52 protein-coding genes and 2 tRNA genes (1 of these 54 running past the window's edge) are annotated in these 57,671 nt (G+C 70.6%); 28 read left to right on the plus strand and 26 right to left on the minus strand.

Annotated features, from left to right (window positions below):
• From KHA85_RS06025 to pknB, 4 genes are all read left to right on the plus strand, one after another.
• On the plus strand, positions 1-1,061 hold a 1,061-nt coding region (locus KHA85_RS06025), incomplete at its 5' end, for an FtsW/RodA/SpoVE family cell cycle protein (RefSeq protein WP_213185144.1).
• 7 nt (positions 1,062-1,068) lie between these two features.
• Positions 1,069-2,541, plus strand: a complete 1,473-nt coding sequence (locus KHA85_RS06030; protein ID WP_213185145.1) for a penicillin-binding transpeptidase domain-containing protein — start codon at positions 1,069-1,071, stop codon at positions 2,539-2,541.
• Positions 2,538-4,220, plus strand: coding sequence for a serine/threonine-protein kinase (locus tag KHA85_RS06035; RefSeq protein ID WP_213185146.1), 1,683 nt, complete (start codon positions 2,538-2,540; stop codon positions 4,218-4,220). The genes KHA85_RS06030 and KHA85_RS06035 overlap by 4 nt, the downstream gene beginning before the upstream one ends.
• Positions 4,217-6,268, plus strand: coding sequence for a Stk1 family PASTA domain-containing Ser/Thr kinase (gene pknB, locus KHA85_RS06040; RefSeq protein ID WP_213185147.1), 2,052 nt, complete (start codon positions 4,217-4,219; stop codon positions 6,266-6,268). The genes KHA85_RS06035 and pknB overlap by 4 nt, the downstream gene beginning before the upstream one ends.
• Before the next feature lie 121 nt (positions 6,269-6,389).
• Here the strand turns inward: pknB and KHA85_RS06045 are convergent, their stop codons facing one another.
• Positions 6,390-7,070: an aminodeoxychorismate/anthranilate synthase component II gene (locus KHA85_RS06045; protein WP_213185148.1), complete on the minus strand. Its 681-nt coding sequence runs from the start codon at positions 7,068-7,070 to the stop codon at positions 6,390-6,392.
• A gap of 86 nt (positions 7,071-7,156) precedes the next feature.
• Between KHA85_RS06045 and crgA the strand changes: the two genes are divergently transcribed.
• Positions 7,157-7,423, plus strand: coding sequence for a cell division protein CrgA (gene crgA, locus KHA85_RS06050; protein WP_213185149.1), 267 nt, complete (start codon positions 7,157-7,159; stop codon positions 7,421-7,423).
• Positions 7,424-7,768: 345 nt separating this feature from the next.
• Positions 7,769-8,236 carry a PH domain-containing protein gene (locus KHA85_RS06055; RefSeq protein ID WP_213185150.1) on the plus strand — a complete coding sequence of 156 codons (468 nt, stop codon included), beginning with the start codon at positions 7,769-7,771 and terminating at the stop codon, positions 8,234-8,236.
• A gap of 34 nt (positions 8,237-8,270) precedes the next feature.
• Here the strand turns inward: KHA85_RS06055 and KHA85_RS06060 are convergent, their stop codons facing one another.
• Together KHA85_RS06060 and KHA85_RS06065 are read right to left on the minus strand one after the other, a co-directional pair.
• Complete coding sequence (locus KHA85_RS06060) at positions 8,271-9,005, minus strand: rhomboid family intramembrane serine protease (RefSeq protein WP_070721948.1); 735 nt, start codon at positions 9,003-9,005, stop codon at positions 8,271-8,273.
• An 88-nt stretch (positions 9,006-9,093) separates the two neighbouring features.
• Positions 9,094-9,624, minus strand: coding sequence for a peptidylprolyl isomerase (locus tag KHA85_RS06065; protein WP_167349543.1), 531 nt, complete (start codon positions 9,622-9,624; stop codon positions 9,094-9,096).
• A gap of 71 nt (positions 9,625-9,695) precedes the next feature.
• Here KHA85_RS06065 and KHA85_RS06070 point away from each other — a divergent pair, with 71 nt between their 5' ends.
• The 4 genes from KHA85_RS06070 (at position 9,696) to KHA85_RS06085 (ending at position 13,287) form a co-directional block, all read left to right on the plus strand.
• Entirely contained in the window at positions 9,696-10,445 is a 750-nt protein-coding gene (locus KHA85_RS06070; RefSeq protein WP_213185151.1) for a hypothetical protein, read from the plus strand.
• Positions 10,442-10,924 (plus strand): GNAT family N-acetyltransferase, encoded by a 483-nt coding sequence (locus KHA85_RS06075; protein ID WP_213185152.1) that lies wholly within the window; start codon positions 10,442-10,444, stop codon positions 10,922-10,924. Before KHA85_RS06070 ends, KHA85_RS06075 begins: the two co-directional genes overlap by 4 nt.
• A 37-nt stretch (positions 10,925-10,961) precedes the next feature.
• On the plus strand, positions 10,962-12,284 hold the full coding sequence (locus tag KHA85_RS06080) for a TrpB-like pyridoxal phosphate-dependent enzyme (RefSeq protein ID WP_213185153.1): 1,323 nt from the start codon (positions 10,962-10,964) through the stop codon (positions 12,282-12,284).
• A 73-nt stretch (positions 12,285-12,357) separates the two neighbouring features.
• On the plus strand, positions 12,358-13,287 hold the full coding sequence (locus tag KHA85_RS06085) for an SDR family NAD(P)-dependent oxidoreductase (RefSeq protein ID WP_007626906.1): 930 nt from the start codon (positions 12,358-12,360) through the stop codon (positions 13,285-13,287).
• A 50-nt stretch (positions 13,288-13,337) separates the two neighbouring features.
• Here the strand turns inward: KHA85_RS06085 and KHA85_RS06090 are convergent, their stop codons facing one another.
• A complete protein-coding gene (locus tag KHA85_RS06090; protein ID WP_438802044.1) occupies positions 13,338-15,209 on the minus strand; it encodes an ABC transporter ATP-binding protein in 1,872 nt (623 codons plus the stop codon).
• 236 nt (positions 15,210-15,445) lie between these two features.
• Here KHA85_RS06090 and KHA85_RS06095 point away from each other — a divergent pair, with 236 nt between their 5' ends.
• Both KHA85_RS06095 and KHA85_RS06100 read left to right on the plus strand, forming a co-directional pair.
• Positions 15,446-16,972 (plus strand): fatty acid desaturase, encoded by a 1,527-nt coding sequence (locus KHA85_RS06095; protein WP_213185154.1) that lies wholly within the window; start codon positions 15,446-15,448, stop codon positions 16,970-16,972.
• A 68-nt stretch (positions 16,973-17,040) separates the two neighbouring features.
• Positions 17,041-17,676, plus strand: a complete 636-nt coding sequence (locus KHA85_RS06100) for a TetR/AcrR family transcriptional regulator (RefSeq protein ID WP_236885264.1) — start codon at positions 17,041-17,043, stop codon at positions 17,674-17,676.
• A 12-nt stretch (positions 17,677-17,688) separates the two neighbouring features.
• Here KHA85_RS06100 and KHA85_RS06105 read toward each other — a convergent pair whose 3' ends face one another.
• The gene (locus KHA85_RS06105; RefSeq protein WP_213185156.1) at positions 17,689-18,447 is read right to left on the minus strand and encodes a PaaI family thioesterase; all 759 of its coding nucleotides are present in this window, start codon (positions 18,445-18,447) and stop codon (positions 17,689-17,691) included.
• An 11-nt stretch (positions 18,448-18,458) separates the two neighbouring features.
• On the opposite strand from KHA85_RS06105, the gene KHA85_RS06110 reads away from it, so the two are divergent.
• Positions 18,459-19,277 (plus strand): SDR family NAD(P)-dependent oxidoreductase, encoded by an 819-nt coding sequence (locus KHA85_RS06110; RefSeq protein ID WP_236885265.1) that lies wholly within the window; start codon positions 18,459-18,461, stop codon positions 19,275-19,277.
• A 110-nt stretch (positions 19,278-19,387) separates the two neighbouring features.
• Here the strand turns inward: KHA85_RS06110 and KHA85_RS18375 are convergent, their stop codons facing one another.
• The 3 genes from KHA85_RS18375 to KHA85_RS06125 form a co-directional block, all read right to left on the minus strand.
• Positions 19,388-20,050: a PaaI family thioesterase gene (locus tag KHA85_RS18375; RefSeq protein WP_063972702.1), complete on the minus strand. Its 663-nt coding sequence runs from the start codon at positions 20,048-20,050 to the stop codon at positions 19,388-19,390.
• Between the two features lie 93 nt (positions 20,051-20,143).
• On the minus strand, positions 20,144-20,863 hold the full coding sequence (locus KHA85_RS06120; protein WP_213185157.1) for a PaaI family thioesterase: 720 nt from the start codon (positions 20,861-20,863) through the stop codon (positions 20,144-20,146).
• Positions 20,860-22,368 carry an FAD-dependent oxidoreductase gene (locus KHA85_RS06125; protein ID WP_213185158.1) on the minus strand — a complete coding sequence of 503 codons (1,509 nt, stop codon included), beginning with the start codon at positions 22,366-22,368 and terminating at the stop codon, positions 20,860-20,862. Before KHA85_RS06125 ends, KHA85_RS06120 begins: the two co-directional genes overlap by 4 nt.
• Before the next feature lie 52 nt (positions 22,369-22,420).
• Here KHA85_RS06125 and KHA85_RS06130 point away from each other — a divergent pair, with 52 nt between their 5' ends.
• On the plus strand, positions 22,421-22,975 hold the full coding sequence (locus tag KHA85_RS06130; protein WP_070721389.1) for a nuclear transport factor 2 family protein: 555 nt from the start codon (positions 22,421-22,423) through the stop codon (positions 22,973-22,975).
• 10 nt (positions 22,976-22,985) lie between these two features.
• Positions 22,986-23,459: a hypothetical protein gene (locus tag KHA85_RS06135; protein ID WP_063935456.1), complete on the plus strand. Its 474-nt coding sequence runs from the start codon at positions 22,986-22,988 to the stop codon at positions 23,457-23,459.
• 40 nt (positions 23,460-23,499) lie between these two features.
• Here the strand turns inward: KHA85_RS06135 and KHA85_RS06140 are convergent, their stop codons facing one another.
• From KHA85_RS06140 to gyrA, 5 genes are all read right to left on the minus strand, one after another.
• Complete coding sequence (locus tag KHA85_RS06140; RefSeq protein WP_213185159.1) at positions 23,500-24,702, minus strand: MFS transporter; 1,203 nt, start codon at positions 24,700-24,702, stop codon at positions 23,500-23,502.
• Between the two features lie 92 nt (positions 24,703-24,794).
• Positions 24,795-24,867: transfer RNA gene (locus tag KHA85_RS06145), tRNA-Ala, on the minus strand.
• Between the two features lie 60 nt (positions 24,868-24,927).
• Positions 24,928-25,001, minus strand: a tRNA-Ile gene (locus KHA85_RS06150).
• Between the two features lie 112 nt (positions 25,002-25,113).
• Positions 25,114-25,743 carry a DUF3566 domain-containing protein gene (locus KHA85_RS06155; protein WP_213185160.1) on the minus strand — a complete coding sequence of 210 codons (630 nt, stop codon included), beginning with the start codon at positions 25,741-25,743 and terminating at the stop codon, positions 25,114-25,116.
• A gap of 3 nt (positions 25,744-25,746) precedes the next feature.
• Positions 25,747-28,275 carry a DNA gyrase subunit A gene (gene gyrA, locus KHA85_RS06160; protein ID WP_007631466.1) on the minus strand — a complete coding sequence of 843 codons (2,529 nt, stop codon included), beginning with the start codon at positions 28,273-28,275 and terminating at the stop codon, positions 25,747-25,749.
• Between the two features lie 757 nt (positions 28,276-29,032).
• Here gyrA and KHA85_RS06165 point away from each other — a divergent pair.
• From KHA85_RS06165 to KHA85_RS06180, 4 genes are read left to right on the plus strand one after another with little or no spacing between them, the layout of a single operon-like run.
• On the plus strand, positions 29,033-31,261 hold the full coding sequence (locus KHA85_RS06165) for a hypothetical protein (RefSeq protein WP_213185161.1): 2,229 nt from the start codon (positions 29,033-29,035) through the stop codon (positions 31,259-31,261).
• 4 nt (positions 31,262-31,265) lie between these two features.
• Positions 31,266-32,783 carry a GT4 family glycosyltransferase PelF gene (pelF, locus tag KHA85_RS06170; RefSeq protein ID WP_213185162.1) on the plus strand — a complete coding sequence of 506 codons (1,518 nt, stop codon included), beginning with the start codon at positions 31,266-31,268 and terminating at the stop codon, positions 32,781-32,783.
• The gene (locus KHA85_RS06175; RefSeq protein ID WP_213185163.1) at positions 32,780-34,168 is read left to right on the plus strand and encodes a hypothetical protein; all 1,389 of its coding nucleotides are present in this window, start codon (positions 32,780-32,782) and stop codon (positions 34,166-34,168) included. The genes pelF and KHA85_RS06175 overlap by 4 nt, the downstream gene beginning before the upstream one ends.
• Positions 34,165-34,869 carry a spherulation-specific family 4 protein gene (locus KHA85_RS06180; protein WP_213185164.1) on the plus strand — a complete coding sequence of 235 codons (705 nt, stop codon included), beginning with the start codon at positions 34,165-34,167 and terminating at the stop codon, positions 34,867-34,869. The genes KHA85_RS06175 and KHA85_RS06180 overlap by 4 nt, the downstream gene beginning before the upstream one ends.
• Here the strand turns inward: KHA85_RS06180 and KHA85_RS06185 are convergent.
• The 6 genes from KHA85_RS06185 to dnaA form a co-directional block, all read right to left on the minus strand.
• Entirely contained in the window at positions 34,853-35,776 is a 924-nt protein-coding gene (locus KHA85_RS06185) for an endo alpha-1,4 polygalactosaminidase (RefSeq protein ID WP_213185165.1), read from the minus strand. The two genes, KHA85_RS06180 and KHA85_RS06185, sit on opposite strands and share 17 nt — an antisense overlap.
• 55 nt (positions 35,777-35,831) lie before the next feature.
• Positions 35,832-37,949, minus strand: coding sequence for a DNA topoisomerase (ATP-hydrolyzing) subunit B (gene gyrB / locus KHA85_RS06190; protein ID WP_213185166.1), 2,118 nt, complete (start codon positions 37,947-37,949; stop codon positions 35,832-35,834).
• An 86-nt stretch (positions 37,950-38,035) separates the two neighbouring features.
• On the minus strand, positions 38,036-38,590 hold the full coding sequence (locus tag KHA85_RS06195) for a DciA family protein (protein WP_213185167.1): 555 nt from the start codon (positions 38,588-38,590) through the stop codon (positions 38,036-38,038).
• A complete protein-coding gene (gene recF / locus KHA85_RS06200) occupies positions 38,587-39,819 on the minus strand; it encodes a DNA replication/repair protein RecF (RefSeq protein WP_213185168.1) in 1,233 nt (410 codons plus the stop codon). Before recF ends, KHA85_RS06195 begins: the two co-directional genes overlap by 4 nt.
• A gap of 25 nt (positions 39,820-39,844) precedes the next feature.
• Positions 39,845-41,020 (minus strand): DNA polymerase III subunit beta, encoded by a 1,176-nt coding sequence (dnaN, locus tag KHA85_RS06205; RefSeq protein WP_213185169.1) that lies wholly within the window; start codon positions 41,018-41,020, stop codon positions 39,845-39,847.
• Positions 41,021-41,617: 597 nt separating this feature from the next.
• Positions 41,618-43,123, minus strand: coding sequence for a chromosomal replication initiator protein DnaA (dnaA, locus tag KHA85_RS06210; protein WP_007629602.1), 1,506 nt, complete (start codon positions 43,121-43,123; stop codon positions 41,618-41,620).
• 545 nt (positions 43,124-43,668) lie between these two features.
• Between dnaA and rpmH the strand changes: the two genes are divergently transcribed.
• The 9 genes from rpmH (at position 43,669) to KHA85_RS06255 (ending at position 50,118) form a co-directional block, all read left to right on the plus strand.
• Positions 43,669-43,812 carry a 50S ribosomal protein L34 gene (gene rpmH, locus KHA85_RS06215; RefSeq protein ID WP_007629603.1) on the plus strand — a complete coding sequence of 48 codons (144 nt, stop codon included), beginning with the start codon at positions 43,669-43,671 and terminating at the stop codon, positions 43,810-43,812.
• Between the two features lie 18 nt (positions 43,813-43,830).
• Positions 43,831-44,193, plus strand: coding sequence for a ribonuclease P protein component (gene rnpA / locus KHA85_RS06220; protein WP_213185170.1), 363 nt, complete (start codon positions 43,831-43,833; stop codon positions 44,191-44,193).
• A gap of 20 nt (positions 44,194-44,213) precedes the next feature.
• On the plus strand, positions 44,214-44,483 hold the full coding sequence (yidD, locus tag KHA85_RS06225) for a membrane protein insertion efficiency factor YidD (RefSeq protein WP_213185171.1): 270 nt from the start codon (positions 44,214-44,216) through the stop codon (positions 44,481-44,483).
• Positions 44,484-44,500: 17 nt separating this feature from the next.
• Positions 44,501-45,703, plus strand: a complete 1,203-nt coding sequence (gene yidC, locus KHA85_RS06230) for a membrane protein insertase YidC (protein ID WP_007629606.1) — start codon at positions 44,501-44,503, stop codon at positions 45,701-45,703.
• A 128-nt stretch (positions 45,704-45,831) separates the two neighbouring features.
• Complete coding sequence (locus tag KHA85_RS06235) at positions 45,832-46,320, plus strand: Jag family protein (protein ID WP_043567373.1); 489 nt, start codon at positions 45,832-45,834, stop codon at positions 46,318-46,320.
• Positions 46,321-46,455: 135 nt separating this feature from the next.
• Positions 46,456-47,175, plus strand: coding sequence for a 16S rRNA (guanine(527)-N(7))-methyltransferase RsmG (gene rsmG, locus KHA85_RS06240; protein WP_213185172.1), 720 nt, complete (start codon positions 46,456-46,458; stop codon positions 47,173-47,175).
• Between the two features lie 110 nt (positions 47,176-47,285).
• On the plus strand, positions 47,286-48,290 hold the full coding sequence (locus tag KHA85_RS06245) for a ParA family protein (RefSeq protein WP_213185173.1): 1,005 nt from the start codon (positions 47,286-47,288) through the stop codon (positions 48,288-48,290).
• Entirely contained in the window at positions 48,287-49,459 is a 1,173-nt protein-coding gene (locus tag KHA85_RS06250) for a ParB/RepB/Spo0J family partition protein (RefSeq protein WP_213185174.1), read from the plus strand. The genes KHA85_RS06245 and KHA85_RS06250 overlap by 4 nt, the downstream gene beginning before the upstream one ends.
• A complete protein-coding gene (locus tag KHA85_RS06255; RefSeq protein WP_213185175.1) occupies positions 49,456-50,118 on the plus strand; it encodes a hypothetical protein in 663 nt (220 codons plus the stop codon). Before KHA85_RS06250 ends, KHA85_RS06255 begins: the two co-directional genes overlap by 4 nt.
• Before the next feature lie 92 nt (positions 50,119-50,210).
• Here KHA85_RS06255 and KHA85_RS06260 read toward each other — a convergent pair whose 3' ends face one another.
• From KHA85_RS06260 to KHA85_RS06290, 7 genes are all read right to left on the minus strand, one after another.
• A complete protein-coding gene (locus KHA85_RS06260) occupies positions 50,211-51,401 on the minus strand; it encodes an N-acetylmuramoyl-L-alanine amidase (protein WP_007629614.1) in 1,191 nt (396 codons plus the stop codon).
• Between the two features lie 127 nt (positions 51,402-51,528).
• Positions 51,529-51,873 carry a thioredoxin gene (trxA, locus tag KHA85_RS06265; RefSeq protein WP_007629616.1) on the minus strand — a complete coding sequence of 115 codons (345 nt, stop codon included), beginning with the start codon at positions 51,871-51,873 and terminating at the stop codon, positions 51,529-51,531.
• 37 nt (positions 51,874-51,910) lie between these two features.
• Positions 51,911-52,843 (minus strand): thioredoxin-disulfide reductase, encoded by a 933-nt coding sequence (gene trxB / locus KHA85_RS06270; RefSeq protein ID WP_007629618.1) that lies wholly within the window; start codon positions 52,841-52,843, stop codon positions 51,911-51,913.
• A gap of 133 nt (positions 52,844-52,976) precedes the next feature.
• Positions 52,977-53,594, minus strand: a complete 618-nt coding sequence (sigM, locus tag KHA85_RS06275; RefSeq protein WP_213185176.1) for an RNA polymerase sigma factor SigM — start codon at positions 53,592-53,594, stop codon at positions 52,977-52,979.
• A gap of 50 nt (positions 53,595-53,644) precedes the next feature.
• On the minus strand, positions 53,645-55,273 hold the full coding sequence (locus KHA85_RS06280; protein ID WP_213185177.1) for a protein kinase family protein: 1,629 nt from the start codon (positions 55,271-55,273) through the stop codon (positions 53,645-53,647).
• A gap of 87 nt (positions 55,274-55,360) precedes the next feature.
• Entirely contained in the window at positions 55,361-57,238 is a 1,878-nt protein-coding gene (gene murJ / locus KHA85_RS06285) for a murein biosynthesis integral membrane protein MurJ (RefSeq protein ID WP_213185178.1), read from the minus strand.
• Positions 57,235-57,671: the final stretch of a hypothetical protein gene (locus tag KHA85_RS06290; RefSeq protein WP_236885266.1), read on the minus strand. 2,161 nt of this gene lie beyond the right edge of the window; the window shows 437 of its 2,598 coding nt (coding positions 2,162-2,598); its start codon lies off the right edge, out of view — the gene reads right to left on this strand; its stop codon occupies positions 57,235-57,237. The genes murJ and KHA85_RS06290 overlap by 4 nt, the downstream gene beginning before the upstream one ends.

Genomic DNA, 57,671 nt, shown 5'->3' on the forward strand with positions numbered 1-57,671 from the left:
TCGGCGTCATGGGCGCCGTCCTGTTCCTCCTGCGCGACCACCGGGTCATGGCCCGCTACGGGTACACGATGGGGTTCGCCGGGCTCGCCCTGCTGGCGATCCCTGCCCTGCTGCCCGCGCGGTTCTCCGAGATCAACGGCGCCAAGAACTGGATCATCCTGCCCGGGTTCACCATCCAGCCCGGCGAGTTCGCCAAGATCCTGCTCATCATCTTCTTCGCCTCGATCCTCGTGGAGAAGCGCGAGCTGTTCACCACCGCCGGTAAGCGCGTGCTGGGGGTGGACCTGCCGCGCGCCCGCGACCTCGGGCCCATCATCGTGGCGTGGTTCCTGTCGCTCGGCGTGCTGGTGTTCAACACCGACCTGGGTATGGCGCTGCTGATCTTCGCCACCGTGTTGACCATGCTGTACGTGGCCACCGAGCGGGTGAGCTGGCTGCTCATCGGCGTGGTGCTGGTGGCGGTCGGCGGTGTGCTCGCCTACGCGCTGTTCGGGCACGTCCGCGTGCGGTTCCAGATCTGGCAGGACCCGTTCGCGTTCTTCGACACCGGCGGCTACCAGAGCTCGCAGGCCCTGTTCGGGCTGGCCTCCGGAGGGATGGGCGGCACCGGGCTCGGCAACGGTCGGCCCGACCAGGTGCCGTTCGCCAACACCGACTTCATCACCTCGACCATCGGCGAGGAGCTGGGCCTCATCGGCCTGGCCGCCGTGCTGATGGTCTACGCGATCCTCGTGCTGCGCGGCATCCGCGTGGGGCTGACGATCCGCGACAGCTTCGGCAAGCTCGTCGCCGTGGGCCTGGCGTTCACCGTGGCCATCCAGATGTTCGTCGTGGTGGGCGGCGTGTCCACGCTCATCCCGCTGACCGGCCTCACCCTGCCGTTCATGGCGTACGGCGGATCCAGCCTGCTCGCCAACTACGCCCTCCTGGCCATCCTGCTGCGCCTGTCCAACGACGCGCGCCGGCCCATGCCCACCCCGCGCCAGGCGCCGGCGCTCGCCGAGGCCGCCACCGGCCTGATGCGCACGCCGCGGCTGCTGCCGGGGTGGAGGAACGGGTGAGCGCCGCGTGAACGCCGCCATCCGCAGGGTCGCCGTGGCCGCCATGGTCATGGTGGTGGCCCTCCTCCTCCAGCTCACCTGGGTGCAGGTCTTCCGCGCCGACGAACTACGCGCCGACCCGCGCAACACCCGCATGCTCCTCGACGAGTACTCCCGCCAGCGCGGACAGATCACCGCCGGCGGGCGCGTGCTGGCCATGTCCCTGCCGTCGGACGGGCGTTTCGAGTTCGAGCGCACCTACCCCACCGACCCCGAGGTGTTCGGCCCCACCGTCGGCTACTACTCGCTGCAGTTCGCCACCGCCGGGATCGAGCAGTCCCAGGACGCCTTCCTCAACGGCTCCGACCCGCGCCTGCTGTCCCAGCGCATCACCGGCCTCATCTCCGGCCGCACGCCCCAGGGCGGCTCCGTCGAGCTGACCCTCGACCCGGTCGGCCAGCGCGTCGCCTATGACGCCCTCCGCCGCGGCGCCGGCCAGGGCCCGTTCGTCGGCTCCGTCGCGGCCGTGCGCCCGTCGACCGGCGAGGTCCTCGCGCTGGCCTCCAGCCCCTCCTTCGACCCGGGCGCCCTGTCGAGCACCGACCCGGACGTGCGCTCCGCGGAGATGGCCCGCATCGAGCAGAGCCCCGACCGGCCCCTGCTCAACCACGCCACCCAGCAGGCCCTGCCGCCCGGCTCCACGATGAAGGTCATCACCACCGCCGCGGCCCTCGAGCAGGGCATGGGTCCGGACACCCCCGTCTCCGGCGCCGACCGCACCCTCCTGCCCGGCACCGCCACCTACCTGCAGAACTACGCGGGCCAGACCTGCGGCGGCGGCACGGTCACCCTCCGCACAGCGCTCGAACTGTCCTGCAACGTCCCGTTCGTGGAGATGAGCCAGGAGATCGGCCCGGAGGCGTTCACCGAGATGGCCGAGAAGTTCGGGGTGGACGGGACCGCCCCGGAGGACTTCGGTGTGCCCGTCGCGCCGTCGGGGCTCGGGGAGATGGAGGACGCCGCCCAGCTCGCCATGAGCGCGATCGGCCAGAGCGACGTCCGCATGACCACGCTGCAGAGCGCCATGGTCGCCGCGACCGTCTCCAACGGCGGCGTCCGCATGGAACCGCAGTTGATCAAGTCCCTGACCGCGCCCAACCTCTCCGTCGTCGAGGGTTTCACCCCCCGCGACGCGGCCCGCGCCCTCACCGACGACCAGGCCGCCACCCTCACCGACATGATGATCGGCGCCGAGGCCAATGCCGGCGGCGGCCTGCCCGGGGTGACCATCGCCTCCAAAACCGGCACCGCCGAGCACGGCGTCGACGCCTCCACGTCGATCCCGTACACCTGGTACATCGCCTTCGCCCCCGGCCGTGACGTGGCGGTGGCCGTGGCGATCGAGTCCGGCCCCGGCATCACCCGCGACACCGTCGGCGCCACCTACGCGGCCCCCATCGGGCGCGAGGTCCTGGGCGCCCTCCTCGGGGGCGCGCCGTGAGCCTGAACTCCGGGGCTCTGCTGTCCCAGCGCTACCGTCTGCTGCGGCTCATCGCCACGGGCGGGATGGGCCAGGTCTGGGAGGCCGACGACTCCGTCCTCGACCGGCACGTCGCGGTCAAGGTCCTCAAGGCCGAGTACTCCTCCGACCCCGAGTTCGTCGAGCGGTTCCGGTCCGAGGCCAAGGTCACCGCGCGGATCTCCCATCCCGGGATCGCCACCGTCTACGACTACGGCCAGATCACCGACCCCGCCTCCGGTAGCCCGCTGTCCTACCTCGTCATGGAACTCGTGGTGGGCGAGCCGCTGTCGGACGTCCTCGCGCGCGAGGGCACGCTGCCCCTGCGCCACACGCTCGACATGCTCGAGCAGACCGGCCGCGCCCTCAACGCCGCCCACGCGATCGGGCTCGTGCACCGCGACGTCAAGCCGGGCAACATCCTCATCACGCCGACGGGGCAGGTCAAGCTCACCGACTTCGGAATCGCCAAGTCCATGGGCGCGTCCGCCGTCACCCAGACGGGGATGGTCGTGGGCACCGCCCAGTACATCGCGCCCGAGCAGGCGATGGGACACGAGACCTCGCCCGCCGGGGACGTCTACTCCCTCGGCGTGGTGGGCTACGAGTGCCTGGCCGGGCGGCGACCGTTCGTCGCCGACTCACCAGTGAGCGTCGCGATGATGCACGTGCGCGACACCCCGGCGCCGTTGCCCGAGTCGGTGCCCGGCCCGGTCCGGCGCGTCATCGCCGAGGCGATATCCAAGGACCCCGAGCGGCGTTACCCCGACGGCGAGGCCTTCGCCGAGGCCGTCGCCGACATACGGGCCGGCCGCGACCCGCGCCCGCCGAGTGCGTTCCTCGCCGCCGCGGGCGGGGCCGCCGCCGGCGCGGCCGCGGGTGCGGCGGCCGCCACGGCGGCGACCACCGTCCTCCCCGACGACGGCTCGGGCGTGTACCGCGCCTCGTCGGCCGGCGCGGAGCCGACGCGCGCCTACACGAGCATGCACCCGGGCACCGCCGGCCGACCCCGCACCCAGGGCGCACCGCGCACGCAGGGCCAGCCCCGGACGCAGGGTCAGCCGGCCGCGCAGGCCGCGGGTCGGTCCCACCGGTCGCCGGCCACCGGCCGACAGCCCGCCCCGCCGGTCACCACGCGGCCTCCCCGGCGGCGCCGCGGGGGCGGCTGCGCCGGGTGGTTCCTCGTGGTGTTCGTCCTGGTCGCCGCCCTGGCGGTCGCCGCGGCGGTCGCGCTGTCCAACCTCGGTGTCTTCGGCCCGGGCGGGTTGTTCGGCGGCGCCACCACCACTCCGCGGACGCCGGCCACCACGCCCGTCACCACCGTGACCACCCAGGCCCCCGCCCCGGCACCCACGCCGCGGCCGAGCCCCACCCCGTCCCCCACGCCGACCCCGGAGCCCTCACCGTCGCCGACCGGGGCGCCGACCACCTCCGACCTGCAGGACATGCTCGACTCGCTCACTTCCGAGTTCAGCTCGCTCCTGCCGCAGCAGGGCGAGGGCCAACAGGGCGCACAGGGCCAGGGTCAGCAGGGCCAGGGTCAGCGCCAGGGCGGCGAGGGCCGGGGTGGCGAGGGTCGCGGCGACGGCCCCCAGGCCAGCGGGCGTACCGGCGGCGACGTCGCGCCCGTGCCGGCGCGCGCCGGGGGTGAGGGCGCGTGACCACACCGTCCGTCCTCGCGGGCCGGTACGAGATCGGCGAGACCCTGGGCTACGGCGGCATGTCGCAGGTCCACCGGGGCCGCGACACCGTCCTCGGCCGCGACGTCGCCGTGAAGATCATGCGGCCCGAGCTGGCCCGGGATGAGACCTTCTACCAGCGCTTCCGCCGGGAGGCGCAGAACTCGGCGTCGCTCAACCACCCCTCGATCGTCGCGATCTACGACCAGGGCGAGGAGCAGACCGACGAGGGCTCCCTGCCGTACATCGTCATGGAGCTCGTCGAGGGCGACACGCTGCGCGACCTCATCCGCATGGACGGGCCGATGCCGCTCGAGCGGGCGCTCGGCGTGATGGCCGACGTGTGCGGGGCGCTCGACTTCTCGCACAAGAAGGGCATCATCCACCGCGACGTCAAGCCGGCCAACGTCATGATCTCCCGCGACGGCGCGGTCAAGGTGATGGACTTCGGCATCGCGCGCGCGGTCAGCGACTCCTCGTCGACGCTCACCACCACGTCGTCGGTCCTCGGCACCGCGCAGTACCTGAGCCCGGAGCAGGCGCGCGGCGAGAAGGTCGACGCCCGGTCGGACCTGTACTCCGCCGGCTGCGTGCTCTACGAGATGGTCGCCGGGGTGCCGCCGTTCACGGGCGAGTCGCCGGTGGCGGTGGCGTACCAGCACGTCCGCGAGTCCCCGCGGCCGCCGTCGGCGGTCAACCCGGAGGTGACGCGGTACGTCGACGCGGTGGTCATGCAGGCCATGGCCAAGAACCCGGAGAACCGTTACACGTCGGCCGGGGAGATGCGCACCGACCTCATCACGGTGCTCACCGGGGGCCGTCCGGCGGCGCCGTTGGTGTTGTCCGACGACGACCTCGACGACGACGAGCGGCCCGACGCGCCACACGGGTTCACCGGCGCGGGGTACGGGACCGGCCGGCCCCAGCAGTCTCCCTCGGACGCGCTCACCGAGGCGCACGATCTGGCGGGCGTGACCGGTGGCACGGCCGGCGGAGCCGCGGGTGCCGCGGCGGGGTCCCGTCCCGCGTCCCACTCCGCGGGCGGTCGCCGGCCGACGACCCGGGACGACGAACGCCGCAGGCCACGGGGGGTGGCGATCGCGTTGGCGGTGCTCCTCGTGCTGGGCGGCGTCACCGCCGTGTCCCTGTGGGCAACCTCGAACGGCGGGGACGGCGGTATCTCGCGGACGCAGGAGGTGACGATCCCGGAGGTGGCGCAGCGTCCGGTGGCCGAGGTGGTCGAGGAGCTCACCGCGCTCGGCCTCGAGCCGGTGCAGGCACCGGCGCCGCACCCTGAGATCCCGGAGGGACACGTCATCTCGTCGGACCCGATCGCCGGCAAGCGCCTCGCGGTGGGCTCGGAGATCAACCTGATCGTGTCCACGGGCAAGCCGATCCTGTCGGTGCCCAACGTCATGGGGATGTCGCCCGCCGACGCCCGGTTGGCACTGGAGGAGGCCGGGTTCCAGGTCGTCCCGGAGAACGAGGCACGGCCGTCTACGCCGGAGGACCAGGACAAGGTCGTCGACACCGATCCCGCGCCGGGCGCGCAGGTCCCCTCCGACCGGCCGGTCCGCCTCACGGTGGGGTCCGGACCCGAGCAGGTGGCGGTGCCCGGGGTCGTCGGCCAGGGCGCCGAGTCCGCGCGCGCGACGCTCGAGGCCGCGGGCTTCCGGGTGGACACCCTGCGCGTCGACGGCACCGCGCCGGAGGGCCAGGTGGTCGGCCAGTCGACGCCCGCCGGTCAGTCCCAGCTCAAGGGCGCGACGATCACGCTGCAGGTCTCGGCGGGGAACCGCTTCGAGATGCCCAACATCGTCGGCGACACCGTCGAGGAGGCGTTGGCCAAGCTCGAGCAGGCGGGCTGGCGTGGCGGCCGCGGCCAGCTCGTCGAGCTCCCGCAGAACGACCCGGACCTGTCCCGGGTCGGCCGGATCTACTCGCAGCAGCCGCCGGTGGGCGAGGCGGGCGTCAACGACCAGGTCGTGGTCCGGGTGATCCGCTTCGGGCTGGTGCCCGGGCCCGGCTGACCGCCCGGTCACCCGCCCCGCGCGCGGCGTGCAGCGGTCAGGCGTCGCTTCTGCACGGTTCGCCGAACCACGTCCTGGGGATTCGCTGACCGAACTGACGGCTCGCGCCATCCGGCCGCGGTCAGGCGAGGGCGGCGCCGCGGGTTCGGTCGAGCTCCGACTCCAGCCGCGTCACCAGGGTCTCGGACGGCCGCTCCCCGCACATCCCCAGCCAGTTGGCGAGCATGCGGTGCCCGCCGTCGCTCATCACCGACTCGGGGTGGAACTGCACGCCGTGGACGGGCATGTCGCGGTGCCGCATCGCCATGACCAGCCCCGACTCCGTCCACGCCGTCGGCACGAGGGCGTCCGGGATCGTCTCGGGCAGCACGGTCAGCGAGTGGTAGCGCGTGGCCGTGAACGGGCTGGGGATGCCGGCGAGGACGCCGGAGTCGTCGTGCGTGACCCGGCTCGTCTTGCCGTGCATGAGCTCGGCGGCGCGGTCGACGGTCGCACCGAACGCCTCACCGATCGCCTGATGTCCCAGGCACACGCCCAGCACCGGCACGCCCGCGCGCCCACAGACCCCGATGAGCGGGATCGTGGCACCCGCCCGGTCAGGCGTTCCGGGCCCCGGGCTGAGCAGGACGCCGTCGTACCCGCCGATGGCGCGTTCCAGACCGGCCGGGTCGTAGCGACCGTCCGGGCCGGCGAGCCTATCGTCGTCGTTCCGCCACACGTCGCACGTCGCACCCAACTGGCCCAGGTACTGGACCAGGTTGTAGACGAAGCTGTCGTAGTTGTCGACGACGAGAATGCGCATAGACGCAGCGTACTGCGCTCGGACCGGGGAGCGTCTCCGGTGGGCTTGGTAGACTCGCCCCGACATCCCCCACCACGAGGACTGAAATGCCCAAGTCAAAGGTCCGGTCCAAGACCGAGTACACCGACGCGGCCGTCAGCCGCACCCCCGTCAAGGTCAAGGGGACCCCGACGGCGCGCTGGTACGTCGTACTCATGCTGGGCTTCATGATTCTCGGCCTGCTGTGGCTGGTCACGTACTACATCGCCGGGGAGAGGATCCCGTTCATGCGCGATCTGGAGACGTGGCAGAACTTCGCGATCGGCTTCGGTGTGGCCGTCGTCGGGCTGCTCATGACGATGCGGTGGCGCTGAGGGTTCTCCACAGGGCCCCTCCGCGAGGCGCGCCGGCACTTTCCACAGGCTTTTCCACAGGTCGCCCCCCGCACGACGCGGGGGGTGACCTGCATTTTCTCTGAAATGTGTCTATTTGTGCAGGTCAACAGCCCGATCGCAAGGCCGCCAACCACAGTGACCCCGCTCTTCCACACCCCTCACACACTGTGGACAACTCCCTCCACACTGGGGATAAAGCCTGTGGGACGACGACGAGGTCGACACCGCAGGTCGGGCCCGCTCCGACTCGAACGACTTTCGAACTCCACGCGTGTTATTCCTCCACAGTGTGGATAACACCTGTGGATAAGGGAGGATGGGCGTGTGAATGGTGAGGCGGTCTCCGGAGTGGGGCCCGGGGCCGTGTCGTGGTCGCCGGGCGCCGTGTGGCCGGGCGTGCAGATCGCCGCGGGCGTCGTGCTGGTGGTGCTCGGACTGCAGCGCGCCGAGCCGCTCGCGCTGCTGCTCACGGGGCTGGCGGCGCTGTTCCTCATCCCGTCCGGGGTGTCGCAGTTGCTGCGGCGGCCGCGGATCGAGGTCGTGGACGGGCAACTGGCGATCAAGAAACTCGGACGGGTGCTGTTCGTGCCCCGGTCCGAGGTGGTGGAGGTGCGCGCGCTCGGGTCGGCCCGGTGGGGCGTGCGGCAGCACATGATGCGGCTGGAGTACACCGACGAGCGCGGCCGCGAGCAGCTCGACGTGTTCACCCGGCTCGATCTGGGCACCGATCCGCGCGACGTCGTGGAGACGCTGACGCGGCTGGGGTTCGGCGACCGGCGCGGCGACACGTAGCCACGGGCGGCGCGCGCGGCGCGGCCGGTGGGGCTCAGCGGAGGAAGACGAACCCCGCGGTCATGGACTCCGCCGCGTACCAGGCGGCGAGCCCGACGAGGACGACGACGACGAGGTACGCGGTCCACGACACGACCTCCCGCCCCCCGCGCCGCACACGGGCGGGCAGGCGCCGCGGCAGCACCACCAGCGCGACGGCGGCGACCGCCCCCACCGCGAGCCCGCCGAGATGCGCGCCCAGCGAGACCCCGGGGACGATGAAGCTGACGCCGATGTTGAGCACGAGCAGCAAGCCGATGCCCTTGACGTCGAGGCGCAGGGACATCGCGACGATGGCGTACGCCCCCATCAGCCCGAAGATGGCCCCGGAGGCTCCGGCGGTGAGCGCGTTCTGGCTGGTGAACATCACCGCCACGGACCCGCCGAGGGCGGAGACGAGGTAGAGACCCAGGAACCGGGCGTGCCCGATGCTGCGCTCGATCCCCAGACCGAGGATCCACAGCATGTACATGTTGAGCAGCAGGTGCATCGGGCCGAAATGCTGGAACGCCGAGGTGAGCAGCCGCCACCACTCGTCGCGGACCGCCACCATCGGCGGGAAGAGGGCCGTGGCCTCGAACAGGGCCGACGCGCTGTTCGCCATGATGCTGCGCGCCTGCGCCGCGGTGGCGACGTAGACGGCGAGGTTGGCGGTGATCAGCCACGCCGTGACCGGCTGGAGGCGGAAGAAGCGCGAGACCGCGCCACCGCGGTGGGTCTGGATGCTCATGGCTCCCGGTTCGTCGTGCAGCGGATAGACGTGCGGCGCGGGCCCGGGAGTCCCGGGACCCGCGCCGCCGACCGGCCGGGGAGGTCGGTCAGGAGATCTCGATCGACTCGATCACGACGTCCTCGGTCGGACGGTCCATCGCACCGGTACGGGTGGTGGCGATGGCGTCGACGACCTTGCGGGAGTCCTCGTCGGCGACCTTGCCGAAGATGGTGTGGCGGTTGTTCAGGTGCGGCGTGGGGCCGACCGTGATGAAGAACTGCGATCCGTTGGTGCCCGGTCCGGCGTTGGCCATGGCCAGCAGGTAGGGCTCGGAGAACTGCAGCTCCGGGTGGAACTCGTCCTTGAACTGGTAACCCGGGCCGCCGCGGCCGGTGCCCGTGGGGTCGCCGCCCTGGATCATGAAGCCGGAGATGACGCGGTGGAAGATGGAGCCGTCGTAGAACGGGCCGGTCTTCTCCCCCTTGGCGTTGGCCTGGGAGTACTCCTTGGAGCCGTCGGCCAGCCCGACGAAGTTCTGCACGGTCTCCGGGGCGTGGTTGCCGTACAGCTCGACGACGATGTCGCCCCGGTTGGTGTGGATGGTTGCCTTCTGCGTTGCGATGCTCACGTGTCCCATCCTGCCACGATGGTGGAACCGATGTCGGCGAGGTGGTGGTCGGTGTCCGAGCGCTGTGCCACCATCGTCACATGAGCACACGAAGCGATCGCGCCGCCCACCGCAAGGCCGTCAAGCAGGCGGACAAGGACCTGAACAAGGCTGGGACCGCCGCGCGCAAGGCGTTCGACCTCAAGGACCCGCGGTTCCTCGGCGAGGCCGCCGTCGCCGCCACCCGGGGCCCCGTCGGGCTCGCCCTCTTCGGAGCAAGCCGCGGCATCCAGGTGCTCCGTGAGCGCCGCGCGGAGCAGGCGGAGATCCTCGGTGACCTCGCGGCCGACGCCCGCCAGCACGCCGACTCCGTGCGCGAGGAGACCTCCGCCCTCGCCACGCCGCAGGAGAAGCGCAGCCCGCTGCGTCGCTTCGCGCCGCTGTGGATCGTGGGGCTCGTCGGCGGTGCCGCCGTCGTCGGCGCCACCGCGTACTTCCTACGCGACTCGGGCTCGCCCGCCCCTTCTTCCCCGCCGGCACCCAAGCCCACCCCGGCTCCGCCGCGGACGCCGACCCCGGCCGAGGCGGCCGCCGACTCTCCGGGTGCCGCGGCCGGATCCGCGAGCCCCGGCGCCGGTGCGTCCGAGGCCTCGGAGACGGGCGAGGACCTGACCATCGAGTCCCCGGATCCCGAGGGCCCCGCCGACCAGTCCGCCGAGTCCTCCCCGGCCGCGGGCAGCGCCGCGCCCGGCCCCGCCGCCGGTTCCGCGCCGCAGCCCTCCGATGACGCCGCGGGGGACGACACCGCGACGGGCGGTCAGACCTCGGACGGCAACACCACCGGCGCATGAGCCGATCCGACGCGTCGGCCCACGACCCGGCGCTCGAGATCTCCGCGTCGGCCCTCGAGGAGCTGGCCCCACTGGACGTCCACGCGCTGTACCGACTGCGCGTGGACGTCTTCGTGGCCGAGCAGGACTGCCCGTACGCCGAGATCGACGACGTCGACGCCAACCCGGGCACCACTCATCTCCTCGCGCGGGCGTCGAGCGGTGAGCTGGTGGCGACGCTGCGCGTCTTCGGGGACGACTCCGCCGACGGCCTCATGCACATCGGGCGCGTGTGTACGGCACCGTCCTGGCGGGGACGGGGGATCGCGGCCGGGCTGATCCGCCGGGCGTTGGAGCTGTGCGGTGACCGGCCGGTGGAGATCGGGGCCCAGGCCCACCTCGAGCAGTGGTACGAGCAGTTCGGATTCGTCCGGTGCGGGCCCGACTACCTCGACGGTCGGATCCCCCATCTGCCCATGCGACGCGACCTCCTAGGATGAGACCAGGCTCACCCTTCGATCCCTTCCGAGGACACACATGACGTCTGACGCCCCCTCCGTCCCGCTGGTCAAGGCTCTCCTCCCCGAGAGCGAGATGCCGACGCACTGGTACAACATCCAGGCCGACCTGCCCGAGGCGATGGCGCCCCACCTGCACCCCGGAACCAGGGAGCCGCTCGGTCCCGAGGACCTGGCGCCCTTGTTCCCGATGGCGCTCATCGAGCAGGAGGTGACCGGTGAGCGGTACGTCGAGATCCCCGAGGCGGTCCGGGAGATCTACCGGCTGTGGCGGCCGTCGCCGCTCATCCGTGCACGGCGCCTCGAGAAGGCGCTGGGCACCTCCGCCCGCATCTACTACAAGTACGAGGGCACCAGCCCCGTCGGTTCGCACAAGCCGAACACCGCGGTCGCGCAGGCGTACTACAACGCCGCGGAGGGCATCACCAAGCTGACCACCGAGACCGGCGCCGGCCAGTGGGGTGCGTCGCTCGCGTTCGCCGGGCAGGCCTTCGGCATCGAGGTCGAGGTGTGGCAGGTCAAGGCCTCGTTCGAGTCCAAGCCGTACCGACGGATGCTCATGGAGACCTTCGGCGCGTCCGTGCACCCGAGCCCCTCCGACCTCACCGAGGCCGGTCGTTCGTTCCTCGCCAAGGACCCCGACACCCCGGGCTCTCTCGGTATGGCCGTGTCCGAGGCCGTCGAGGTGGCTGCCGGAGATCCCGAGGCCCGTTACTCCCTGGGCTCGGTGCTCAACCACGTGTGCCTGCACCAGACCGTGATCGGCGAAGAGGCCATCAAGCAGCTGGCGATGTTCGGCGAGGGCGCTCCGGACTACGTCTACGGCTGCGCCGGCGGTGGCTCCAACCTCGCCGGGCTGGCGTTCCCGTTCATCCGGGAGAACCTCGCCGGCGCCGCGACCCGGATCGTCGCGGTCGAGCCCACGGCCTGCCCGTCGCTGACGGAGGGCGAGTTCCGCTACGACCACGGTGACGTCGCCGGCCTCACCCCGCTGATGAAGATGTACACCCTCGGCCAGGACTTCGTCCCGGATCCCATCCACTCCGGCGGCCTGCGCTACCACGGCATGGCGCCGCTGGTCAGCCACGTCAAGCACCTCGGCCTGCTCGACTCGATGGCGGTGGAGCAGAACGTCGCGTTCGCGGCCGGCGTCGAGTTCGCCAAGGCGGAGGGCATCGTGCCCGCCCCCGAGTCGACCCACGCGCTGGCCGGCGCCATGGCGAAGGCCCGCGAGCACACCCGCGAGGCCGGCACCGGGCCGTCGATCGTGATCGGCCTGTCCGGTCACGGCTTCCTCGACCTGCCCGCGTACGAGTCGTTCGTCCGCGGCGAGCTGGGCTGACGCGCCGGACGGGGCCCGCGCCCCACACCAGACCACCAATCACGTTCCCTACCCTCGATAAAGGAGCCCCCAATTGACCAAGACCATCGAGTTCACCGATCGGGTCGCGATCGTCACCGGTGCGGCCGGCGGCCTGGGCCGCGCGTACGCCCTCGCGCTGGCCGAGCGTGGTGCCAAGGTCGTCGTCAACGACCTCGGCGGCGATGTCCGCGGTGAGGGCGGGTCGCCGTCGCTGGCGCAGCAGGTCGTCGAGGAGATCACCGCGGCCGGCGGCGAGGCGATCGTGGACGGCAGCGACATCACCGACGAGGCCGCCGTCGAGGCCATGGTGTCGACGGTCATGGAGAAGTGGGGCCGGATCGACATCCTCATCAACAACGCCGGCATCCTGCGCGACAAGTCCTTCGCCAAGATGGAGCCGGCGGACTTCCGCAAGGTCGTCGAGGTCCACCTCATGGGCTCGGTGAACTGCACCAAGGCGGTCTGGCCGCACATGGCCGAGGCGGGCTACGGCCGCATCCTCATGACCACGTCCTCCTCGGGCATCTACGGCAACTTCGGCCAGGCCAACTACGCCGCGGCCAAGTCGGGGCTGGTCGGCCTGATGAACGTCCTGGCCATCGAGGGCGAGAAGAAGAACATCAAGGTCAACTCCATCGCGCCCACCGCGGCGACCCGCATGACCGAGGATCTCCTGCCCCAGCGGGTGCTGGACATCATGGGCCCCGAGACCATCGCGCCGGGCGCCCTGTTCATGGTCAGCGAGGACGCCCCCACCAAGACGATCCTCGGTGCCGGCGCCGGCGTGTTCGCGGTGTCGCAGATGGTCGAGAGCCGGGGCGTCTACCTGCCCGAGGGTGCGCGGACCCCCGAGGTGGTGGCCGAGCGCTGGGCCGAGATCGCCGACGTCACCGACGCCAACCCCCTCGAGGGCGCCTTCGAGCAGACCTCCAAGTACGCCGCGCTGGCCGCCCGCGAGCTCGGCCTGCACCTGGAGAGCTGACCGGCCGGGGCGGCCGGGCGGCGCGGATGACGCCGGCGGCCGGCCGCGGGTCACTCCTGGTCGGCGAACTGCGTCTCGTACAGCTCCGCGTACCGCCCGCCGCCCGCGAGCAGCTCGGCGTGGGTACCCGACTCCACCACGCGCCCCGCCTCGAGGACGAGGATACGGTCCGCGGCCCGGACGGTCGACAGTCGGTGCGCGATCACCAGCGACGTCCGGTCGGACATCGCCTCCGTCAGCGCCTCCTGGACCGCGGACTCGTTGGTCGAGTCCAGCGCGCTCGTCGCCTCGTCCAACACCACGACCGACGGCTCCGCGATGAGCAGCCGCGCGATGGTCAGGCGCTGACGCTCTCCGCCCGACAGCCGGTACCCGCGGTCCCCGATGACCGTGTCGAGGCCGTCGGGCAGCGACGCGACCAGGCCTTCGAGCCGGGACCGGCGCAGCGCGTCCCACACGAGATCGTCGGTGACCTCCGGGCGCGCGAAGGTGAGGTTCGCGCGGATCGTGTCGTGGAAGAGGTGGCCGTCCTGGGTGACCATGCCGACCGTCCGACGGAGCGACGACGACGTGACGTCACGCACGTCCAGGCCCGCGACACGCACCGCGCCCGAGTCGACGTCGTACAGGCGGGGCAGGAGCGACGCGATGGTCGACTTCCCGGCTCCCGACGACCCGACGAGCGCCACCATCTCGCCCGGCGCCGCGCGGAACGAGATCCCGTGCAGCACCTCCTGCCCGCCGCGGGTGTCGAGGACCGCGACCTCCTCCAGCGAGGCCAGCGAGATCTTGTCCGCCGAGGGGTAGGAGAAGTGGACGTCGTCGAACTCGATGGTCGCCGGGCCCTCGAGGATGTCGACGGCGTCGGGGGCGTCGGAGATCAGGGGCTCCAGGTCGAGGACCTCGAAGACCCGCTCGAAGCTGACAATGGCCGTGACGATGTCCATCGGGGCGTTGGCCAGCGCCGTCAACGGGCCGTAGAGACGGGTGAGCAGTAGCGCCAGCGCGACCACCGACCCGGCGTCCAGCCCGCCGTTGAGGGCGAACCACCCGCCCAGCCCGTAGACCAGCGCCAGGGCGAGAGTGGACACGAGCGTGAGCGAGTTCATGAACACGCTCATCAACAAGGCGGTGCGCACCCCGATGCCGCGGACCCGCCCGGCGCGTGCCGCGAACTCCGCCGACTCCGCGGAGGGCCGGCCGAAGAGCTTGACCAGGGTCGCGCCACCGGCGTTGAAGCGCTCTGTCATCTGGTCGTTCATCGACGCGTTGAGGTCCGAGGCCTCGCGACGGAGCCGGGCCAGACGCTTACCGACGTACCGGGCGGGGAACAGGAAGATCGGTAGCAGGAGCACCGACAGCACGGTGAGCTGCCAGTTGATGCCGGCCATCACCGCCAGGGTGAGGACCAGCTGCACCAGGTTGGACACCACCCCGGAGAGGGTGTCGGAGAAGGCCCGTTGGGCACCCATGACGTCGTTGTTGAGGCGACTGACCAGGGCGCCGGTGCGGGTCCGCATGAAGAACGCGACCGGCATCGTCTGCACGTGGTCGAACACCGCGCGACGCAGGTCGAGGATCAGGCTCTCGCCGATCCGCGCCGACCACAGCCGGGTGAACACGGCCGCCACCGCCTCGACGACGCCGATCACGGCGATGAGGACCGCGAGCCCGACGACCACCTGGACCGGCGAGGCATCGACGATCGCGGTCACCACCCGGCCCGCGAGCACGGGGGTCAGGACCGCCAGCGACGCCCCGAAGACGGAGAGGATGAGGAAGACGACGATCCGCCGCGTGTGTGGGCGCGCGAACTGCCCGATCCGGCGGAAGTTCTCGCGGGTGAAGACACTCCGGTCAAGCGAGATGCCGTTGTTCTCGGCCCGGTACAGCGTCCGCATGGCGGCCATGTGCATGGACAAGCCGGGCCACTCCTCTCACGCCGGTCGAGGGGTGTACCGACGACACCTCCGTACAACCCGGCCGGTGCCCGACCTATTCCGGCCCGGGTCGGAGATCGCGGGTCCTCGTCGTCGTCATCATCAAGGCCTTCTGGACAAAGACCGACCGTATGTCTAGACACGGCGCGGGTTTTTGTCTAATGTCGAGTGCAACACAGTGGCGTATGCCACACACTGTTGATTCGGAGGTCGTCACGATGTCCAGCACCGAGTACATCCGCCCCACGGACGGGGCCGATGAGCACCAGGCGCCTCACGCGCATCATGACCATCACGGACACGACCATCACGGGCACGACCACGCGGACGTCGAGCCGTACGCGTGGACCGACGCGAAGCGCTACCTGTGGCTGCTCGGAGTGATCCCCGCGATGGGCCTGTTCCTCTCCATGCCGTTCGTCGCCGGCTTCAACGCCCTCGGCTGGGAGATCCCCGCGACCATCGCGTGGTTCCTGCTGCCGTTCCTCGTCTACGTCGCCATCCCGCTCGGCGACCTGGCGATCGGCGCCGACGGGGAGAACCCGCCGGACGAGGTCATGGACAAGCTCGAGGCCGACCCGTTCTACCGGTGGTGCACCTACCTGTACATCCCGTTCCAGTACGCCTCGCTCATCGCCGCCTGCTACCTCTGGACCGCCGACGACCTGTCGTGGCTCGGCTACGACGGCGGCCTGGGCGTCACCGCCTCCATCGGCGTCGCCTGGACCGTGGCCATCACCGGCGGCATCGGCATCAACACCGCTCACGAGCTCGGCCACAAGATCGCCGGCAGCGAGAAGTGGCTGTCCAAGGTCGCGCTCGCCACCACCGGTTACGGCCACTTCTTCATCGAGCACAACCGCGGCCACCACGCGCGCGTCGCCACTCCGGAGGACCCCGCCAGCTCCCGCTTCGGAGAGTCCTTCTGGGCGTTCCTGCCGCGCAGCGTCGTGGGCTCGCTCCGCTCGGCGTGGTCGCTCGAGTCCGAGCGTCTCGGTCGCCTGGGCAAGAGCCCGTGGACCCTCCGCAACGACAACCTCAACGCCTGGCTCATGACCGTCGTGCTGTTCGGCGCGCTCATCGCGATCTTCGGGTGGGAGGTCGCCCCCTGGCTGATCGTGCAGGCGATCTTCGGGTTCTCCCTCCTCGAGGTCGTCAACTACCTCGAGCACTACGGACTGCTCCGCCAGAAGACCTCGGCCGGTCGGTACCAGCGCTGCCGCCCCGAGCACTCCTGGAACTCCGACCACCTGGTGACCAACATCTTCCTGTACCACCTGCAGCGCCACTCGGACCACCACGCCAACCCGATGCGCCGCTACCAGATGCTCCGCAGCTTCGAGCAGGCCCCGCAGCTGCCGTCCGGGTACGCGACGATGATGGTCATCGCCTACATCCCGCCGCTGTGGCGGAAGGTCATGGACAAGCGCGTCCTCGACCACTACGACGGCGACATCACCCGCGCGAACATCCAGCCCTCCAAGCGGGAGAAGATCCTCGCCCACTACGGGGCCGGCTCGACCGCGGTGGCGGAGAAGATCATCGCCGACACCGACATCGCGACCGACCAGACCTCGCCCACCGGTGAGTACGTGTGCCCCAACTGCGGGAACCACTACTCCGAGGCCGCCGGCCTCCCGCGCGAGGGCTTCCCGCCCGGCACCCCGTGGTCGGCCATCCCCGACTCCTGGCAGTGCTCGGACTGCGGCGTGCGCGACAAGGTCGACTTCCTGCCGGTGAAGTGACCCCCGCGTACGGGGTGGGAACCCGGCCCTCCCCCGCCCGGAACCGGGTATCCGCAACAATGGACACCATGCCCCGTCACCGCCAGACCAGTGACCGACCCTCCCCCGCGGACGCGCGCGGGGAGCGTCGGCCGCTCCGCAGCACCGTGTTCGAGGCCATGCACGAGCTCCTGGGCTCGCGCGACTGGTCCGCGGTCACCATGTCCGACGTCGCCAAAGCCGCCGGGCTGAGTCGGCAGACCCTCTACAGCACGTTCGGCAACCGGCAGGGTCTGGCGCAGGCGTACGCGCTGCAACTGTCCGAGACGTTCGCCGGTGAGATCCGCGACTCCATCATCCGGTACCCCGGACAGATAGAGACCGCGCTGCGCGAGGGCATCAACGGCTTCCTGCTCTCCAGCCAGCGCGACCCGCTCATCCGGGCCCTGCTCACCGGGGATATCAAGCCCGAACTGCTGCGGCTCATCACCACCGAGGCCGGCCCGCTGATCGAGCGCGCCACCGAGGTGCTCACCCCCGCCCTCGCCGAGAGCTGGATGCGGATCGAGGAGTCACAGGCCAGGTTGGCGGCCTCCATCATCGCCCGCATCGGCATCAGCTTCATCTCGCTGCCGCCCGAGGACCCCGACCAGCTGGCCTCCGGCCTGACCGAGGTCATCGCGCCGTACCTGCAGAAGGTCGTCCAGGTGGACCTACCGAGCTGAGGGCCCGGTGCCCTATGCCCCGTCCCCGAGCATCGACTCGGTGCCCGGCTGACCCGGGACCGGCACGCTCGCCTCCAGGAACAGCCCACGCGCCTCCACGCACAGACGCTCGCCGGCGTGGATCGTCGCGTGCGTCCACGTCTTGCGGCCCTCGCGCTCCTGGACCCACGCGCGGAACGACAGCGGCTCGAGCAGCGGGGTGGGCGACCGGTAGTCGATCTCATAGTGCGCGGTCATCCCGAAACGGCCGCCCCAGTGGTTGGCGAACCCCATCATGTGGTCGATGATCAGGGCGCTGATACCCCCGTGGACACACCCGGGAGGGCCCTGGTAGACGGGGCCCAGCGTCACCTCGGCCCGCACCGAGCCATCATCGCAGCCGTAGAACTGCACCGGCGGGGCGAGCGGGTTCTCCGGCCCGGCGACCGGGTTCGACCGGCGGGTGCCCGCGCCCGTCCACATGATCTCCAGCCGCTTCGCCGGCGACGGGACACGCGGTTCGAGCAGGTCAGCCACCTCGGCCAGGCGGTCGGCGATGTCCCCGAGCTCGACGTCCGAGTGCGCCAACGCCGCTGTCGCCTCACGGAGCCGACGCAGCTCGGCCACCGCCCGGTCGAGGTCGGGATCCGCCGGCGGCAGCTCCGGGGTGGGGATCGGTTCGAACGTCTCGCCCAGTCGCTTCCGCGCCGCCTCGAGGGAGAAATCCTCGTTCGGACCCAGCTTCGGCAGGGGCACGCCGCCGAATCCGGGACTATCGCTCTGTTTAGTCATACTCTTAGGGTATGTCGACACCTGTCAATTCGAAGCCGTTCGATCCTGCTACCTATGGCCCCTGGGCCCTCGTCGTGGGCGGAAGTGAGGGCGTGGGCGCCGAGATCGCCTTCCGCCTCGCCGATCAGGGGGTGTCCACGGTCCTCGTCGCCCGTAAGACCGGGCCCCTCGAGGAGACCGCCGAGGCCGTGCGCGCGAAGGGCGTCGAGTGCCGGACCCTGTCCGTCGACCTCACCGAGCCCGGTGCCACCGAGGGCATCGCCGCGGCCTGCGAGGGCCTCGACCTCGGCCTGATCGTGCTCAACGCCGGCGCCAACACCTACGGCTCGGAGTTCGTCGAGTCGGACATGGCGCAGGTGCAGAAGGTCATCGACCTCAACATCACCTCGCCGATGCAGATCATCCGCCAGTTCGGCCCCGGCCTCAAGGCCCGCGGCCGCGGCGGGATCGTCGTGATGGGATCGATGGCCGGCTACCTCGGTCACGCCGACATGAGCGTCTACTCCGCGGCGAAGGCGTTCAGCCGCGTCTTCGTCGAGGGCCTGTGGCTGGAGATGCGCGAGTACGGCGTGGACGTCGTCGAGGTCATCCTCGGTGTCGTCCGCACCCCCGCGATGGTGCGCGCCGGCCTGGACATGGACCTGCCCGGCTTCACCGTCAGCGAGCCCGAGGAGGTCGCCGAGGAGGTCCTGGCGTCCATCGGCAACGGGCCGATCCACGTCTGTGGCGGCGAGAACAACCGCAAGGGCGTCGAGTTCTCCTCCGGCGTCGACCGCGGCCGGATCGTGGCCGGATCCCACAAGCGGATGAAGGCCCTCCGCGGGAACTGACCCCCCGGGTCCCGGGCGCGCTCCGGGGTCACCGGCGCGGGGACATCCCGCACCGGTGGGCCCCGGGGCGCGCTGCTGTGTCGGGAAGGGCGCGCCGGCCGGGGCCTCGGTCAGCCCTCGATGGGTCTGCTCTGATCCCCGTCGAGCATCCAGCGCGGCGTGACGAACATGCCCGTGACCGAGGCGCACAGCGTGTCCCCGGCGTGCAGCGTGCCCGTGCACCAGAGCTTCCGTCCGTCCACCCGGTCCTGGCGGGCCTCGAACCGCAGGGGTGTATCCAGCGGGGTGGGGGCGACGTAGGTGACCTGCAGGTCCACCGTCATCCCGATGTGCTTCGCCGCGGCGTTGGCCAGGCCGAGCATCTCGTCGAACAGCATCGCCACCACGCCGCCGTGCACGCATCCGGGCGGGCCCTGGAACTCCACACCCAGCGTGAGGTCCGCGCGGACGGTGCCGTCCGGGAAGACGGCGGCCTCGAGGGGCGGGGCCGCCGGGTTGCGCGAGCCGATCACCGGGTTGGAGGCGATGTGCTCGGGCACGCCCCACGAGTCGTACTCGGCCGGCGGGTGGGGGGTCGCGGCGTTCTCGATGCGGTCGGCCAGCTCGCGGGCCAGCTCGGTCTCCGCGGACAGGTCCTCAAAGTCCGCGCCGGAGACGAGGCCGCGGATGCGCCTCAGCTGGCGGGCGAGCTCGGTGGCGCCGGAGGCGTGGTCGGGCTGGTCGAGGAAGGTCTGGGCGGAGACGGCTTCCCCGGGATCTGGCTGTTCGGTCACGCCGTGTGACGTTACTCCGCGCTCGGGCACCGCCCGCCGCGGCCCGGCGTCCGGCCGGGCCACCCGGGGCGCCAGCCCGGCGCCGAACCTGCGTCAGGCCGACGTCCCGTCCTCGTCCCGGTGCTGCTGGTACTCGGCGACCCACTGCTCGGGCATCACGAACAGGCCCTCTGCGGTGGCGCACAGGCGATCACCGTGGTGGATGGCGCCCTGGGACCACACCTTGCGACCATCCACCCGGATCTGGCGTCCCGTGATCACGATCGGCTCGAGGATGGGGGTGGGGCTCCGGTAGTCCAGGTCGAGGTACATCGTCATCCCCGTGGTCCCGGCGTGGTGGTTGGCCCGGCCCAGCACCGCGTCGAACATCAGGGCCACGATCCCGCCGTGCACACACCCCGGCGGGCCCTGGTACTCCAGCCCCAGGGTGACCTCGGACCGAACGGTACCGTCGTCGAGCAGCTCGAACTCCGCCGGCGGCGCCAGGACGTTGGACCGCCCGATCACCGGGCAGTTGGGGACGTAGCGGCGCTCACGCCAATTGACCTCCTGCCGGTGCTCCGGGCTCGCCGACGCGGCCTCGAGCGTGTCCGCCACCTCGCGGAGCCGGGCGGTCAGCGGGCCCAGGTCGGTGTCGAAGATCCCGCCGGTCGTCAGCGCGCGGATCCGGCGGACCTGCTCGACCAGGGCGTAGAGGCCCGCCTCGTCGTCGTCCATCCGGTCGACAGGGCGACCACCGCCGCGCGCCGGGTCCAACGGACCCAGGTCGATCTCCGGCCGGTCCCGTCGCACGACGGCGACCTGCCCGCTCACGCCTGCACCGACCCGACGGCGTCCGCGGCGGCCGACGCGCCGTCAGTACCGGCCGCACCGGTCGCCCCCGCCGCGCCCCGGCCCGCGCGACGGCCGAAGAACGACCCGTCGCCCAGCGAGGTTCCGGAGATGTAGCCGTCACCGTGGAGACCGTGCGTGCAGCGGCCCGCGGCGAACAGACCGGGGATGGGCTCGCCGGCGCGGCTCAGCACGCGGGAGTCGAGGTCGGTGTGCAGGCCACCGAGTGTGAATCCCTGCGCCTTGAGCGGGAGGCCGTTGAAGGTGTCCGGTCCGCCGGCCCCCGTGGGGTACGCGCCGAACGGCGGCTCGAGCGGGCGCACCCACTGCGCGCTCTTCCCGAACTGCGGGTCCTCGCCACGGGCGGCGCCCTCGTTGTAGCGGCGCAGCTGGTCGGCCAGCGCGTCGGCGGGCAGCCCGCAGTCGGCCGCCAGCTCCTCGATGGTCTCGGCCGCGTGCATGGGCTGCATGCCCCACAGCTCGCTCTCCGGGACGTCCTCGATGCCCTTCTCGTCGATGATCACCCACACCGGCGGGCGGCGGTGGTGCACGGCGGCGTGGCAGTACAGGCCCGGGTACACCTCCTCGTTGATGAAGCGGTGGCCGTCGCCGTCGACGAGCATCGAGCCCACGACCAGGCGCGGGATGATGAGCATCGCGGTCTCGGTCTGGTGCATGCGACGCACCGCGGCGCCGACGTCCATGCCCATCTCGATCCCCGAGCCGTCGTCGCGGCCGTCGGAGACCTTGTCCTTGCCCAGCTGCTGGGGCGCCCACTGCTCGAGCATGCGGTCGTTGTCCACGAACCCGCCGGTCGCCAGCACGACGCCGCCGGTCGCGCGGTACTCGCGCTCCTCGCCGAACTGCGTCGCCCGCACGCCCACCACCCGGCCGTCCTCGACGATCAGCGACCGCGCCTTGACGTCACAGTGCAGGTCGACGCCGGCCTTCTCGGCGGTGGCGACCAGCGAGTCCATGAGGAGGTTGCCCGCGAAGTTCGGGCCGGGCGGGCGGTGACCGCGGGCGGCGGGCTTCGCCAGCGAGGCGTAGGGCTCGGCGCGCTCCCCCATCCACATGAGCCCCGAGTCGTCGCCCGGCATCCACGTGGGGGTGTCCCACAGCTTGTAATTGAACACCGCGCCGTGGTCGACCAACCAGTCGTGGTGCTCTACCGCGCCGGCGCAGTACTCGTCGATCTTGGCCTGATCGGCGTTGGGTCCGAGGGCGGCGGTGAGGAACGCGCGCATGTCCTCGACCGTGTCGGAGATGCCGAGCGCCCGCTGGGTGGCCGTACCGCCGCCCAGGTAGACCTCCCCGCCGGACTGCGCGGACGAGCCACCGGGCCCAGAGGCGCCCTCGAGCGCGATGACCGTGGCGCCGGCCTCGGCGGCCTCGATCGACGCGCACGCTCCCGCGATGCCCATCCCCACGACCAGGACGTCGGCCGTGAAGACCGATGGACCCGTGTCTGATGTAGTGTCCGCCATACCGAAACTATAACGTGTTCACCCACTCAGGCGGCGCATTAATGTGGAGGCCATGACTTCCTCCTCCGAGGCCGTGAGCCTCGATTCCCTCGACGCCCGGCTGGCCGCCCTCGAGGCGCGCCTCACCGACACGCACGACCGCCTCGCCGCCGCCGAGGACGAGCTGGCGATCCTCCGTATCCTCGCGGCCTACTCCCCGCGCGTGGACTCCGGCGACGCCGAGGGCGTGGCCGAGCTGTGGACCGAAGACGGCGTCTACGACGTCGACACCGGCCGCCTCGAGGGCCACGACGGTCTGGTGGAGATGGTGACCGGTGACGCGCACCAGGGCCTCATCGCGCACGGGTGCGGTCACGTCCCGAGCCTGCCGGTGGTCCTGCTGGACGGGGACCGCGCCGTGGCGACCGGCTACACCCAGCTCGTCGTCCGCTCCTCCAAGCCGGGTCGGTACACCGTCGTGCGGGTGACGGCCAGCCGGTGGGAGCTCGAACGGCGCGGGTCGGTGGACGCGCCCGACCGGGGGTGGCGCGTCGTGCTCCGCACCGCCCGCGCGATGACCGACGACGGCGAGGGCCGCGCCCTGCTGGGACGCTCCCGCGAGAGGTAGCGTGGCGGGCATGAACCGCCGACGCCGTGCGTCCGCCGATCCGACGCTCCGAGCGGGCCGCCTCGCGCTGCTCACGACGTCCGCGGTCCACCTGGGTTTCCAGTCGGTGGTCACCTCGGTGATGTACCCCGAACTGTTCGACGGGCCCACCCACGGGATCGCCGAACGGCAGGCCGATCACGCCCGCCGCATCGCCCCCGTGGCGCTGACGCTGTACGCGGCGGGCCTGGGGGCGACCGCGTGGACGGCCTACGGGTCCATCCGCTCGCGCGAGCGGACCGGGCTGACCGCCACGCTCGTCGCCTGCGCGGCGGGCGTCGCGGCGCCGGCGATCACCGCCGGTGTCGTTCCGCTCCACGTGGGCATCGCCCGCGAACAGGTCAACCGACCCCGTATCGCCGCACTCCTGGCGTCGGACCGCATCCGCACCGGGCTGGCCGCGCTGGGTGTCGTGGCCGCCGCGCAGGCGTTGAGCAGAGGGTAGGGCCGCCGGCCGCGTACCGGCCCGCCGGCGTCCCGGTCTGTCAGGGCCGTCGCGCGCGGGTGACAGCGACCAGCGCCCCGAGGGCGACCACGCCCACGACGAGCGCGAGCACGTGGTAGGCGGGGATCAGCCCGATGCCCTCGGCGATGACCGCCGCCACCACCGCCGGGACACCGAGCGAGGTGTAGGCCACCACGAACAACGCGGAGAAGACCTGCCCGCGTACCGCCGGGGGCGCGCTCTGCGCCACCAGCGTGTTGCCCATGAGGAACAGCAGCCCCATGCCCAGCCCGGTGAGCGCGGCCGCGACGATGAAGCCCGCCACCTCGCCGGCCTCCAGCGACAGGGATGCGACGACCAGCCCGGAGACCAGGGCCCCCACCCCGACGGCCACCCCGAGCCGCCACCGCTCCGGCCCGGATCGCAGGTTCCACACGAGCTGGGCGATCCCCGCCGCACCCTGCAGGCTGGCCACCACGAGCCCGGTGACCATGTAGTCCGACCGGCCCATCAGGTCGCGCGCGATCGCCCCGCCCAGCCCCAGGAAGACGCCGCCGACGGACCACGAGACGATCACGCACACCGCCGCGAGGGCGAACGTGGACCGGATCTCCGCCGGGACCGTGGGAGGCCGCACCCGCAGGGCGTCGCGCGCCGTCGAGGAGCCGCCCGCCGTCTCCGGGACGACGGTGGCCACGCCGACGAGGAGCGCGACGGTGGCCGCACCGATCACGAGGTAGGGGTGCACGAGGGGAGACGACGACGAGGTGGCCACGGCGCCCGCGAGGAGCACTCCCACCGCGATACCGAAGTTGGTGGTGGAGCTGCTGGTGAGTGCGCCGACCCGTGAATCGCGGGTCGGATGGAGCTCGATCAGCGCGGCGGAGGCAGAGCCGGTGATCAGCCCCACCGCCAGTCCCTGGATGATGCGGCCCGCGATCAGCCACGCGACCGACGGGGCGGCCGCGAGCATGCCCATGCTCGCCGCCAGGAGCGCCAGCCCGGCGAGGATCACCGGTCGGCGACCGATGGCGTCGGAGAGCCGCCCGAGGAACAGCAGGGGCACGAGGACCGCGAGGGCGTACACGGCGTAGACGACCGTGATGGTGGTGCCGCCGACCTCCCACGACTGCTGGTAATCGACGTACAGGGGGGAGGGTGTGGCGCTGGACGCCAGTGCCACGGTCACCACCAGGGCCATGAGGACGAACGGGACCCATGACGAGCGGGGGGTGGTCTGCACGGTCTCCCTATCCGCCGGATCCGGCGTCGGTCGGGGTGGCGTCCTGTGCCGCGGCGGGCTGCGGCGCGGTCCGCGCGGCGGGCGCCGATGAGTGGAGCCTAGGGGATTCGAACCCCTGACATCTGCCTTGCAAAGGCAGCGCTCTACCAACTGAGCTAAGGCCCCGTCACCGCCAAGCATAAACGCCGGACCGCAGCGTGCGGATCCGGCGTCTGCCTTGCGGAGTGGGCCTAGGAGGACTTGAACCTCCGACCTCCAAATTATCAGTTTGGCGCTCTAACCACCTGAGCTATAGGCCCTCGTACCGATGGATGAATCTACCCGACGCACTCCCCCGGACCCAAATCGGCACCTCGGAGGCGGTCACGGACAGCGCGCCGGGCGGCCTCCGGGCCGTCCGCCGGTGCCGCGTCAGTTGCGGCGGTCACTGAGCGTCACCTGCACTCCGCCGCCGGTCAGGTCGGCCGCGAGGTTGTAGATGAACACCGCGAGCGTGGCCAGGATCGACAGCAACAGGACGTTGAGCAGACCGACGCCGCCGCTGTAAAGGAAGATCGTCGACGGCCCGATCACGGACGCCGACTCGTCGCCGGCCACCCCGGAGAGCAACCCGCCGAGCCGGTCCCACACGCCCATGCCGGACAGCAGCAGGTAGGTCACGCCGATCGCGACCATCCACACGAGGTAGAGGGCGAACATGAGCCCCAGGACGGTGGTGAACGCCGACCACGGGTCGATCCTGCGCAGTACGAGGACGGACTCGAGCGGCCCGCGGCGCTCGGTGGGCGATACCACCGGTGCGGCCCGACCGGCGGCCCCACCCGAGTGGGCCTTGGACAGTCCGCCGCTCACGCCCTCGGCCCGGTGCTGGGGCGCCGCCGGGAACGCGGTGGTGGCCGCCTCACTCGCGCCGGATCCGGACCCGCCGTACCCGGGCGCCGGGGCGGTCGCCCCGGCGCCGGGACCTTCGGTACCGGAACCCGCGGTCCCAGAACCCGCGGTCTCGGGACGCGCGGCGGCCGGATCGGTCGGGTCGGTCATCGCCTACTCCTCCGTGATGGACTCGGCCTCGGCCTTGTCCTCGTCGTCGGGCTCGTCCGCGTTGCGGGCGATGGCCAGGAGCGAGTCGCCCTCGGCGAGGTTCATCAGACGCACGCCCTTGGTCTGCCGGCCGGCCTTGCGGACCTGCTTGGCGAACGTGCGGATGACGCCGCCACTGGACGTGATCGCGTACAGCTCGTCCTGCAGCTCCACGATCGTCGCACCGACGAGCTTGCCGCGCTTGGGATCGAACATGAGCGTGAGCACGCCCTTGCCGCCGCGCCCCTGGGCCGTGTACTCGCTCAGCGCGGTGCGCTTGGAGTACCCGCGCTCGGTGGCCACCAGCAGGAAGTACTTCTCCTGGTCCGACGTGTCCGCACGGACCACGGACATGCTCAGCAGCGCGTCGCCGTCGTTGAACCGCATACCCATCACGCCGGACGTCGCGCGCCCCATCGGGCGGAGCGTGTCGTCGTTGGCGTGGAAGCGGATCGACTGGCCCTTCTCCGACACCAGCAGCAGGTCGTCGTCCGGACCGGCCAGCGCGGCGCCGACCAGCTCGTCCCCGTCGCGCAGGTTGACGGCGATGAGGCCGCCGGAACGCGGGGAGTCGTAGTCCTCGAGCCGAGACTTCTTGACCAGTCCGTTGCGGGTGGCCAGGACGAGGTACGGCGCGTCCTGGTAGCTCTTGATCCGGATGACGCCGGCGATCCGCTCCTCCGGCTGGAACGCCAGGAGGTTGGCCACGTGCTGGCCGCGGGCCGTGCGGTTGGCCTCCGGGAGCTCGTAGGCCTTGATCCTGTAGACCCGGCCCTTCGTGGTGAAGAACAGCAGCCAGTCGTGCGTCGAGGAGACGAAGAAGTGGCGGACGATGTCGTCCTGCTTGAGCTCCGCTCCCCGGACGCCCTTGCCGCCGCGCTTCTGGGCGCGGTACAGGTCCGTCCGGGTGCGCTTAGCGTACCCGGTCTCCGTGATCGTGACGACGACGTCCTCGCGGGCGATGAGGTCCTCGTCGGTGACGTCTCCGTCCGCGGGGATGATGCGGGTCCGACGGTCGTCGCCGTACTTCTCGACGATCTCGCGCAGCTCGTCACCGACGATCGCGCGCTGACGCTCCGGCTTGGCCAGGATGTCCTTGTAGTCGGCGATCTCGAGCTCGATCGCGGCGAGCTGATCGATGATCTTCTGGCGCTCCAGGGCCGCCAGGCGGCGCAGCTGCATGTCGAGAATCGCCTGCGCCTGGTCGTCGTCGATCTCGAGGAGGTCCTTGAGGCCCTCTCGGGCGATCTCGACGGTCTCCGACCGACGGATCAGGGCGATGACCTCGTCGAGCGCATCGAGTGCCTTGACCAGACCACGAAGAATGTGGGCGCGCTTCTCGGCCTCGTCGAGCAGGTACTGGGTGCGCCGGACGATGACCTCGACCTGGTGCGCGACGTACAGACGCACGAGATGGTTCAGCGCCAGCGTCCGCGGGACACCGTCCACGATGGACAACATGTTGGCGCCGAACGACGTCTGCAGCTGCGAGTGCTTGTAGAGGTTGTTCAACACCACCTTGGCCACGGCGTCACGCTTGAGCGTGACGACGATGCGCAGGCCGACGCGGTCCGAGGACTCGTCGTCGATCTTCGAGATGCCGGCGATCTTGCCGTCGCGCAGCTGCTCGGCGATCGACAGGATCATGTTGTCCGGGTTGACCTCGTAGGGCAGCTCCGTGATGACGATGACCGTCCGGTTGCCCTCCTCCTCGATGGAGGTCTTGCCCCGCATGCGGATCGAGCCTCGACCCGTGGAGTAGGCGTCCTTGATCCCCTGGTCGCCGACGATGTAACCGTGCGTCGGGAAGTCCGGGCCCTTGATCCGCTCCATGCACGCCGCGAGGGTCTCCTCCTCGCTGGCATCCGGGTTGTCCAGGCACCAGTAGATCGCCTCGGCGACCTCGCGCAGGTTGTGCGGCGGCATCTTGGTGGCCATACCGACGGCGATACCGCTCGAGCCGTTGACCAGTAGGTTCGGGATACGCGAGGGCAGGACGACCGGCTCGGACGTCTTGCCGTCGTAGTTCGGCTGGAAATCGACTGTGTTCTTGTCGATGTCCCGGACCATCTCCATGGCCAGCGGGGTCATCTTGCACTCGGTGTAGCGCATGGCCGCGGCGCCGTCGTTGCCCCGCGAGCCGAAGTTCCCCTGCCCGTCGACCATCGGGTACCGCATGGCCCACGGCTGGGCGAGACGCACGAGGGTGTCGTAGATCGCCGAGTCACCGTGCGGGTGGTAGTTACCCATCGTGTCGGCGACCGGCTTGGCCGACTTCACGTAACTACGCTCGGGCCGGTAGCCGTTGTCCCACATCGCGTACAGGATGCGACGGTGCACGGGCTTGAGCCCGTCCCGCACATCCGGGAGTGCTCGCCCGACGATGACGCTCATCGAGTAGTCGATGTAGCTTCTCTGCATCTCGGCCTGGATGTCGACCGGCTCGATCCGGTCGTGGCCCCCGGCCTCGGGCGGCAACGTCGTGTCCGTCATGGGCTCCTCTTCTGTCGCGCTCGAAGCAGCGCCACCGGGCACGCTTCGACCCCACCAGTCTATAGGACCAGCGGAAACGCAGGGTCGGGCGCGCGGGGGTGCCGGGTCGACGATCCACCACGGCGCCCGCTCCGGCGCCGGTCGGAAGCGCGCCTCGTCATCGGGACCGGCCTGGCCCGGCAGCGGTCTGCCTTCCCGCGGCACCTCGCGCGCATCGGGGCCGCCTCCGCGCGCCCCCCGATGTCGCCCCGCGCCGGATCAGCGCGACTGGATTCGAGGCCGATCGCGGCCGGTTCCCCCCGATCCGGTGATGCCGATCACCATTCGGGCCGCCCGGGCGCGGCACGCGGGCGGCGAACGTACGACACAGCTGACTCATCGTCCAGTTCTCAGTTCGGACGCCGTCTTCTCAGCGAGCGGAGTACGTCCCGGGAACGCAAAATAAGGGCAGTTTTAGCGTGTACTCCGTGATCACAGCACGTTGGACACATTCCGCTGTTTGTGACGCGTCCGCAAACCCAGGCACCCCGCTGCCAGTTTGTGATCGAACGTTTAGATAAAAACTGTCTTATAGTAAAGAGATTTTCTTGGGAAAAAGTCCGGCCGTGAGTGTTGTGCGGCCCCGCCACCGGGCGCACACTTTCCCTGTCGCACGGAGCACCGTGCGAGGGGATCGGGGCGAGAGTCCGGATCCCCGGGGGGGACGCCGCCACTCCCGAGGGGGATCGGGAGTGGCGGCACTACAACAGGGATGAATATGTTCAACACCGCTGCGCGCGGTGGCTCGAGCCGGGGGCTCTCGCCTCTGCAGCGATCGGGTCTCCGCGCGGTCACCGCTCTCGCCGTCACCGGCGCCATCACCGCTCCGCTGGTGGGTATCGCCACCGCCCAGACCGGGTCTCTCGGATCATCCGGATCGGGCGGGTCAACCCCGCCCGCGTCGAGCACGACGCCGACCTCCAGCACCGCCCCGACCACGACGCCACCGCCCTCCGCCGCCCAGGCGACGGTCGAGCTCCGTGTCCTGGTCCTCGACGACGGGGATTTCAGCGGCGAGGCGTTCGCCACCCGGCTGGCCGCCGAGGGGGTCGAAGTGGACCGGATCAACGTCAAGGCGACCGGCCGCCAGGCCATCACCCGGGCGATGCTGGCCGACGACGCGACCAAGACCGCGCGCTACATGGGCATCGTCTCCGTGGCCGCCGATCGCACCGGGCTGACCCCGGAGGAGAACGCGGTGATCGATCAGTTCACCGCCGACTACGGAATCCGCGAGGTGTCCGCGAACGTCACGCCGGTGGCGGAAGTGGGCCTCGTGCCGACCACCAGCGGCACCAACTTCGACGCCACCACCGCCACGCTGACCGCGGGAGCACTCTCCGGCGAGTGGTCCTACCTCGACGGCCCCGTGCCCTTCGAGAATCTGAGCTCGACGGTGGCCGAGTCGTGGGGCTACGCCGCGACGCCGGCTCCCGGCGCGCAGTTCGTACCCCTGCTGACGGGCCCGTCCGGCGGTGCCGGCGTGATGATGGGCGTCCACACCCAGGGCACCCGCGAGCGCCTCGTGATGACCGTCGCGATGAACCAGTATCAGCACCACTTCAAGGCGCTCTCCCACGGGATCATCACGTGGCTGACCCGCGGCGTGTCGACGTCGCTCTACCGCAACGTGTTCAACGTCCAGGTCGACGACGTCTTCCTCGCCGACGACGAGTGGAACCCCATCGGCAACTGCACGTTCGGAGCGGATTGCGAAGCCGAGGCCCCAGACGGAGCCCTCACCGAGTCCCGCATGGTCGCCGACGACGTCGGCGTGGCCACGAGCTGGGAGAATTCGAACGGCATCGAACTCGACATGACCTTCAACGCCTTCGGCGCTCGCAGAGGAGACGGGCTCACCGACGCCCTGCTCGCGGCGAAGAACCAGCTCCGGTGGATCAACCACACGTGGGACCACACCAACCTCGACAGCCTCGGCCAGGCGGAGATCACCGCGCAGATCGAGCAGAACATCACCTGGGCGCGGGACAACGGCGTCCCACTCAACCCCACCGAACTGGTCACGGGTCAGCACTCGGGCACCGCCTCGGGCCCCGCCAGGCGCGACAACCCTGCTCTCGCGCCGGCACTGGACGACACCGGCGTGACCTGGATCGCCGGCGACGCGTCGGTCGAGCCGAACCAGCGGCCGCTCGGGAACGCCCTCACGGTTCCGCGCCACCCGATGAACATCTACTACAACACCTCGACCAAGGAGAACGCGGTCGACGAGTACAACTGGATCTACACCCGGTCCGACCAGGGTGGTTCCGGGACATGCGAGAGGAACGCCGCCTCGACCTGCCTCGACGCTCCGTTGCCGCTGGAGAGCGGCTTCGACGAGTACATCGTCCCGCAGGAGGCCCGGCACGCACTCAGCCACGCGCTGAGCATGGACCCGCGGCCGCACTACGTCCACCAGTCGAACATCACCGGAGACCGCATCCTCTACCCGGTGCTGGACGCGATGGTCCGCGACTACCGCGCGCTGTTCAACGACCGGTCTGCGCCGCTGCGCAACCCCTCGCACGCCGAGCTGGGGCTCGAGATGCAACGGCGCGCCGCCTGGGCGGACGCGGCGGACTCCGTCACGGCGACCGTCCGCGGCTCGACGCTCGTCATCGAGAACGACGGTGCTGCCTCCGTCGAGGTGCCGATCACCACCCGCAGCGGCTCCGCCTTCGACGGCGAGGCCTACGCCGGGTCCAAGTCACGCTGGGTGACGGTCCCAGCAGGCGGCGAGGTCACCTTCGAGCTCGGATACGACGTCGGGTTCCTCACGCCGGACGAAGACACGGAAGAGCCGGCGGTCGCCGCCCGCGCTCTTCCGCGAGCCGCCAGGGCCGCCGCAGCCCCGTCGCCCGGTCAGAACTCCGTGGTCGTCCCGCCGATCAATGACGCCACCCGCGTCGGCGCCGTGGGCGAGGGCCCGACGGCGAGGGGCTGACGACATGCGTATCGCCCTGATCAACGAAGGCACCTACCCGGTCAACACCGGCGGAGTCAGCACCTGGTGCGACCAGCTGGTGAGCGGGATGCCGGACCACACGTGGGAGGTCGTCACCCTGACGGGCGGCAGCCGCACACCGATCACGTGGACCGTCCCGAGCCAGGTCAGGTCCACGACCCTGTATCCGGTGTGGGCACCTATCCGAGCCGGCCTCCCTGAGAGCCAGCTCCTCACCCGGCGGAGGCGGGCCCGCGTGCGGGCCGCCCTCCGCGACCTCTGGGCGGCGATTCTGCCGCCCGCCGAGACCATCACGGTCGCCGACGGCACTGTGCGCCACGACCCGGCCCTCCTGGGCGCGGCGCTCCGCGAGCTCCTCGCGGCCGGCGGCGGTGACCTCTTCCGACTCCTGGGGTCGGAGAGTTCCGCCGAGGCCCTGCTCGACGCGTGGTGGGGCCACTCCCCCGCGCTGGACCGGTCCGCCCGGCTCAGCGTGGGGGATGCGGTCGAAGCCGCCACTCTCGTCGATCGCACCCTCTGCGCCACCGACGTCGGATTCGGCGACGTCGACGTGGTCCACGCCTCCTCCAACGGGAGCGCCGCGTTGGTCGGACTCGCCCGTAAGTGGCGGGACGGCGTACCACTGATCCTCACCGAACACGGCGTCTACCTGAGGGAACGTTACCTCGCCCTGGCGGGCACCCAGCTCGGCTGGTCGGCCCGCTACGCCGTGTGCACAGCGCTCCGGGCCTTCTGCGTTCTCGTCTACAGCGAGGCCGACCTCCTCCTCCCCGTCAGCGACTTCAACGCCCGGTGGGCCGTCCGCCTCGGCGCCGAGCCGTCCCGGATCCACACCGTCCGCAACGGTGTGGACGTGTCGACGATGACCCCGGTGGGCCCCGAGCCCGAAGTACCCACGATCAGCTTCGTGGGCCGCATCGACCCGCTCAAGGACCTCGAGACACTCGTCCGCGCCTACGCCCTGGTCAGGCGGGAACTACCCGCCACGCGGCTACGGATCTTCGGGCCGTGCCCGGCGGGCAACGCCCGGTACAAGGAATCGATCGAGGAGACCATCGACGAACTGGGGGTCACGGACGGCGTCACGTGGGAGGGGCCGACCGCCGGGCCCCGGCCCGCGGTCGAAGCCGGCTCGATCGTCGCCCTGTCGTCGGTGTCCGAGGGCCTGCCCTTCACCACGATCGAGGCGATGATGTGCGGGCGAGTCACCGTCAACACCGACGTCGGAGGCGTCTCCGAGGCGGTCGGCCGGGACGGCCGGTTGGGCGGTCTGGTTCCGCCGCGAGACCCCGAGGCCTTCGCGCAGGAGTGCCTCCGGTTCCTCACCGACGACCGGCTCCGAGAGCAGACCGGTCAACGTGGCCGGGAACACGCTTTGGAATCGTTCGCCCTGTCCAGTTGCATCGACACCTTCCGGGGCTGGTACGAGATCGCCGCCGGCATCCACAGCGACCACTTCACCGGTGGCGCTCTCGAGTACATCGCGAGCGTGGCGTCATGAGCGAGACCTTCCTCATCCCCGATCCACCCGGCCGGTCTCCCCGGCACGCGAAGCCGCTGGTCGTCGCCGCCGTTCCCGCCGAGGCCCACCAGGGTCTCGTCGGGCACGCGGTCGACCGGTTCGACGTGGCCGCCCACCTCGAGGCGTCCGGCTTCGGCGACGCGCTCGCCCGGCGGCACGGTGCTCACGACGTCTACGAATACGCCCGTACCCTCCCCGCGCTCGCTCCCGGAGCCGCGGAGACCGCGATCGTTCGTCCTCGCGTCCGCCGCGAGGGGTGGGTCCGAGCACTCCTGCTCCTGGCCGGCGCGGTCGTCATGGCGCTCTGCGCACCCGCCGCGATCGGCGTCGGCGCCGATCTGTCGATCGCGATCGTCGCCACCGGTCTCTCCGGGTGGGTGCTGGGACAGCTACTCGGATTCGTCACGTGGCGAAGGGCCGGCCTAGGGGATCTCGCCGGTGCTGCGCGCATCTCGGTCGGCATCGCACTGCTCCTCGCGGCTCCCCTCGTCGGCGTCGTCACCGCGGCGACCTGGTACCTCGGCGACGCACCAGCCCTACCCACCGCCGCACTCTGCGGCGCGTGGACCCTGTACGCCGCCTCGTTGACCCTCATCTCCGTACTCGGGGGTCTGCGTCTGCTCACCGTACTCGCCGCGGGCTGCGCGGCGGTCGCCGTCGCCGCCACCTTCGCCGGCGCGGCGCTCGTGCCGATCATCACTCTCGGGGTCCTGTCCCTGGGCGGAGCCCTACTCGCCGCCCGGACCTACCGGATGACCACCCCACTCCCGCCAGCGTTGCCCACCCGGGACGACATCCGCGCGGCGTTCGACGGTACCTGTCAGGCCGCTCTGATGTCGACCGCGCTGCTCCTTGCGCTCAACCTCGCCGACTCCGACGACCGGATCCCGCTGTCCATCGCGGTCATCCTCGCCGCCGCACTGTGCGATCCGGCGATCGAGGACCTCGGCATCCGGCTCAAGTCCCTGTCCTACCGCTCCGGCCGCTGGCGATTCGTCCTCCGCGGCGTCCTCGTCCGCACCCTCATCTACCTGGCGGTCATCGCACTGGCGACGCTGTCCGCGACGTGGATCGTCGACCAGATCCTCGGAATCGCCGAAGACCCCGCATCCGGACTCGTCCCGGACATCGTCGTCCTCTGCGTCGTCGCCCCGGTGTTCGCCGTGTTCGCCTTCGGTTCCGCGATCGTCCTCCGGGCCGGCCGGGTCGCCGAAGCGGTGTGGATATCGGCGCTCGCCTGCCTGGGATTCGCGACGCTCCGCTTCGGACTACCGGTTACCGTCGGGATCGCCATGCTGTGCGGGGCCTGCCTGCTGGCGGTCTATCACGCCGTTTCAGCGGCCCTACACCCCCACAGCTGGTGAGCGCGCCACGCGCGGCGGTGCCGCTGTACCTCCACCCCGCATACGATCGAGAGCTCTGGGAGCAGGTCCTGCATCCGGGTGCCGCCGACCTCGTCGTCGTCAACGTCGACTCCGGGCCGGGACGCACCACCGACCCGATCTTCGCCGAGGCCCTCCGCAACGCACCCGTCGACAAGGGGCCGACCGTCCTGGGGTACGTCGACACCGACTACGGGCGGCGCAGCCTCAGGGACATCCGCACCGATGTCCGCCGCTGGCGGGAGGAGTACGGCGTGACCTCGGTGTTCCTGGACCAGGTGGCATCCGGGATCGGGTCCGACGGTCACCTCGACGCCCGGGTCATCGTGCCACTGACGGGTCTCGTCCACGCGCTACGGCGGGACGGCGCCCGGGTCATCGCAGGGAACCCGGGCGCCGTCCCACACCCGTGGATACTCCGGCTGCTCGACATCACCTGCGTCCGTGAGACCGATCTCGAGACACACCTGACCGGCCCCGGCGAACCACCGGGTGGCGTCGACCCGTCGCGGGTCTGGCACCTCGTCTACGACTGCCCACCCGACCGCGCACGGGAGGCCATCGACCGGTCTGTCGAACTCGGCGCCGGCTACGTGGGTCTCGCCGCCGACGCGCTGCCCCACCCGTGGGGATCCGTTGAGTACCTCAACCCCGACGGCGCACCCGTCAGCAGCTGCGGTTGACGTACCCGGGGTCGCCCCGGGGCACCACGTCCCGATCACGGAGAAGGACCGAGATGCGATCGCCGCGGAGACGGCACGCGGTCTCGAACGCCCGGGAGCCACCGTCGGTGTACTCGATCTCGATCACCCGGTCGCCGTAGGCCGCCAGATAGCGATCACACTCCGAACCACGCCCCCACGAATACAGCTGGCAGTCCTCGGCGACGGCGTAGTCGAAACCCACCCGACGGATCTCCTCATCCGTCAGCTCCGCCGCGTTCTTCTGCGCGACCGCGAGGCCCCGGGCGTGCGCACGGTCAACCAGCAGGTCCGCGTACGCGACCGCGTCCGCCCGGGTCAGGCGTCCCCCCGACCGCGTCCAGGAGTCGAGATTGTCCGGCTCGACCGCGTGGAATCCAAGGTCGGCGCAGTCGGCCAACCACCCGTCCACGATGGCGGCCAGTCGCGACCGCTTGGCGTCGGACGAGATGTCCAGCAGCGCCTCGTCCCACTCGGTGTCCTCGACCACGTCGCCGCCGGGGCCGCGCAACACGAGATCAGCGTGCTGACCGCTCCAGGCCGAGGCCTCGTGGGGTTGTGCCTGGAACGCGTTGAGGTAGCAGACCGAGTAGACGCCGTCGACCGGCGGATCCGAGCGATCGCGGATGACCACCCCGACGTCAGCGGCGGGCGGGTACGCGCCACCGATCTGGTAGTCGACCACCGCGCCCGCCGGCGGCGGCTCGACATCGGGCACCGACAGGCCACCGGCGCCCGGCTGCGCGTCGGGACTCGTACCGGGGGCCGGGCCGGTCGCGACCGATCCCTGGCCGAGTACCTCGCTGCCGCACCCGGACACGACGAGCGCGGTAGCGCACGCCAGGGCGACGACGGCCCGACCGACGCCGGTCACCGTGGTCTGTCTCACGCGGCAATCATGCCACCATCGCGGCGGCACGATCGACCTTTACCTCGACGTCCCGTCAGACGTCCAGGAACCTCACGTCGCGGGCGTTGCGGGTGATGAAGTTGCGGCGCGCGTCCACGTCCTCGCCCATGAGGATCGAGAACAGCTCGTCGGCGGCGGCCGCGTCCTCGAGGGTCACCTGCCGGAGCGTGCGGACCGTCGGGTCCATCGTGGTCTCCCACAGCTCCTTGGGGTTCATCTCGCCGAGGCCCTTGTAGCGCTGGATGCCGTCGTCGACGTTGATCTTGCGCTTGTTCTCCAGGCCGATCTTGAGGAGTTCGTCGCGCTCGCGGTCCGAGTACGCGAAGTCCGGCTCGCCCTTGCTCCACTTGAGCTTGTACAGCGGGGGCTGCGCGAGGTAGACGTACCCGTTCTCCACGAGCGGCTTCATGAAGCGGAAGATGAGCGTCAGCAGCAGCGTCGCGATGTGCTGGCCGTCGACGTCGGCGTCGGCCATCAGCACGATCTTGTGGTACCGCAGCTTGTCGATGTCGAATTCCTCGTGGATGCCGGTGCCCAGCGCCGTGATGATGGCCTGGACCTCGGCGTTCTTGAGGACCTTGTCGATCCGCGACTTCTCGACGTTGATGATCTTTCCGCGCAGCGGCAGGATCGCCTGGAACATCGAGTCGCGACCGGACTTGGCCGAACCACCGGCCGAGTCACCCTCCACGATGTAGAGCTCGGACTTCGACGGGTCCTTGGACCGGCAGTCCGCGAGCTTGCCGGGCAGGCCACCGATGTCGGTCGCCGACTTCCGGCGCACCATCTCGCGGGCCTTGCGGGCGGCGACGCGTGCCTGACTGGAGGCGATGGCCTTGTTGACGATCACCTTGGCCTCGGCGGGGTTGGCTTCGAACCAGTGACCGACGTGCTCGGCCACCTGCCGCTGGACGAAGCCCTTGACCTCGGTGTTGCCGAGCTTGGTCTTGGTCTGCCCCTCGAACTGCGGGTCCGCGATCTTGGCGGAGATGACGGCCGCGAGACCCTCGCGGATGTCGTCACCCGTGAGGTTAGGGTCCTTCTCCTTGATGAGCTTCTTGTCCCGGGCGTATTTGTTGACCAGCGAGGTCAACGCCGCACGGAAGCCCTCCTCGTGGGTGCCGCCCTCGTGGGTGTTGATCGTGTTGGCGAAGGTGTGGACGGACTCCGAGTACCCGGAGTTCCACTGCATGGCGACCTCGACCTCGTGGCCGGTGCCCTTGCCCTCGAAGTACAGGATCGTCGGGTGGATCGCGGTCTTGGACTTGTTGATCGCCTTGACGTAGTCCTTGAGGCCGTCCGGGTAGTGGAAGGTCCGCTTGCGCTCGCGGATCTTCTCGGGCTCGGCCGCCTCGGCTCCGTCACCGGCACCCTCGACGAAGACCTGCTCGGCGTCCACGGCGCTGGCCAGATCCGAGCCCTCGTCCGAGCCCGGTGCGGAGTCCGGGCCGACGCCCTCGCCGTCCGCGATGGCGTCGAGCTCCGCCGCCTTCTCGGCTCGCGGCCGACGGTCGGTCAGCGTGATGGTCAGTCCCTTGTTGAGGAACGCCATCTCCTGCAGGCGACGCGCGACGATGTCGAAGTCGTACTCGGTGGTCTCGAAGATCGACGGATCGGCCCAGAAGCGGACCTTGGTCCCGGTGCCCTCGGCGGGCCCGGCGTCGACCAGCTCCGCCGGCACGGCCATGTCGAAGTCCTGCTTCCACAGGCGACCGTCGCGCTTGATCTGGACCTCGACGCGGGTCGACAGCGCGTTGACCACCGAGATGCCGACGCCGTGGAGACCACCGGAGACCGCGTAGGAATCCGAGTCGAACTTGCCGCCCGCGTGGAGCTGGGTCATGACGACCTGGACGGTGGGCATGCCCGACTCGTGCATCTCCACCGGGATGCCGCGGCCGTCGTCGATGACCTCGACGCCACCATCCTCGAGAAGGGTGACCTTGACGCCGGTCGCGTGCCCCGCCATGGCCTCGTCGACGGAGTTGTCGACGACCTCCCAGATCAGGTGGTGCAGACCCCGCGGTCCGGTGGAGCCGATGTACATACCCGGCCGCATCCGGACGGCCTCGAGCCCCTCGAGGACCGTGATCGATGAAGCGCCGTATTCCTTGGCTCCGCCGTTGTCGGCCGTGCTCCTGGCGTCCGCCACGTGCGATCTCCTCGCGTCTCGGGGGTCTGGGACCGGCCCAGTCTACCTGCGGGAACCGCCGCGCGGGCCGCGGGCACGCCCGGCCCTCACCCGTAGGTGTCCCGCGGGCCCCGACCCGACACGTGGAGGGGGCCCTTCCGCCAACTCGGTTTCTCCGGCCCCTCCACCTTGAGCCGACGGACGTGACCCGGTCCCATCGCGGCGGCGATCTTGCGGAGGATGTCCGCGGACATCAACCGCAGCTGCGTGGCCCACGCGGTACTCGACGCCCGCACGTGGAGAATCCCCTCCTCCAGACGCTCCGGCGTCGCGTGGCTCGAGACGTCCTCGCCGACGATCCGTCCCCACTCGGCGAACAGTCGGCCGGTGGCGACCTTGTCGTCCCATCCGCGTTTCTTGGCGATTTGGCCGACGAGCCGCCCGAGCGGCTGGGGGTCCCACGGATCGGCGCCGGCACCCGTCCAGCCGCGCTTGCGCAACCGACGTCCCGCGCCGACCGGGCCGGTCCGTCCGCGACCGACCTGCTTGCCTTCCGCACGGGCCTTCGCCCTGGCCTCCTCGAGCGCCTTCTTGGCGATGTCATAACCACGTTGTGGCTGGTCGGACGGTGTTATGCCGTCCCGTCCGGTCCCGCCCGTCATGTCGGGTCCCCACTTTCCGTATCGGTGTTCTCGTCGTCGTCGCCCTCGTCGTCCCGGGGTCGTGACAGCGTCATCCCGGAGTGACGCTCGCGCCCCTCGCCCGTCATCACGACGTCATGACGCACGCCCCGCAGCCCGGCCGGGACGTCCTCCCCGACCGCCGCGGTGATGAGGACCTGCTCGACCCCGGCCGCGACATCGGCGAGCGCGGCGCGGCGGTGGCGGTCGAGTTCGGCGAACACGTCGTCGAGGAGGAGCACCGGCTCGGCACCGTCGGCGCGGAACAACTCGAGGGAGCCGAGGCGCAACGCGAGTGCGAACGACCACGTCTCCCCGTGGCTGGCGAACCCCTTCGCCGGCTCGTCGCCGAGGGTCAGGAGGAGGTCGTCGCGGTGCGGCCCGACGAGCGACATGCCGCGGTCGATCTCGTCGCGTCGCCGCCGACCGAGCTCCGCGAGGAGCACCGCCTCGACGAGTTCGGGATCGGTCAGCTCGGACTCATCGGGGGTGTCGGCGACGCGGAACCGGTAGGCGAGATCGGCCGGGCGGGACTCGGGTGCCAGTCCGCGATAGGCGTCGACGACGAGGGGGCGCAGCTGCCGGAGGAGGTCGATCCGACCGGCCACGAGTCTGGCCCCGAGTTCGGCCAGCCGGCCGTCCCACACGTCGAGGGTGTCCAGCACCGCGGCGGATTCCTCGGGCCGGCCGCGCCGCAGCGCACCTGACGCGGACTTGAGCAGCGCGGTGCGCTGACGCAGCACGGACGAGTACTCGGCCAGGTCGCCACCGAGCGAGGGTCGGCGTTGGACCATGAGCTCGTCGAGCAGCCGACGCCGCTCGGCTGGCTCGCCGCGCACGAGGGCGAGGTCCTCGGGCGCGAAGAGGACGGACTGGACGACCCCGAGGATGTCGGAGAGTCGGCGGCACGGTGAGGTGTTGAGTCTCGCGCGGTTGGCCTTGCCGGAGTTGAGCGCGAGTTCGACGGTGAGTTCCCGCCCGGCGTTGTGGGCGAGTGCGCCGACGAGCGCGGTCCCGGCACCCGTCCGGATCATCGGCGCGTCGCCCGCGACGCGATGGGATCGGAGGCTGGCCAGCACGCCGATCGCCTCGAGGACGTTGGTCTTCCCGTGACCGTTGCGGCCGATCAGGGTAGTGACCCCCGGCTTGAGATCCAGTTCGAGCAGGGGCCAGGAGCGGAAGTCCAGGAGCCTGAGGTGACGCAGGTGCATACCGGATCGGTCCCGGGTCGCGGGCTCAGCCCGGCAGGCGCACGGGCATGAGCAGGTAGGTGTGGTCCGACTCGACGGGCGCGATGGCGCCGTCGGCGCCCGGCTCGGGGAGGGCCTCGGGTGCGGGTCGCAGGACGGCGGGGCGGCTGGGCTGCGTGAACCCGAACGCGACGCGGGCCGAGTGGATGCTGCCCAGGCCGTCGAGCAGGTAGCCGGGGTTGAATGCGATGGTCAGCGGCTCGCCGACGAAGTCCACCGGGAGCGACTCGTTGGCCTGCGCGGCGTCGTCCCCGCCGGCCGAGAGCGCGAGTTCGCCCTCGCTGAACGCCATGCGGACCTGGACGCCGCGGTCGGCGACGAGCGCGACACGCTTGATCGCCTGCGCGAGGGCGTCGACCTCGACGACCGCGACGGACGTGTGCTGGGGCGGCAGCAGCTGCCGGACCTTGGGGAACTCGGCGTCGAGCAGGCGGGTGGTGGTGCGCTGACCGGAGACCAGCACACCGAGGATGCCCTCGGCCCCGACGTTGGAACCCGCCCCGAGGCTGAGGTCGACTCGACCACCGTGTCCGGCCGAGCGGGTGACCTCGGACAGCGCCTTGGCGGGGATGAGCACCTCGACGGTGACGTCCTCGCGAGCCGGCTCCCAGTCGAACTCCCGGATGGCCAGGCGGAACCGGTCGGTCGCGATGAGCGTGACCCGGGTGCCCTCGATCTCCATACGGATGCCGGTGAGCATCGGGAGGGTGTCGTCCTTGCCGGCCGCGACGACGACCTGGCCCACGGCCTCCGAGAACGCGTCGACCTCGGCGGAGCCGGTGACCTCCGGCATGGCCGGAAGCTGCGGGTAGTCCTCGACCGGCATGGTCGGGAGGGTGAACTTCGCGGAGCCGCAGGTGATGTACATCTTCTGCGCGGTGACCACCACCTCGACCGGGCGGTCGGGCAGGGCGCGGGCGATGTCGGCCAACAGCCGCCCGGACACCAGCGTGCTACCCGGCTCGGACACCTCCGCGGGTACCGAGACCTGCGCTGACGTCTCGTAGTCGAACCCCGAGATCGTCAGACCCGAGTCCGCCTCGAGCAGGACGCCGCCGAGGATCGGCACCGACGGCCGCGAGGGCAGCGTGCGGGCGACCCAGGCCACGGAGTCCGCGAAGTCCTCGCGGGTGACGCGGAACGTCGGATCCGTGATCTCCATCGATGACCTCTTTCAGGCGGGGCGGATACCGGCTGCCGGTATCTGGACGAGTGGTCTGTTTCAGGGGGTCGTGCCGTACGTGCCCGCCGCGGTCGGCGGAACGTCTCCATGAGGGTAACCGCTCGCACCGACAGTGGGCACACGGAGTCGGCGTAACCGGTCAAGCAGGCTCGCCGTTCCACATCCCTACTTCTTACAAGAACTCTCAAGAGAGATAAGAGGTAGTAGTAGGTCCTGTGAAATTGTGAGCCGAGACCTGTAATCACAGGTCTCGTCGGATTTCGTCGTGTGAACGCGTCTGTCGTTTCTTGTGATTTGGTCGAGCGCCCCGGTGGAATCACAAGAGTCCGTCCACCCTCTGTCCACCGTCGGTCCACAAGATCCCACAGCTTTGTCCACAGCTGTGAACGATGTGACGAAGGGGGTCGCGGGGGGTCTCAGTTGTGTCGCGACGCGGTCGCGGGCGCCGTGACATGACGGCCGCAGGCACCGTGACACGACGGTCCCGGCCGGATGACAGGGGTCGCGGCGACGCGGCGACCCGCGCGCACGACGAATCAGCCCGTATGAGGGGAAGGGGGACGGTACGAGGGGCCCTCAGAGCGAGCGGGAGCGCTCCTTGATCCGGGCGGTGAGCTCCTGGATCTGATCGTAAGTACGCCGGTCGTCCTTGATCTCCTTGAGGATCTTGCGCTGGGCGTACATGACCGTGGTGTGGTCCTTGCCGCCGAAGGTGACGCCGATCTTGGGGAGGGAGAGGTCGGTGAGTTCGCGGCAGAGGTACATGGCGATCTGCCGCGCCCGGGAGAGCGACCGGGTCTTGGACGTCCCGCACAGTTCGTCGATGCTCGTGGAGAAGAACTCGGCGGTCACCGCCATGATGGTCGCCGCGGAGATCTGTAGCGAATCGTCGTCGGAGACCACGTCGCGCAGAACGATCTCGGCGAGCGGCACGTCGATCTCGTGCCCGTTGAGGGACGCGAACGCCACCACACGGATGAGCGCGCCCTCGAGTTCGCGGATGTTGCGCTGGACGCGGGTGGCGATGAGCTCGAGGACGTCCCGGGGGACGACGTAGTTCTCGGACTTCGCCTTCTTGTCCAGGATCGCGATGCGTGTCTCGAGCTCGGGCGGCTGGATGTCGGTGATCAGCCCCCACTCGAACCGCGTACGTAGTCGGTCCTCGAGGGGCTGCAGCTGCTTGGGCGGCCGGTCGGAGGAGATCACGATCTGCTTCTGCGCGTTGTGGATCGTGTTGAAGGTGTGGAAGAACTCCTCCTGGACCTGCTCCTTGCCGATCAGGAACTGGATGTCGTCCACCAGCAGGATGTCCGCCTCGCGGTACCGCTTCTTGAACATGTTCTGGCGGCCGTCGCGGACGGAGTTGATGAAGTCGTTGGTGAACTCCTCGGTCGAGACGTACTTGACCTTCTGTTCGGAGTACATGCGCAACGAATAGTGCCCGATGGCGTGGAGCAGGTGGGTCTTGCCGAGACCGGATTCGCCCCAGATGAACAGGGGGTTGTACGCACGGGCGGGCGCCTCGGCCACGGCGAGTGCGGCGGCCCTGGCGAACCTGTTGGAGTTGCCCTGGACGAACGCGCTGAAAGTGTAGCGCTCGTTGAGGCCGGGGGCCGTCGCGGCGGACAGCGCCTCGTCGCGGTCGCTGCCGTGGAGGAGTCGCTCGGCGGCGATCTGTTCCTCGGTCATCCGCCGGGGCCGTGTGGTGGCCGGCGGGTGCTCCTCCTCGGCGGCCGGGCGATGGATCTCGTCGGCGTCGATGACCTGGTCGTCCTGGTCGTCGGTGGGCGGTTGCCCGCCGGCCAGGGAGGTGTCGACCTTGACGGCGAGGTCGACGGGCTCGCCGAGCTGCGCGCTCAGGGCGCGGGTGATGGGTCCGCGCAGGACGGATTCGATGTTGTCGCGGGCGAAGGCCGACGGCGCGGCGAGCATCGCGAAGCCGTTGACCACGGCGATCGGCTGGACGAGCCGGAGCCACGCCTGCTGCTGGCGGGACAGGGCCGGGTTGTCGTCACTGGCCAACTCGGGATCGGTGAGCCTGTCGAGGACGGCACTCCACACGTGTTCGAGCTCAGGAGACACGGTGGGTGGTCTCCTCTCGTCAGCGTGTCGGGCGATCCCGGCGGGCCGGGGGGCCGGGGGGCCGGCCAGGCCGGACACCACACTCTATCCACAGGCTCCGACCCAGGTCCACTGAGGTATCCACATGGTTGTCCACAGCTGTGGGAAGACAGACTTCACCCATGGGCCGTTCGCAGGTGGAGGATCAGTGGCGAGGGATCGGTGGTACTGGTTCGGATCTGAGGTTATGTACAGCCCGGGGGGGCTTGTTGGTGAATGACCGTAACAACACGTCCCAGCCAGGGGCAACCCTCAAGATCGACTGGAGGCCGGAAGTCAAGCATCGCGGCCGTGGGCGTGTCGAGATGGCCTGCGAAGTGGTGACCGTGGGACGAATGGGATTACACGGTTTGGTGGCCGGCGCGTGGTGCGCGTAATCTTGAACAGTCTGTCGTGCGCCCGCGGGCGTACGGCGCGTCGTGGTGCCGCCGACCCCGGTGATTCGACGACGTCTCGTACTCGAACAGGCGCTGGTCACGGCGCCGACTTCACGTGAGGAGCCAACCATGGCCAAGGGCAAGCGGACTTTCCAGCCGAACAACCGTCGTCGTGCCAAGGTGCACGGTTTCCGTCTCCGGATGCGCACGCGCGCCGGCCGTGGCATCGTCGGCGCCCGTCGTCGCAAGGGCCGCGCCTCGCTGACGGCCTGATCCCGGCCGGGGTGGCGCGTGCTTCCCAGGTCGCACCGGCTCCACCGTTCCGCTGATTTCGCGACGGTGGTGCGCAAGGGTGCCAGGAAGGGCCGCCGCACCATGGTCGTACACGCCCACGTGGACTCCTCGGATGTCCGCGTGGGCGGTCCGCGTTTCGGGCTCGTCGTGAGCAAAGCCGTCGGGGACTCGGTGACACGCCACCGGGTCAGCCGGCGGCTTCGTCATATCGCCGCCGAGGTGCTGGCGGACGTCGACCCGGACCTCCTGGTCGTCGTGCGCGCGAACCCGGCGTCGGCGACGGCGCCTCACGCGGATCTGGTGCGGGATATGAGAACCGGGTTGGCCGCGGCGGCGTCGCGGGCTCGGGGGTCATCGTGACCCGGGGCCGGCCGGGACCCGTGGCACGGGTCCTGCTGTGGATGCTGGACTTCTATCAGAAGGGCATCTCGCCGCTCACCCCGCCGAGCTGTCGGTTCGAGCCGACCTGCAGCGCGTACGCCGTCGAGGCCGTGCGTGTCCACGGCGCCTGGTACGGCACCTGGCTGTCTGTGTGGCGCCTGCTGCGCTGCGGCCCGTGGACGCCGGGCGGGTGGGACCCGGTCCCGGAGCCACGCGCGCCCGATCCCCCGGACGAGCATGACGCGCACGACCACATTTCACGAACGTAGCTAGGACTCACACACCCATGTCGTTCATCACCAACCCGCTGGTCTATTACCCGATCTCCGGGATCCTCTGGTTCTGGCACAAGATCTTCGCCTTCCTCGGGGGGCTCCTCCCGTGGGTCGAGGCGCCGGACTCCAACGGCGTCATCTGGGCGCTGTCGGTGATCTTCCTCGTCGTCACGCTGCGCGCGTTGCTGTTCTGGCCGGCGGCCAAGCAGATCCGCTTTTCCCGCAAGATGCAGGAGCTGCAGCCCAAGATGAAGGAGCTGCAGAAGCGGTACAAGAACGACCGCGAGAAGCTCGCCGTCGAGACCCGCAAGCTGCAGAAGCAGGAGGGCTTCAACCCTCTGCTGGGCTGCCTGCCCATGCTCATCCAGATCCCGGTGTTCCTGGGCCTGTTCCACGTGCTGCGCTCGTTCAACCGGATGGGTGAGCAGTTCGGCGCGCTGGGGATGACGGCCGAGGAGACGCGCAACACGGGCAACTACGTGTTCAACGCGGACGAGGTCCAGAGCTTCCTCGACGCCCGCCTGTTCGGCGCCCCGCTGTCGTCGTTCATCTCGCAGCCGGTCGAGCAGTTCCAGGCCTTCGTCGAGCCGGGTGCCGCGCTGGACTTCGCCCGCTGGAACATCATCCTGGTCGCCGTCCCGCTGATGATCATCTCGGCGGTCACGACCCACTTCAACGCCCGTGTGTCGCTGTCGCGCCAGTCGCCGGAGGCGGCCGCGAACCCGCAGGCGAAGATCATGAACCAGCTGATGCTGTGGGCGTTCCCCATCGGCATCCTGGTGACCGGCGCGTTCTGGCCGATGGCGATCCTCGTCTACATGGTCACCAACAACCTGTGGACGCTGGGCCAGCAGTACTTCCTGTACGAGAGGATGGCCAAGGAGGACGACGCCGCCGCGCTGGCGCGCCGTGAGGAGCAGAAGGCCCTCGCCCCGCGTGTCGGGGTGAAGCCGGTCAACCCCAAGAAGGGCCGTGGGAGCGGGTCGGCCGCCGCCTCGGGTACCGCCGTGGCCACCGCGCCCACCGTGGGCGCGGATGAGGTGAAGGGGGACGACGACGAGGTGGTCCCGCCGAAGGCCGCTCCCGCCTCTCCCTCGCCGAGCGGGCCCCGCCCGGGGCAGCGACCACAGGCGCCGGGCGGTCAGCTAAGTAGGCCGGCCCAGAAGGCCTCCGGATCGCGGCCCAAGAACAAGAAGAAGAAAAAGAAGCGGTGACCCGGTAGGGCACGCAACTGGACGAGGTCCCCGATGCTCCGGCGTCGGGGACCTTGTCCCATACTTGGGGTAGATACTCGTCGGCTCATGTGGGTGCGGCGATCGGCGGTCACGACGGAGGCGGGTCCATGTCCAGAAGGAGCATCGAGGTGTCCGAGGAACGATTGGTCGAGGAAGGCGAGGTTGCCGGTGACTATCTCGAGCAGTTCCTCGACATCCTGGACTTCGACGGGGACATCGACCTGGATGTCGAGGGCGACCGCGCGGTCGTGAGCATCGTCGGGGGCGACGATCTCGACACGCTCGTGGGTCCGGACGGCGCGGTGCTCGATGCGATCCAGGAGCTGACCCGTCTGGCCGTCCAGCAGGAGTTGGGTGACCGGAGTCGGCTGATGCTCGACATCGCCGGATGGCGCGAGGCCAAGCGGGAGGCGTTGACCGATGCCGGTCGTGTCGCCGCCCAGCGGGTGCTCGAGTCCGGAGAGTCGGAGGAACTGGAGCCGATGACCCCGTTCGAGCGGAAGATCATCCACGACGCGATCGCGGAGATCGACGGGGTCACGTCGGACTCGACCGGCGTCGAGCCGAACCGCCGGGTGGTCGTCCTGCCGGAGTGAGGCGATGAGGACCCGTGCAGGGGTGCGAGTCGAGCGGCTCGCACCCCTGTCGCGTGTCCGGGGAAGAATGACAACGATGTAGTTCGATGTTTCACGTGAAACCGGGTCTGGGCCCGATGGAGGTAGCGCAACGCCATGACCGACGACACCACTAACGAAACGACACGTGACAGCGGCCTGGGCGGCGTGCCCGCAGGCGCCGCGGACGTGTTCGGCGAGCGTCTCCCACTGGCGATCCGGTACGTCGAGTTCCTCAGAACCGCGGGACTGGAGCGCGGTCTGATGGGGCCTCGGGAGCGTCCCCGTCTGTGGGATAGGCACGTCCTCAACTCGGCTGCGGCGGCGTCTGCGCTCGAGGACGGGGAGGCGGTCGTGGACATCGGCAGCGGCGCCGGCCTGCCCGGGATCCCGCTCGCTCTCGCCCGACCGGATCTCCGCGTGACGCTCGTGGAACCGCTGCTGCGGCGCGTCACGTTCCTCGAGGAGATCATCGACGAGCTCGGTATCGACGTGCGAGTGGTGCGTGGCCGGGCGGAGGAGAAGGCCGTCATCGCGACGGCGGGGAATGCCGACGTCGTGACGTCCCGCGCGGTCGCGCCGCTGGCCAAGCTGGCCGGGTGGTCCGCTCCCCTACTCCGGGTCGGCGGGCGAATGGTCGCGCTGAAGGGTGAGTCCGCGGCAGACGAGGTCGAGCGGGATCGCGGGGCGCTCGCCACGCTCGGTTTCGAGGGGCTTCGCGTCGAGACCGTGGCCGCCCCCGATGCGGAGCCGACGAGGCTGGTGATCGGCAGTCTGGCGACTAGGATGGGACACCGTGGCTCGCGATCTCGCGGGGGAGGACGACGCGTCCGGTGACCGGCCCGGGCATCCGGCCCGGGATCGTGTCGGTTTCACGTGAAACACTGACTCCACGGGCAGCGGATGCTGCACGGCCGGTGTCCATGATGGAAGTCGAAAGGTGACGGATGTCCGACGACGAGACCCCGATTTTCGCGGCTGCGAGGCAGGCGAACGAGGTGCTCCACGGGGATGCCCCCGCGCTCCCCCGGCCTGAGACGCCGCGCATCATCACGATCGCCAACCAGAAGGGCGGCGTCGGGAAGACGACGTCCACCGTCAATCTCGCCGCAGCTCTGGCTCTCGGTGGGCTCGGTGTCCTCGTCATCGACATGGACCCCCAGGGGAATGCGAGCACGGCTCTCGGTGTGGACCACCGCGAGGGGACGCCGTCGAGCTACGAACTGTTGATGTGGGAGGCCTCGATCGAGGACCTCATGCAGAAGAGCCCGCACGCCGAGCAGCTGTACTGCATTCCCGCGACCATCGATCTCGCGGGCTCGGAGATCGAGCTCGTCGGCCTACCCCACCGGGAGCGGCGACTGGCCGAGGTCCTTCACCCCGACGATCTCCGGCTGCTCGGGATCGACTACGTCTTCCTCGACTGCCCGCCCTCCCTGGGCCTGCTCACCGTTAACGCGATGGTGGCCGCGAGCGAGGTGCTCATCCCCATCCAGTGCGAGTACTACGCACTGGAGGGTGTGGGACAGCTGCTGCGCAACGTCGAGCTGATTCAGCAGCACCTCAACACCGAGCTCGAGATCTCGACCATCATGCTCACCATGTATGACGGCCGAACCAAGCTGGCCGAGCAGGTCGCGGGCGAGGTACGGAGCCACTTCGGCGACACGGTGCTGCGGACGGTCATCCCTCGGAGCGTCAAGGTGTCGGAGGCGCCGGGTTTCGGGATGACCATTCTCCAGTACGACGCGGGATCCCGAGGTGCCCTGGCCTACCTCGACGCCGCCCGCGAGATCAACGGCCGGCGCGTCACCAGCCGGCGCGCAAGCGACCGGGGGCCGGACGACCGGGGGGCGAGTAGCCCGGGTGGCGATACGACGACTGACGAGTTGGTGGGCACCCCCGCCCCCGGCATGAGCGCGGACGAATCGCGTCCGGAGGAGAGTCGATGAGTCAGCAACGCAAGGGTGGTCTCGGACGTGGGCTGGCGGCCCTGATCCCGACCGGACCCGAGGACGGCCCGCGGCTCGGTAGCGACGCGGCCGACGTGATCCTGGGCCCCCGCGCCGGCGGTCCCCGTACCTCTCCCCCGCGCCCCCGTCGCGCGGCTGCGGATACCGCGGCGCCGGCGGAGTCCGCCGGCGATGCCGGAGCGTCCCGTGCGGGCCGCGCCGCATCCTCGGCGTTCACAGGAGGGGGTCGTGAGCGGGGCGCTGTTTCACGTGAAACGCCGACCGGCGATCGCGGCGAGCGTACGAGCGAGGTTTCACGTGAAACCGCTGACCTGGTCGATCCGGGCGCGGTCTACCGGGAGATCTCGCCGAGCGACATCGACCCGAACCCCAAGCAGCCGCGGACCTACTTCGACGAAGAGGCGCTCGCCGAGCTCGCGCACTCCGTGAAGGAGTTCGGCCTACTGCAGCCGATTGTCGTCCGTGAGATGTCCGGCGGCCGGTATCAGCTCATCATGGGCGAGCGCCGCTGGCGCGCGAGCCAGCGGGCCGAGCTGGCGACGATCCCCGCGATCGTCCGTCAGACGGAGGACGAGGACCTCCTTCGCGACGCCCTGCTCGAGAACATCCACCGAGTGCAGCTCAATCCCCTGGAGGAGGCGGCCGCGTACCAGCAGCTGCTCGACGAGTTCAACGTGACGCAGTCCGAGCTCGCCAACCGGATCGGGCGGTCCAGGCCGGCCATCACGAACAGTATCCGTCTCCTCCAGCTCCCCACCGCGGTCCAGCGCAGGGTTGCGGCAGGCGTCCTGTCCGCCGGCCACGCCCGCGCGCTCCTCGGGCTGGAGGCGGGCGCGGCCGCGCAGGACGAGCTCGCCGCGAGGATCGTCGCGGAGGGCTTATCCGTCCGCGCCACGGAGGAGATCGTCACTCTGGCCAACCGTGATGCCGGAGATGCCGAGGAGAAGCCGAAGCCCGCTCCCCGCGGTCGTCGGAAGGACCCCGAGCTCGAGGCGGTGGCCGGTCGACTGTCCGACCGCTTCGAGACCTCGGTGTCGGTGACGATGGGTCGCCGCAAGGGCCGCATCACGATCGATGTCGGGGACGCGGACGACCTGGCGCGTGTCCTTTCTCTACTCGAGGGCGGGTCGACCGGTACGACACGATGATCTCGATTCGTTCGTTGGACCTGTCCGCCGTGGACCATCTCGGCCCGCGGGCCCGGCGTTGCGTCTATTGGCAGACGGACGGCGAGTCGACGAGTGGCCCCCCCGGGGATCCGGAGTTCGAGAAGGAGGCGTGGATTTCCCACGTCTCGCTCGAGTGGGGCGTGTGCGGACAGATCGCCCGGGCCGCCGACAAGCCCGCGGCGGCGGCGTTCTACGCGCCCCCGGGGATGATCCCCCGAGCGTCCTGCTTCCCGACCTCACCGGTCGGCGCCGACGCGATCCTCCTGGCGGGGATGAGCGTCGAGGATGGCGCCCCCGCCGGAGTCCTCACCTCGCTCCTCGACGCGGTCGTGGTGGACCTGCGGAGTCGCGGCATCAAGGCCATCGAGGCCTTCGGGGTAGCGTCCGAGGACACGGGCGAGATAGCGTCACGTGACACGTGCGGCGCGGACTCGTGCGTGCCGGCGACGAGCTTCCTCATCGAGCACGGGTTCACCATCATCGCGCCGCACGAGACCCATCCGAGGCTCCGGCTCGACATCCAGAGCGAGCACCTGTGGAAGGCGGACGTCGAGCGCGCGCTCGATCAACTGTTCGCGGAGCACGGCTTCGCCACCCGCCGGGTCGGCGTGTTGTCGGGGGCGTCGGCCCGGGCGTGAGGTCCGGCCGGGCGAGGCCGGGTCCGGGGCGTGATGCCGGCTGGGCCGAGGCCGGGTGCGGGTGGTGCGTATGCGGGCCCGGCCCGCCCGGCTCAGCTGCGCTGGCGCTGCTCGTAGTCGATGAGGTCGTCAACGGACATCGATCCGGTGGGATGGTCGTCCTCGTCGAGTAGATAGAGGCGCTTGACGCCCACGAGGATCGAATCGATGATCGTGTCCTGCGCGTCGCGGTCCCCCAGGATGGCGAGGTCGCCGGCGTTGTGTGCGTACCCGAGGTAGATCTGCACGGACGGCATACGGGTCATCCGCAGCAGTGGCCAGCTGCGGCCGTGGGTGCGGCAGTCCCGCAGCTCGGTGCGGCTGACGATCTCCCGCTGGATGAATCCCGACAGAGCCTCACCGAGCATGGACTCCGCGCCCAGCGAGTTACCGAAGTAGAAGGTCGCGACCCCGTTGCCCACGGGATTGGGATGCCGGTCGAGCCGCAGGGAGATCACGAGGTCGGCGTTGAACGCGTTGGCGATCTCCGCGCGTTCAGGATCGGTGGGGATCATCGCCTCGGGCCGCGAGAGGAAGACCTCCACGCCGGCCTGGTTCATCCGCTCGGAGAGGCGTCGCGTGATGTCCCACAGGAGTTCGGCGTCCGTGATCGTCCCGTAGGGCGTGTCGATGCGGATCGGGTTCTCGGAACCGCTGGGCCCGGGGTCGAGCACGATGCGCTTGCCGGCGAGCATCGGACCGGAGGTACGGGCGCGCTCCTTCTCGACGAGGGACGCCACGTCGCCGCCCTTGAAGAGGGTCGAGAAGCGGTTGATGGTGTCGAGGGTCTCGGCGCCCACGACGCCGTCCGCCTCGAGGGCGCAGTCCCGCTGGAAGTCGGTGACCGCAGCGTGGGTGAGGGCGCCGAAGGTCCCGTCGACGAGACCGGCGTAGAAACCGAGCTCGCCGAGCCGGCGCTGGAGCTGGGCGACGTCGTCCCCGGCCATGGGCTTGGAGACGATGTAGCTCAGATCCCGCGTCCCCAGGACGTGGCTGGCGTCGTCGAGGGCGGCCTGGGTCGCCGGACCCACGATCCCGTCGGAGATCAGCCCACGGGCCTGCTGGAAGGCCAGAACGGCCGTCTCGAGATCGGCGTCGAACACCGCGTCGGTCCGGGCGAGGACCGAGCCGGTCTCCGGCTCGGTGACCCCGACCGAATCGATGTTGTGAAGCAGGCCCATCCCAGCGAGGGTGGCCCGGATCGCGGCCACCTCGGGCCCGCGGTCACCACGCCTCCACGCCATGGGTTCCTCCCGCTCTCTCGAGTTACGTACTCGAATGAACTTACCGCCTCACCCACCCGAGTGCCGTTACCGCGCCGCGCGGCGGGGGACGGCTCAGGGGGTCTCTCAGCAGCTTCTTGCGGGACCCTCAGGAACCCAGGACGTCGCTGAGCTCCGAGCGCAGGGCCGACTTGGACTTCGCGCCGGTGAGGCGCTTCACGGGCTGTCCCTCGGAGAACAGCAGGAGCGCGGGGATCGCGGTGATCTGGTACTCGGCGGCCAGCTCCTGGTTGGCCTCGACGTCCACCTTGGCGACCGTGAGCTTGTCGGCCTCGGCGCCCGCGAGTTCGTTGAGGACCGGCGCCATCATGGTGCACGGGCGGCACCAGGTGGCCCAGAAGTCCACGAGCACCGGCTTGGAGGCGCTGGCGGCGAGGACGGCGTCGGCGAAGTCGGCCTCGGTGACGTCGACGATGTTGGGGGTGTCGGCCATGATGGCGGTCCTTTCGGTGGAGGTTCGGGTGGCTGGGTCAGGCCTGCTCGGCGAGCCAACGCTCGGCGTCGATCGACGCCGAGCAGCCGGAACCGGCGGCGGTGATGGCCTGGCGGTAGCGCTTGTCGACGAGATCGCCGCAGGCGAAGACCCCGGGGATGGAGGTGGCGGTGGTCTGGCCGGTGAGGACGTAGCCGTCCTCGTCCACCTCGACCTGGTCGCGCACGAGCTCCGACCGCGGGTCGTGGCCGATCGCCACGAACATCGCGGCGGTCTCGAGCTCACTCGTCTCTCCGGTGACCGTGTTGCGCAGGCACAGCTTCTCGACCGAGCCGGTGCTGCCGGCGACGACCTGGTCGACGGTCGTGTTGAGGATGAAGGAGATCTTCTCGTTCTCGCGGGCCCGCTCGAGCATGATCTTCGACGCGCGGAACTCCTCGCGGCGATGAACGATGGTCACCGAGGAGCCGAACTTGGTGAGGAAGGTCGCCTCCTCCATGGCCGAGTCGCCGCCGCCGACCACCACGATGGGCTTGTCGCGGAAGAAGAAGCCGTCGCAGGTGGCGCAGGAGCTCACGCCGCGGCCGAGGTACTCCTGCTCCCCCGGGACGCCGAGGTAGCGGGCGGCCGCGCCCATCGCGAGGATGACGGCGCGGGCACGGTGCTCCTCCTCGCCGACGCGGACGATCTTCACGTCGCCGGCCAGGTCCATCGACGTGACGTCCTCCATCCGGAGGTCGGCGCCGAACCGCTCGGCCTGCTCGCGCATCTGCATCATGAGGTCGGGGCCCATCATGCCCTCGGCGAAGCCCGGGAAATTCTCCACGTCGGTGGTGGTCATGAGCGCACCACCGAACTGCGACCCCTCGAAGACCACCGGCTTGAGCTCGGCCCGCGCGGAGTAGATGGCGGCGGTGTAGCCGGCCGGGCCGGATCCGACGATGATGACGTCGTGGACGGTGTCGCTCATGAGTTCTCGGGGCTCCTCGGGGTGGGCGGTCGATGGGGAGGGTGGCGGACCTGCACCACCGTGTCAGGCCTACTCACCAGGGCTCAACACGCGGGCGGGGCGGCTTGTTCCCCCAGTGTCCCCGGTCTCCCCCTCACGCGGTGAGGGTGACCCCCTCGAGGAGGACGGCGAGCTTGGCGCGGCCGCGGGCGCACCGGCTCTTGATGGTGCCCGGGGGGACGTTGAGCAGGTGGCTGGCCTCGGCCACGGTGCACCGCAACATGTCGACGACGACGACGGCGTCGCGCTGATCGTCGGGCAGGCCCGCGAGCGCCTCGGCGACGATGATCGCGTAGGCGGGATCCTGGTGGAAGTGATCGCGCAGGGTGACCTGTTCGTGCAGTGACGGGGTGAGCTGCGTATGGGTGCGCAGGCGTTGGGCGCGCATCTTGTCCAGGCACGCGTTGACCACGATCCGGTAGAGCCATCCCTGGACGGGGCAGGCGTGCTTGAACGTGTCCGCCTTGCGGTACGCCGAGACGAGGGCCTCCTGGAGGGCCTCCGCGGCGTCATCGCGGTTGAACGACGTCCGGATGGCCAGCCGCCACAGGTAGTCGTAGTGACGGCGGACGAGCGCGGAGAACGCGTCCGGATCGCCGGCGACGTGCGCGTCGATCAACTCCGAGTCCGTCAGCGGGGACTCCGCCCGCAGGGGCGCACGCGTCGTCGTCGGGGCGGGGGTGACGGTGGCACCGGTGTTCACGGGCGTCACGGTAACCCGGTGCCTCGGCCGGTGGGGGTGCCACCTCGGCGCCGGGCGGGTCAGCGGGTGAGCTCGACCTCGGTGATCTCGGCGTCGTAGGCCTGGGCACCGGACGTGCCGAGCCGGGTGATCCACACGAGGAGGTACCGCGACTCCTCGGGCTCGTCGATCGTCACGGTCGCCTCGCCGTCGCGGACGGTGCCCGTCCCGAGCCGGGTGGTCTCGTCGAGGGAGCTCGGCGTCGCGCTGGTCGCCGAGCGCACCTCGAAGCGCACGTCGTCGTCCTCGGAGTGCAGGACGACCCGCCGGACCTCCTGCTCGCCGTCGAGGGTGAACATCAGCCCGATGCCCGGCTTGTAGGCGGACGGCGAGTCGCCGATCTGCGCGCGGTAGGTGTCGCTCGACCACGAGGTGGACCGGTCACCGTCGGCCACGTTCGGCGCGCTCGCCGAGTTCTCCGCCGTGCCGGCCGAGGACGCCGGCTGCCAGGTCGTCACGGTCGAGACCTCGACCGGCGTGTCCGGGGTGTCCCGCTCGGTCTCCTCGGCGTCCGCTTGGTCCTCCGGCGCGGGTTCGGTGGTCTGGGACGCCCGGCTGGCCTGGGCGGCCCGCTCGATCGCGTCGAGCTGTTGCGACAACGGCGTGTTGTTGCTCGTGCCGCCGAAGCCGCCGAGCAACCACGTGAGGACCAGGACGATCACCACGACCGCCGCGGCGGAGGTGCCGGCCATGATCTGCCAGCGTCGCTTCTGCGTCTCCGGGTCCGGGTCGGAGTACGGCTCGGAATACGGCTCAGCGGTCCCGCCCGCGTACGCCCCGTCGTACGCCCCGCCCGCCGGGTCCGGGTCGACCGGGCGGGTGACACGCGCGGCGCGCACCGGCCCGCCGACGCGGTCGGCAACCATGGACCTCACGGTGGCCGCCGAGCTCACCGACGACCCGTCGAGCGTCCGCATCGTCAGCACGGCGGACTCGGGCGAGACCCCGGAGCCGACCGCCGTGGGATCGAGGACCTCGTCGTCGTCGCCCCTCGGGGCCTCCCCCGGGCGCCCGTCGGCCGGATCGTGCCGGTCGGACCCGTCGGGAAGGGGCAGCGGCCACGTCCCGGTGAGCAGCGCGTAGAGGACCGCGCCCAGTCCCCGCACGTCGGCGCGGGCGTCCGCGCCCTCGCGCACTCCGGGGAAGGACAGGACGGCGCGCCCGTCCTCGGTGAGGCGGACCCGGTCCGGCGAGTCCAACCCGAGGGCGAGGCCGGCCTCCTCGGCGCGGGTCGCGGCGTCGGACAGGCCCCACACCGCGCCCACGGCGGAGTCCGGATCGGGCTCCGCGACGGCGGCGGCGAGACTGCGGCCCGGGATCCACTCGGTGACGACGATGCCGCCCGCGCGGCCGCGGATGACGTCGAGCACGCGCGCGAGGCCGTCGGAGTAGACGGACGTCAGGGCGACGGTCCGGTCGAGGACCCCGGTGGCCGAGCCCGGGGGCTGCTCGCCGGGAAGGGGGTCGACGAAGGTGAGGGCGACGAACCTGTCGAGGCGCCGGTCGCGGGCCTTCCAGAACGCCTGCCCGGCGACGCCGCCGCACGGCTCGAGCAGCTCGTACCGGCCTCCGGAGACGAGGCCGCCGACGGTCAGACGAGGAGGAGTGGGGGAAGCGGACCCCACGGGGGCCCCGGTCTGATCGCCCACCCGCTGTCCTCCTCGCCTGGTGCGCCCGGCCTCCCGTCGGCCGCTCGTGACCCCTCGAGTGTACGTACCGCCCGCCCGGGGAATCGACTATCGCCTCAGACGCCCCACGAGGCCGCGGAGAACGGGGGTGATGGAGTCCAGTTCCGGCAGACGGGATCTCGACAGGACCAGCCCGGTGACCGCGAGGGTGAGGACACCGGCGAGCGCCGCGCGGAGCACGTAGCCGATGCTGCCGACGGCGTCGGTGAGCGCGTCCATCGGCAGCACCGTGTCCACCGCGAGGGCCACCAGGGCGCCGGCGACCGAGGCGCCGAGCGTCCACGCGGCGGACCGGAGGGTTTCCCGGCCGCGCAACGACCCGAGCTTCGAGCGGAGCAGGACGTACCCGGCCACCGCGCCGACGACCCAGCCGATGCCGTTGGCCAGGGCGAGGCCGATCACCACGTGCGAGCGCTCGTCCGCGACCGCGGGGACGAGGAGCGAGAGGACGACCCGGACGACGGTGATCGCGAGGATCATCACCGTGGGCGTCCAGTAGTCCTCACGGGCGTAGAAGACGCGCTGCTGCAGGAGCACGATCGCGTAGGGCACCAGGGTGAACGCGCCGGCGGCAACGGTGAGGCCGAGGACCCGGGCGCTGTCGGCATCGAAGTTGCCGTAGCGGAACAGGCCCGTGGCGATGGTCGGCCCGAACGCCGTCATGAACGCGATGATCGGCAGGAGGCCGAACAGGGACAGCCGGGTGCCCAGCGAGATGTCGCGCACGACCGCGTCGTTCCGGCCGGCGACGCCGTTGTCCGCGAGGCGGGGGTTGATCGCCGTGAGCAGCGTGACGCCGATGATCCCGTACGGGACCTGCAGCAGCAGCCAATAGGTCTGGTAGATCGCGATGGCGGCCTCGTCGGCGGCGGCGCCGATGCGGTTGGTCATGACCAGACCGACCTGCGAGATGAGGACGTAGGTGACGCCGGCCAGCGCGTGCCCGCCGAACTGCTTGATCCGCGGGTCGAGCCCCCACTGCGGGCGCAGGTCGACACCGGCGCGGCGCAGCGCGGGGACGAGGACGGCGGCCTGGACGACCACGCCGAGCGTCGTGCCCAGACCGAGCAGCAGGATCGGGCCGCTGAGCAGGTTGACCGGCGCCGCAGGGTCGATACCGCTGCCCACCACCGCGAACAGGGCGAGCGTGGCGATCGCGACGACGTTGTTCCACACCGGCGCCCACGCGCCGGGCCGGAAGACGCCGTTGTAGTTGAGCACCGCCAGCATCACGGAGAACACGCCGTAGAAGAAGATCTGCGGAAGCAGCAGGAACGCGAACGCGGTGGCCAGGTCGGTGTTGACCTCGCCGTCGCCGAGGTTGAGTTCGGTGAGCAGTGGCGCGCACGCCACGGCGAGCACCGTCGCGCCGAGCGCGAGCGCCGAGGTGACGGTGAGCAGGCGGCGGATGAAGGACACTCCCCCGTCCGCGTCCTCCTGCGCCGCCTTGGCCAGCAGCGGCATGAACATGGCCGTGAGCACCGAACCCAGCACGAGCTCGGTGATCATGTTGGGCAGCGTGTTGGCGGTGTTGAACGCCGACGCGACCGCGGGGCCCAGCACGGTGAGGATGAGGATCATCCGGACGAAGCCGGTGATACGGCTCGCGAGGTTGGCCACGGCCATCGAGCCCGTCGACCGCATCACGGACGCGTCGGACGAGTCGCGCGTGCGGCCCCCGGTCCCGCCCCCGGAGCGGGACTCGGAGGACCCGTCCGTGGACGTGCCGGGAGCCGGGGCCCCCGCGCCCACGGAGGCGGCCGTCATGGCCGGGGTAGGGATCGCGTCGGGGACGAACGAGTCGGCGACCGGCGGCGGCGACGCCGGGCCGGGCAGCACGCAGCTGCCCGACTCACGCCGCCTGGCCCTGAGGCCGGGATCCGGTCTGCGCAGTTCGGGTCCGGTGGACCCCTGCTCGTCGTTCACGGTCGGTGCCCTTCGTCCGCGGGGTCGAGGATGCCCCGACGGTAGCGCAGGTAGCGCCGACCCCCGAGGACGAGGGCGAGCGCCGCCGCGGCCAACGCGAATGCCTGCGCGACCGGGTACCCGCCGGTCTGGACGGACAGTTCCACCGGCTCCGACAGCGGTCGGCCGTCCGGTCCGGTGAGCATGAAGGTCACGGCGTGCCGGGTGCCGCCCTCGGCGTCGGACTGGGTGGGCACCTGCAGGGTGAGCGATCCGCTCGCCGGGATCTGGACGACCCCCACCGGGTCCACCCGGATGTCCTCCGGGGCGGTCACCGTCACGCCGACGCGGACCGGGAACGGCAGGGCGTTGCGCGTCACGAGCAGGAGCGGGCTGTTGGGGCTGGCCATCGTGAAGACGCTGCCCGGCGGCAGGAGGTCGACGCGGTCGAGGG

Source organism: Dietzia massiliensis (genome assembly GCF_018390595.1).
GTDB classification, from domain to species: Bacteria; Actinomycetota; Actinomycetes; order Mycobacteriales; family Mycobacteriaceae; genus Dietzia; species Dietzia massiliensis.

Bases quoted from the DNA above. Each gene is read 5' to 3' on its own strand.
- KHA85_RS06235 (WP_043567373.1), top strand. From the start codon at position 45,832: ATGTCCAGAAGGAGCATCGAGGTGTCCGAGGAACGATTGGTCGAGGAA.
- KHA85_RS06070 (WP_213185151.1), top strand. From the start codon at position 9,696: ATGAGCACACGAAGCGATCGCGCCGCCCACCGCAAGGCCGTCAAGCAG.
- recF (WP_213185168.1), bottom strand. From the start codon at position 39,819: ATGCACCTGCGTCACCTCAGGCTCCTGGACTTCCGCTCCTGGCCCCTG.
- KHA85_RS06130 (WP_070721389.1), top strand. From the start codon at position 22,421: ATGACTTCCTCCTCCGAGGCCGTGAGCCTCGATTCCCTCGACGCCCGG.
- trxB (WP_007629618.1), bottom strand. From the start codon at position 52,843: ATGAGCGACACCGTCCACGACGTCATCATCGTCGGATCCGGCCCGGCC.
- KHA85_RS06110 (WP_236885265.1), top strand. From the start codon at position 18,459: ATGTCGACACCTGTCAATTCGAAGCCGTTCGATCCTGCTACCTATGGC.
- KHA85_RS06195 (WP_213185167.1), bottom strand. From the start codon at position 38,590: ATGACGGGCGGGACCGGACGGGACGGCATAACACCGTCCGACCAGCCA.
- rsmG (WP_213185172.1), top strand. From the start codon at position 46,456: ATGACCGACGACACCACTAACGAAACGACACGTGACAGCGGCCTGGGC.
- KHA85_RS06060 (WP_070721948.1), bottom strand. From the start codon at position 9,005: ATGAGCATCCAGACCCACCGCGGTGGCGCGGTCTCGCGCTTCTTCCGC.
- KHA85_RS06175 (WP_213185163.1), top strand. From the start codon at position 32,780: ATGAGCGAGACCTTCCTCATCCCCGATCCACCCGGCCGGTCTCCCCGG.
- crgA (WP_213185149.1), top strand. From the start codon at position 7,157: ATGCCCAAGTCAAAGGTCCGGTCCAAGACCGAGTACACCGACGCGGCC.
- KHA85_RS06105 (WP_213185156.1), bottom strand. From the start codon at position 18,447: ATGACTAAACAGAGCGATAGTCCCGGATTCGGCGGCGTGCCCCTGCCG.
- pelF (WP_213185162.1), top strand. From the start codon at position 31,266: ATGCGTATCGCCCTGATCAACGAAGGCACCTACCCGGTCAACACCGGC.
- gyrA (WP_007631466.1), bottom strand. From the start codon at position 28,275: ATGACGGACACGACGTTGCCGCCCGAGGCCGGGGGCCACGACCGGATC.
- KHA85_RS06080 (WP_213185153.1), top strand. From the start codon at position 10,962: ATGACGTCTGACGCCCCCTCCGTCCCGCTGGTCAAGGCTCTCCTCCCC.
- trxA (WP_007629616.1), bottom strand. From the start codon at position 51,873: ATGGCCGACACCCCCAACATCGTCGACGTCACCGAGGCCGACTTCGCC.
- KHA85_RS06165 (WP_213185161.1), top strand. From the start codon at position 29,033: ATGTTCAACACCGCTGCGCGCGGTGGCTCGAGCCGGGGGCTCTCGCCT.
- KHA85_RS06135 (WP_063935456.1), top strand. From the start codon at position 22,986: ATGAACCGCCGACGCCGTGCGTCCGCCGATCCGACGCTCCGAGCGGGC.
- KHA85_RS06065 (WP_167349543.1), bottom strand. From the start codon at position 9,624: ATGGGACACGTGAGCATCGCAACGCAGAAGGCAACCATCCACACCAAC.
- KHA85_RS06155 (WP_213185160.1), bottom strand. From the start codon at position 25,743: ATGACCGACCCGACCGATCCGGCCGCCGCGCGTCCCGAGACCGCGGGT.
- KHA85_RS06075 (WP_213185152.1), top strand. From the start codon at position 10,442: ATGAGCCGATCCGACGCGTCGGCCCACGACCCGGCGCTCGAGATCTCC.
- KHA85_RS06125 (WP_213185158.1), bottom strand. From the start codon at position 22,368: ATGGCGGACACTACATCAGACACGGGTCCATCGGTCTTCACGGCCGAC.
- KHA85_RS06260 (WP_007629614.1), bottom strand. From the start codon at position 51,401: ATGGCGTGGAGGCGTGGTGACCGCGGGCCCGAGGTGGCCGCGATCCGG.
- KHA85_RS06100 (WP_236885264.1), top strand. From the start codon at position 17,041: ATGCCCCGTCACCGCCAGACCAGTGACCGACCCTCCCCCGCGGACGCG.
- KHA85_RS06255 (WP_213185175.1), top strand. From the start codon at position 49,456: ATGATCTCGATTCGTTCGTTGGACCTGTCCGCCGTGGACCATCTCGGC.
- rpmH (WP_007629603.1), top strand. From the start codon at position 43,669: ATGGCCAAGGGCAAGCGGACTTTCCAGCCGAACAACCGTCGTCGTGCC.
- KHA85_RS06245 (WP_213185173.1), top strand. From the start codon at position 47,286: ATGTCCGACGACGAGACCCCGATTTTCGCGGCTGCGAGGCAGGCGAAC.
- KHA85_RS06045 (WP_213185148.1), bottom strand. From the start codon at position 7,070: ATGCGCATTCTCGTCGTCGACAACTACGACAGCTTCGTCTACAACCTG.
- KHA85_RS06250 (WP_213185174.1), top strand. From the start codon at position 48,287: ATGAGTCAGCAACGCAAGGGTGGTCTCGGACGTGGGCTGGCGGCCCTG.
- KHA85_RS06095 (WP_213185154.1), top strand. From the start codon at position 15,446: ATGTCCAGCACCGAGTACATCCGCCCCACGGACGGGGCCGATGAGCAC.
- yidC (WP_007629606.1), top strand. From the start codon at position 44,501: ATGTCGTTCATCACCAACCCGCTGGTCTATTACCCGATCTCCGGGATC.
- dnaN (WP_213185169.1), bottom strand. From the start codon at position 41,020: ATGGAGATCACGGATCCGACGTTCCGCGTCACCCGCGAGGACTTCGCG.